Origin of the sequence: Caballeronia mineralivorans PML1(12) (assembly GCF_001028175.1) — a bacterium.
Classification (GTDB): Bacteria; Pseudomonadota; Gammaproteobacteria; order Burkholderiales; family Burkholderiaceae; genus Caballeronia; species Caballeronia mineralivorans.
Genome location: NZ_AEJF01000176.1, coordinates 1 through 56,588 on the forward strand (window position 1 = coordinate 1; position 56,588 = coordinate 56,588).

Annotated in this window: 51 protein-coding genes, 1 tRNA gene, 2 pseudogenes and 1 riboswitch (1 of these 55 running past the window's edge); of the genes and pseudogenes, 23 read left to right on the forward strand and 31 right to left on the reverse strand. The window is 60.8% G+C overall.

Annotated features, from left to right (window positions below):
• The 5 genes and pseudogenes from EOS_RS29740 to EOS_RS44965 all read left to right on the forward strand — a co-directional run.
• On the forward strand, positions 1–2,234 hold a 2,234-nt coding region (locus EOS_RS29740), incomplete at its 5' end, for an LPS-assembly protein LptD (RefSeq protein ID WP_047895782.1).
• An 81-nt stretch (positions 2,235–2,315) separates the two neighbouring features.
• The gene (locus tag EOS_RS29745; RefSeq protein ID WP_082163559.1) at positions 2,316–3,686 is read left to right on the forward strand and encodes a peptidylprolyl isomerase; all 1,371 of its coding nucleotides are present in this window, start codon (positions 2,316–2,318) and stop codon (positions 3,684–3,686) included.
• An 11-nt stretch (positions 3,687–3,697) separates the two neighbouring features.
• Positions 3,698–4,681, forward strand: coding sequence for a 4-hydroxythreonine-4-phosphate dehydrogenase PdxA (gene pdxA / locus EOS_RS29750; protein WP_047895784.1), 984 nt, complete (start codon positions 3,698–3,700; stop codon positions 4,679–4,681).
• Positions 4,682–4,729: 48 nt separating this feature from the next.
• Positions 4,730–5,542 (forward strand): 16S rRNA (adenine(1518)-N(6)/adenine(1519)-N(6))-dimethyltransferase RsmA, encoded by an 813-nt coding sequence (rsmA, locus tag EOS_RS29755; protein WP_047895785.1) that lies wholly within the window; start codon positions 4,730–4,732, stop codon positions 5,540–5,542.
• A gap of 477 nt (positions 5,543–6,019) precedes the next feature.
• Positions 6,020–6,226, forward strand: a pseudogene (locus EOS_RS44965) (porin); the annotation flags it as partial.
• Between the two features lie 9 nt (positions 6,227–6,235).
• On the opposite strand, the gene EOS_RS29760 reads toward EOS_RS44965, so the two are convergent.
• From EOS_RS29760 to EOS_RS29830, 15 genes are all read right to left on the reverse strand, one after another.
• Positions 6,236–7,171: a DMT family transporter gene (locus EOS_RS29760; RefSeq protein ID WP_047895786.1), complete on the reverse strand. Its 936-nt coding sequence runs from the start codon at positions 7,169–7,171 to the stop codon at positions 6,236–6,238.
• A 238-nt stretch (positions 7,172–7,409) separates the two neighbouring features.
• Positions 7,410–7,796 carry a lactoylglutathione lyase gene (gloA, locus tag EOS_RS29765; protein ID WP_047895787.1) on the reverse strand — a complete coding sequence of 129 codons (387 nt, stop codon included), beginning with the start codon at positions 7,794–7,796 and terminating at the stop codon, positions 7,410–7,412.
• A gap of 147 nt (positions 7,797–7,943) precedes the next feature.
• Entirely contained in the window at positions 7,944–8,939 is a 996-nt protein-coding gene (locus EOS_RS29770; RefSeq protein WP_047895788.1) for a M48 family metallopeptidase, read from the reverse strand.
• A 96-nt stretch (positions 8,940–9,035) separates the two neighbouring features.
• Positions 9,036–9,809: a lysophospholipid acyltransferase family protein gene (locus EOS_RS29775; protein WP_047895789.1), complete on the reverse strand. Its 774-nt coding sequence runs from the start codon at positions 9,807–9,809 to the stop codon at positions 9,036–9,038.
• A gap of 48 nt (positions 9,810–9,857) precedes the next feature.
• Entirely contained in the window at positions 9,858–10,421 is a 564-nt protein-coding gene (gene gmhB / locus EOS_RS29780) for a D-glycero-beta-D-manno-heptose 1,7-bisphosphate 7-phosphatase (RefSeq protein WP_047895858.1), read from the reverse strand.
• Positions 10,422–10,432: 11 nt separating this feature from the next.
• A complete protein-coding gene (gene glyS / locus EOS_RS29785; protein ID WP_047895790.1) occupies positions 10,433–12,532 on the reverse strand; it encodes a glycine--tRNA ligase subunit beta in 2,100 nt (699 codons plus the stop codon).
• Between the two features lie 18 nt (positions 12,533–12,550).
• Complete coding sequence (gene glyQ, locus EOS_RS29790; RefSeq protein ID WP_075645415.1) at positions 12,551–13,558, reverse strand: glycine--tRNA ligase subunit alpha; 1,008 nt, start codon at positions 13,556–13,558, stop codon at positions 12,551–12,553.
• Between the two features lie 179 nt (positions 13,559–13,737).
• Positions 13,738–14,208 (reverse strand): GNAT family N-acetyltransferase, encoded by a 471-nt coding sequence (locus tag EOS_RS29795; RefSeq protein ID WP_047895791.1) that lies wholly within the window; start codon positions 14,206–14,208, stop codon positions 13,738–13,740.
• Between the two features lie 7 nt (positions 14,209–14,215).
• Positions 14,216–15,922: an apolipoprotein N-acyltransferase gene (lnt, locus tag EOS_RS29800; protein ID WP_047895792.1), complete on the reverse strand. Its 1,707-nt coding sequence runs from the start codon at positions 15,920–15,922 to the stop codon at positions 14,216–14,218.
• A gap of 203 nt (positions 15,923–16,125) precedes the next feature.
• Positions 16,126–17,028, reverse strand: coding sequence for an HlyC/CorC family transporter (locus EOS_RS29805; RefSeq protein WP_047895793.1), 903 nt, complete (start codon positions 17,026–17,028; stop codon positions 16,126–16,128).
• Between the two features lie 235 nt (positions 17,029–17,263).
• A complete protein-coding gene (locus EOS_RS29810) occupies positions 17,264–17,941 on the reverse strand; it encodes a gamma-glutamylcyclotransferase (RefSeq protein ID WP_047895794.1) in 678 nt (225 codons plus the stop codon).
• Between the two features lie 3 nt (positions 17,942–17,944).
• Positions 17,945–18,412 carry an rRNA maturation RNase YbeY gene (gene ybeY, locus EOS_RS29815; protein WP_047895795.1) on the reverse strand — a complete coding sequence of 156 codons (468 nt, stop codon included), beginning with the start codon at positions 18,410–18,412 and terminating at the stop codon, positions 17,945–17,947.
• Between the two features lie 28 nt (positions 18,413–18,440).
• Complete coding sequence (locus EOS_RS29820) at positions 18,441–19,526, reverse strand: PhoH family protein (protein WP_047895796.1); 1,086 nt, start codon at positions 19,524–19,526, stop codon at positions 18,441–18,443.
• 32 nt (positions 19,527–19,558) lie between these two features.
• Positions 19,559–20,920, reverse strand: a complete 1,362-nt coding sequence (miaB, locus tag EOS_RS29825) for a tRNA (N6-isopentenyl adenosine(37)-C2)-methylthiotransferase MiaB (protein WP_047895797.1) — start codon at positions 20,918–20,920, stop codon at positions 19,559–19,561.
• Positions 20,921–21,046: 126 nt separating this feature from the next.
• Entirely contained in the window at positions 21,047–22,012 is a 966-nt protein-coding gene (locus EOS_RS29830) for a LysR family transcriptional regulator (protein WP_407639193.1), read from the reverse strand.
• Positions 22,013–22,155: 143 nt separating this feature from the next.
• Between EOS_RS29830 and EOS_RS29835 the strand changes: the two genes are divergently transcribed.
• The 3 genes from EOS_RS29835 to EOS_RS29845 all read left to right on the forward strand — a co-directional run bounded on the left by EOS_RS29835 (position 22,156) and on the right by EOS_RS29845 (position 24,761).
• On the forward strand, positions 22,156–22,560 hold the full coding sequence (locus tag EOS_RS29835) for a VOC family protein (RefSeq protein ID WP_047895799.1): 405 nt from the start codon (positions 22,156–22,158) through the stop codon (positions 22,558–22,560).
• A 10-nt stretch (positions 22,561–22,570) separates the two neighbouring features.
• Positions 22,571–23,749 (forward strand): MFS transporter, encoded by a 1,179-nt coding sequence (locus EOS_RS29840; RefSeq protein WP_047895800.1) that lies wholly within the window; start codon positions 22,571–22,573, stop codon positions 23,747–23,749.
• Between the two features lie 157 nt (positions 23,750–23,906).
• Positions 23,907–24,761 carry a hypothetical protein gene (locus EOS_RS29845; RefSeq protein ID WP_152693193.1) on the forward strand — a complete coding sequence of 285 codons (855 nt, stop codon included), beginning with the start codon at positions 23,907–23,909 and terminating at the stop codon, positions 24,759–24,761.
• 108 nt (positions 24,762–24,869) lie between these two features.
• Here EOS_RS29845 and ribB read toward each other — a convergent pair whose 3' ends face one another.
• From ribB to glpD, 3 genes are all read right to left on the reverse strand, one after another.
• Entirely contained in the window at positions 24,870–25,595 is a 726-nt protein-coding gene (gene ribB / locus EOS_RS29850; RefSeq protein WP_047895802.1) for a 3,4-dihydroxy-2-butanone-4-phosphate synthase, read from the reverse strand.
• Positions 25,596–25,752: 157 nt separating this feature from the next.
• Positions 25,753–25,936: riboswitch (FMN riboswitch) on the reverse strand.
• Positions 25,937–26,038: 102 nt separating this feature from the next.
• Positions 26,039–26,773 (reverse strand): helix-turn-helix domain-containing protein, encoded by a 735-nt coding sequence (locus EOS_RS29855; protein ID WP_047895803.1) that lies wholly within the window; start codon positions 26,771–26,773, stop codon positions 26,039–26,041.
• Between the two features lie 167 nt (positions 26,774–26,940).
• Positions 26,941–28,512 (reverse strand): glycerol-3-phosphate dehydrogenase, encoded by a 1,572-nt coding sequence (gene glpD, locus EOS_RS29860; RefSeq protein WP_047895804.1) that lies wholly within the window; start codon positions 28,510–28,512, stop codon positions 26,941–26,943.
• Positions 28,513–28,755: 243 nt separating this feature from the next.
• Between glpD and EOS_RS29865 the strand changes: the two genes are divergently transcribed.
• Positions 28,756–29,136 (forward strand): hypothetical protein, encoded by a 381-nt coding sequence (locus tag EOS_RS29865; RefSeq protein WP_047895805.1) that lies wholly within the window; start codon positions 28,756–28,758, stop codon positions 29,134–29,136.
• 79 nt (positions 29,137–29,215) lie between these two features.
• Here EOS_RS29865 and EOS_RS29870 read toward each other — a convergent pair whose 3' ends face one another.
• Positions 29,216–29,413: a hypothetical protein gene (locus EOS_RS29870; RefSeq protein WP_047895806.1), complete on the reverse strand. Its 198-nt coding sequence runs from the start codon at positions 29,411–29,413 to the stop codon at positions 29,216–29,218.
• A gap of 327 nt (positions 29,414–29,740) precedes the next feature.
• Positions 29,741–30,520, reverse strand: coding sequence for a DeoR/GlpR family DNA-binding transcription regulator (locus tag EOS_RS29875; protein WP_047895807.1), 780 nt, complete (start codon positions 30,518–30,520; stop codon positions 29,741–29,743).
• A gap of 760 nt (positions 30,521–31,280) precedes the next feature.
• On the opposite strand from EOS_RS29875, the gene EOS_RS29880 reads away from it, so the two are divergent.
• Complete coding sequence (locus EOS_RS29880) at positions 31,281–32,108, forward strand: ferritin-like domain-containing protein (RefSeq protein ID WP_047895808.1); 828 nt, start codon at positions 31,281–31,283, stop codon at positions 32,106–32,108.
• A gap of 86 nt (positions 32,109–32,194) precedes the next feature.
• The gene (locus tag EOS_RS29885) at positions 32,195–32,710 is read left to right on the forward strand and encodes a hypothetical protein (RefSeq protein ID WP_047895809.1); all 516 of its coding nucleotides are present in this window, start codon (positions 32,195–32,197) and stop codon (positions 32,708–32,710) included.
• 200 nt (positions 32,711–32,910) lie between these two features.
• Here the strand turns inward: EOS_RS29885 and EOS_RS29890 are convergent, their stop codons facing one another.
• The 4 genes from EOS_RS29890 to EOS_RS29905 all read right to left on the reverse strand — a co-directional run bounded on the left by EOS_RS29890 (position 32,911) and on the right by EOS_RS29905 (position 37,637).
• Positions 32,911–34,401, reverse strand: coding sequence for a DEAD/DEAH box helicase (locus EOS_RS29890; RefSeq protein ID WP_047895810.1), 1,491 nt, complete (start codon positions 34,399–34,401; stop codon positions 32,911–32,913).
• 279 nt (positions 34,402–34,680) lie between these two features.
• Positions 34,681–35,301 (reverse strand): PAQR family membrane homeostasis protein TrhA, encoded by a 621-nt coding sequence (gene trhA / locus EOS_RS29895; protein ID WP_047895811.1) that lies wholly within the window; start codon positions 35,299–35,301, stop codon positions 34,681–34,683.
• Between the two features lie 257 nt (positions 35,302–35,558).
• Positions 35,559–36,854 (reverse strand): c-type cytochrome, encoded by a 1,296-nt coding sequence (locus EOS_RS29900; RefSeq protein WP_047895812.1) that lies wholly within the window; start codon positions 36,852–36,854, stop codon positions 35,559–35,561.
• Positions 36,855–36,875: 21 nt separating this feature from the next.
• The gene (locus tag EOS_RS29905) at positions 36,876–37,637 is read right to left on the reverse strand and encodes a c-type cytochrome (protein ID WP_047895813.1); all 762 of its coding nucleotides are present in this window, start codon (positions 37,635–37,637) and stop codon (positions 36,876–36,878) included.
• Positions 37,638–38,075: 438 nt separating this feature from the next.
• Here EOS_RS29905 and EOS_RS29915 point away from each other — a divergent pair, with 438 nt between their 5' ends.
• A complete protein-coding gene (locus EOS_RS29915; protein WP_047895815.1) occupies positions 38,076–39,011 on the forward strand; it encodes a CopD family protein in 936 nt (311 codons plus the stop codon).
• Positions 39,012–39,033: 22 nt separating this feature from the next.
• Here the strand turns inward: EOS_RS29915 and EOS_RS29920 are convergent, their stop codons facing one another.
• The gene (locus EOS_RS29920) at positions 39,034–39,339 is read right to left on the reverse strand and encodes a hypothetical protein (protein WP_047895816.1); all 306 of its coding nucleotides are present in this window, start codon (positions 39,337–39,339) and stop codon (positions 39,034–39,036) included.
• Positions 39,340–39,647: 308 nt separating this feature from the next.
• Positions 39,648–40,796, reverse strand: coding sequence for a galactonate dehydratase (dgoD, locus tag EOS_RS29925; RefSeq protein WP_047895817.1), 1,149 nt, complete (start codon positions 40,794–40,796; stop codon positions 39,648–39,650).
• A gap of 131 nt (positions 40,797–40,927) precedes the next feature.
• Between dgoD and EOS_RS29930 the strand changes: the two genes are divergently transcribed.
• The 3 genes from EOS_RS29930 (at position 40,928) to EOS_RS29940 (ending at position 43,850) form a co-directional block, all read left to right on the forward strand.
• Entirely contained in the window at positions 40,928–41,641 is a 714-nt protein-coding gene (locus EOS_RS29930; protein WP_047895860.1) for a FadR/GntR family transcriptional regulator, read from the forward strand.
• A 140-nt stretch (positions 41,642–41,781) separates the two neighbouring features.
• Positions 41,782–42,846: a DedA family protein/thiosulfate sulfurtransferase GlpE gene (locus EOS_RS29935; RefSeq protein ID WP_047895861.1), complete on the forward strand. Its 1,065-nt coding sequence runs from the start codon at positions 41,782–41,784 to the stop codon at positions 42,844–42,846.
• Between the two features lie 56 nt (positions 42,847–42,902).
• Positions 42,903–43,850, forward strand: coding sequence for an alpha/beta fold hydrolase (locus EOS_RS29940; protein ID WP_047895818.1), 948 nt, complete (start codon positions 42,903–42,905; stop codon positions 43,848–43,850).
• On the opposite strand, the pseudogene EOS_RS49550 reads toward EOS_RS29940, so the two are convergent.
• Positions 43,819–44,134: pseudogene (locus EOS_RS49550) on the reverse strand (transposase); the annotation flags it as partial. The gene EOS_RS29940 and the pseudogene EOS_RS49550 sit on opposite strands and share 32 nt — an antisense overlap.
• A 134-nt stretch (positions 44,135–44,268) precedes the next feature.
• Here EOS_RS49550 and EOS_RS29945 point away from each other — a divergent pair.
• Both EOS_RS29945 and EOS_RS29950 read left to right on the forward strand, forming a co-directional pair.
• Positions 44,269–44,556, forward strand: a complete 288-nt coding sequence (locus EOS_RS29945; RefSeq protein ID WP_047895819.1) for an AbrB/MazE/SpoVT family DNA-binding domain-containing protein — start codon at positions 44,269–44,271, stop codon at positions 44,554–44,556.
• Between the two features lie 3 nt (positions 44,557–44,559).
• Complete coding sequence (locus EOS_RS29950) at positions 44,560–44,898, forward strand: type II toxin-antitoxin system PemK/MazF family toxin (RefSeq protein ID WP_047895820.1); 339 nt, start codon at positions 44,560–44,562, stop codon at positions 44,896–44,898.
• 219 nt (positions 44,899–45,117) lie between these two features.
• Here EOS_RS29950 and EOS_RS29955 read toward each other — a convergent pair.
• From EOS_RS29955 to EOS_RS29970, 4 genes are all read right to left on the reverse strand, one after another.
• A tRNA-Met gene (locus EOS_RS29955) sits at positions 45,118–45,194 on the reverse strand.
• A gap of 111 nt (positions 45,195–45,305) precedes the next feature.
• A complete protein-coding gene (locus EOS_RS29960; protein ID WP_047895821.1) occupies positions 45,306–46,964 on the reverse strand; it encodes an MFS transporter in 1,659 nt (552 codons plus the stop codon).
• Positions 46,965–47,191: 227 nt separating this feature from the next.
• Complete coding sequence (locus EOS_RS29965) at positions 47,192–48,769, reverse strand: sensor histidine kinase (RefSeq protein ID WP_082163560.1); 1,578 nt, start codon at positions 48,767–48,769, stop codon at positions 47,192–47,194.
• Between the two features lie 23 nt (positions 48,770–48,792).
• Positions 48,793–49,536: a response regulator gene (locus tag EOS_RS29970; protein WP_047895863.1), complete on the reverse strand. Its 744-nt coding sequence runs from the start codon at positions 49,534–49,536 to the stop codon at positions 48,793–48,795.
• 227 nt (positions 49,537–49,763) lie between these two features.
• Between EOS_RS29970 and recA the strand changes: the two genes are divergently transcribed.
• The 6 genes from recA to EOS_RS30000 form a co-directional block, all read left to right on the forward strand.
• On the forward strand, positions 49,764–50,840 hold the full coding sequence (gene recA, locus EOS_RS29975) for a recombinase RecA (RefSeq protein ID WP_047895822.1): 1,077 nt from the start codon (positions 49,764–49,766) through the stop codon (positions 50,838–50,840).
• Positions 50,841–50,856: 16 nt separating this feature from the next.
• Positions 50,857–52,473, forward strand: a complete 1,617-nt coding sequence (gene recX / locus EOS_RS45760; RefSeq protein ID WP_235443004.1) for a recombination regulator RecX — start codon at positions 50,857–50,859, stop codon at positions 52,471–52,473.
• A 273-nt stretch (positions 52,474–52,746) separates the two neighbouring features.
• Entirely contained in the window at positions 52,747–53,418 is a 672-nt protein-coding gene (locus EOS_RS29985; protein ID WP_047895823.1) for a DUF2889 domain-containing protein, read from the forward strand.
• 171 nt (positions 53,419–53,589) lie between these two features.
• Positions 53,590–54,771 carry an ADP-forming succinate--CoA ligase subunit beta gene (sucC, locus tag EOS_RS29990; RefSeq protein WP_326972956.1) on the forward strand — a complete coding sequence of 394 codons (1,182 nt, stop codon included), beginning with the start codon at positions 53,590–53,592 and terminating at the stop codon, positions 54,769–54,771.
• 132 nt (positions 54,772–54,903) lie between these two features.
• Positions 54,904–55,785 (forward strand): succinate--CoA ligase subunit alpha, encoded by an 882-nt coding sequence (sucD, locus tag EOS_RS29995; RefSeq protein ID WP_031359567.1) that lies wholly within the window; start codon positions 54,904–54,906, stop codon positions 55,783–55,785.
• Positions 55,786–55,939: 154 nt separating this feature from the next.
• Positions 55,940–56,588: the 5' portion of a TerC family protein gene (locus EOS_RS30000; RefSeq protein WP_047895825.1), read on the forward strand. 62 nt of this gene lie beyond the right edge of the window; only the first 649 of its 711 coding nucleotides appear in the window; the start codon lies at positions 55,940–55,942; its stop codon lies beyond the right edge, outside the window.

A 56,588-nucleotide genomic window follows, 5' to 3' on the forward strand; every position in this document is an offset into this window, starting at 1 on the left:
AGCCGCTCGGCGACGCCTGGAGCCTGCGGCTTGCGCCGCAACTCGAAGAGCGGCCGTTGCGCCAAGGCGACCAGCCGGCCACGTTCGTGCTGGGCGACCACACCACGGGCACGGCCGACCAGGACATGGCCGCGAAGGGTTCGGCGGAACTGCGCCGCAATGTATCGGTGGTCAAGTCGGATGCGCTGCATTACGACCAGGACACCGACATGGCCGATGCTTACGGTCATGTCAGGATCTTCAACAACGGTAATTCGTTCATCGGCCCGGAAGCGCACTTGAAAGTGGAGGCGAACGAGGGTTACATGACGAACCCGAAGTACCGCTTCAACCTCTCGAACGGTTCGGGCAGCGCCGAGCGCGCGGACCTGATCGACAACGAACAGACCCGCGTGGACCACGGCACGTACACGGCCTGCTCGTGCGAGACGGACCCGGCCTGGTACATCAAGGGCACGTCGTTCGACTTCGATACCGCCGCGAACGAAGGCGTCGCGCACAACGGCGTGCTGTTTTTCCAGGGCTTCCCGGTGTTCGCGAGCCCCTGGCTGTCGTTCCCGCTGACCGGCGAACGGCGCAGCGGCATCTTGCCGCCCACGGTGTCGCTGAATTCAACCACCGGTTTTGAAGCGTCGCTGCCGTATTACTTCAATATCGCGCCGAATCGCGATTTGCTGGTCACGCCGCGCCTGATGACGCGGCGCGGCATTCAGTTGCAATCCACGTTCCGGTATTTGTCGCCTACTTATTCGGGCACGATCACCGGCGAATTCCTGCCGCAGGACATGCAGACGCATACGAACCGTTATGCGATCTACTTCCAGCACCAGCAGAACTTCGGCGGCGGTTTCGGCGGGTACATCAACTACAACAAGGTCTCGGACAATCAGTATCCGGAAGACCTGGGCAACGCCACAAGCCAGATCCTGAACGGCACGCAGGTGTTGTATCAGCAGGAAGTGGGGCTTACGTACAACAACGGGCCGTGGTCGATTCTCGCGCACGAGCAGCGCTGGCAGGTATTGCCGCCTGCGGTGGCGCCGTATGCGCGCGAGCCGCAGTTGAACGTGCTGTACAACAAGTACAACGTCGGCGGTTTCGACTACGGCGCGGAGATGGACTACACGCGCTTCACGACCACCGTTGCGGACTCCACGGAAGGCCAGCGCGCTGTTTTTAATCCTTACCTGAGCTACAGCGTCACCGGCCCGGGTTATTTCGTCACGCCGAAGGTTCAGTATCACTTCGCGTCGTACGACCTGAATCATATTGGCAGTGCGGCCAACGGCACGCCTGCAGGCCAGCCGACGAGCCTGACGGAATCCATTCCTACTGTCAGCTTCGACACGGGCCTCGTGTTCGACCGTTCGGTGCGCATCTTCGGCCAGGATTACATCCAGACGCTGGAACCGCGCCTGTATTACGTGTACACGCCGTATCGGAACCAGCAATTCGCACCTATCTTCGATACCGGCCAGTCCGACTTCAGCCTTGCTGAAATCTACACGCCGAACACGTACGCGGGTAATGACCGTATTGCCGACGCCAACCGTCTGACGGCCGGCCTGACCACGCGTTTCATCAACCCGGCAACGGGCGACGAGCGCGCGCGTTTTGTCATCGCGCAGCAGTATTATTTCCAGCCGCAGCGCGTGACCATCTCGAGCACGCAGTCGCTTGCCCAGGCGAAACACTCGGACCTGATCCTGGGTGCGTCCTTCAAGCTGGGCGCTGGTTTTTCACAGGAAACGGCGTTCCAATATAATGCCGATAACAATCAGCTGGTGCGCTCGAGCGTCGGTTTCGGGTTCAGCCCGGAAGCGCGCAAGGTCATCAATATTGGCTACCGGTACACGCGGGCGAACGAAACCACGCTGTCCACCTCGCCGATCAACCAGATTCTGATTTCGGCGCAATGGCCGCTGACGCGACACATTTATAGCGTCGGCCGGGTGAACTACGATCTGGCAGGCCATCGTCTCGTCGACGGGCTGCTGGGCTTCCAGTACGATGCCGACTGCTGGACGCTCGGCGTCGGTTTGCAGCGTTACGCAAACGGTGTCAATAGCACTGGCAGTAACACTGCCGGCACGCGTGTTCTCGCTCAGTTGACGTTCAAGGGCTTGTCGAACGTCGATAATGGCCTGACCGCAGCGTTCCGCGCCGGCGTCAACGGTTATACGCCGCCGCCACCGCCGCCCGCACCGCTCGCGCGTTACACCAATTACGAATGAGCGTGCGAGGTGCGTGCACGCAGCAGAGCAAGGCAATAGGGCCGGTCACCGGCCGCAATCGATGGAGTATCTGTGTCAAACATGAACAAGTTGAAGTGCGCAACGTTCGCGGCAGGTGTTTTCGCCGCAGCTTTACTGGCCGGCCCGGTGGCGCACGCTCAGGCGCTGTCGTCCACAGGCACGGCGGGCGGCGCGCAGATTGCGGACTCGGTCGTCGCGGTGGTGAACAACGACGTCATCACGGCACGTGAACTCGCTGACCGCACGGGTCTTATCGTGCGCCGCCTGCAACAGCAGAACGCGCCGGTGCCCGCAGCGGATCAGTTGCAGCGCCAGGTGCTCGACCAGATGGTGATCGAGCGCATCCAGTTGCAGAAGGCGAAGGAAGACAACATCACCATTGACGACGCTACCGTGCAACGCACGCTCGAGCGCCTCGCGCAGCAAAACCAGATGACGCTCGACGTGTACCGCGCGCGGATCGAGGCGCAGGGCGTTCCATGGGCGACCTTTCAACGCGACGCCCGCACCGAGCTGACGCTGTCGAAACTGCGTGAGAAAGAGGTGGACAGCAAGATCACGGTGTCGGACGCGGAAGTGGCGAACTACGTGGCAAGCCAGCGCGGACCGAACGCCAGCCAGTCCAACGACCTGCATCTGCAGCACATCATGTTCAAGGTGCCGGACAACGCGTCGCAGGCGGACATTGCCGCGATTCAGGCGAAGGCCGACGCCGTGCTGAAAGACGCGCAGAGCGGGTCGGATTTCACCAAGCTCGCGAAGAGCAATTCGCAGGACACCGACGCACCCAAGGGCGGCGATCTCGGTTTCCGTACGCAGGCTTCGCTGCCGGCTTCTATCGTGAGCGCGGTGTCGTCCTTGCGTCCGAACTCGGTGAACCCGCAACTGATTCGCACCGACGGCGGGTTTGAAATCATCAAGCTGGTGGAACGCCGCACAGGACAAGGCCAGGCGGCCGACGCGCCCAAGCTCGTGCAAACCCACGTCCGGCACATCCTGATACGCGTTGCCGACGGCATGTCCGAGCCGGTCGCGCGTCAGAAACTGCTGGAAATCAAGACTGACGTTGCGAAGGGCGGCGACTTTGCCAACTTCGCGCGGACCTATTCGCAGGACGGTTCCGCGTCGCAGGGCGGCGATCTCGGCTGGATCAGCCCGGGCGAAACTGTGCCGGAATTCGAGCGCGCGATGAACAACCTGAAAGACGGCGAAGTCAGCGATCCGGTGCGCAGCGAGTACGGTTATCACTTGATCCAGGTGCTGGGACGCCGCGAAGCGGAAGGCTCGGTGCAGCAGCAGCTGGACACGGCACGTCAGGCGATAGGCCAGCGCAAGGCGGAACAAGCGTATTCCGATTGGCTGCGTGAGCTCCGCGACACCGCCTACGTGCAGTACAAGGGCGTTGCGGCTCAGCAGGCTTTGAACCAGTAAGGCTTGGCGAGATGAACGCAGCAGGCCGCCCACTATCAATAGCCATTACCACCGGGGAACCGGCGGGCGTGGGGCCTGAATTGACGGTGGCGGCGCTGGCTAAGGCTGCAGCGCGGTGGCCGTCGGTGCGGTTTTCAGTGCTTGGCGACCGTGAGTTGATGGCCGAACGGGCAGGGTCGTCGCCGTGGCTTTCTGCGGGCGCTGCGATCGAGATCGAGCATCACGCGCTGAGCGTTCCGGTCACCGCGGGCAAGCTGAATGCCGCTAACGGGCGTTATGTTCTCGGTCTGCTCGATACGGCTATAGACGGGGCGTTGAGCGGACGTTTCGACGCCATCGTCACGGCGCCGCTGCAGAAAAGCACCATCAACGACGCCGGTGTTCCCTTCACCGGCCATACCGAATATCTCGCAGAACGCACGCATACGCCGCGCGTCGTCATGATGCTCGCGGGCATGGGTGACCGGCCGCTGCGCGTCGCGCTTGCTACCACGCACCTGCCGCTGAAAGACGTGTCGGCGGCGTTGACCGTGGACGGCATTGTCGAGACGCTGAGCATTATCGATCGCGATCTGAAAGCGCTGTTTGGCCTGCCCAAGCCACGCATCCTGGTCACCGGACTCAACCCGCACGCGGGCGAAAATGGTTACCTGGGCCGCGAGGAAATCGATGTCATCACGCCCGCGCTTCTACAAGCGCGCGCGCTGGGCATCGACGCTCCCGGTCCGTATCCGGCGGATACCTTGTTCCAGCCGCGTTATCTCAAAGACGCCGATTGCGTGTTGGCAATGTTCCACGACCAGGGTTTGCCGGTCCTTAAATTTGCCACGTTCGGCGAAGGCATCAACATCACGCTTGGGCTTCCGATCATCCGCACGTCGGTCGATCACGGCACCGCGCTCGATCTGGTCGGCACGGGGCGCGCCGATCCGGGCAGCCTGATTGTTGCTATCGACACAGCCGTCGCCATGGCGCGCCATCGTCGCGCGGCCTGATTCCTTTTGCCTCATTCCTTTTCATTGCGGTTTTAATCGGTTCCTCCGATGTCCATCAAGCACCAGGGCCACTTCGCGCGCAAGCGCTTCGGGCAGAACTTCCTCGTCGATCAAGGCGTGATCGATTCGATCGTCGACACCATCGCCCCCAAACGCGGCGAACGCATGGTCGAAATCGGGCCGGGTCTCGCCGCGCTCACCGCGCCGCTGATTGAACGGCTCTCCACGCCCGAGTCGCCGCTGCATGCAGTCGAGCTGGACCGCGATCTGATCGGACGGCTTGAAAAGCGCTTCGGCAATCTGCTGGCGCTGCATGCCGGCGATGCGCTCGCGTTCGACTTTGGTTCGCTCGCGCTGGAAGGTGAAAAACCGTCGCTGCGGATTGTCGGGAATCTCCCGTACAACATTTCCAGTCCGCTGCTGTTTCACCTGACCGCGTTCGCGCCAAAAGTTATCGATCAGCATTTCATGTTGCAGGACGAAGTGGTGGACCGGATGATCGCCGAGCCGGGCAATAAGGATTTTGGTCGGCTGACGGTGATGCTGCAGTATCGATATTCAATCGATAAGCTGATCGACGTCCCGCCCGAATCGTTTAATCCGCCGCCGAAGGTGAATTCAGCCATCGTGCGGATGATTCCGTACGCGCCGCACGAATTGCCGGACGTGGATGACAAGGTGCTCGGCGAGGTCGTGCTGGCGGCGTTCTCGCAACGGCGCAAGATGATGCGCAATACGCTGGGCGTGTATCGCGATCGCGTGGATTTCGATGCGTTGGGATTCGATCTTTCGCGGCGCGCCGAGGAAGTGCCGGTTGCGGAGTTTGTGAAACTGGCGCAGGTGGTGGCAGCGGCGCGGTAGTCGTCGCTTGGCGGCTTTTTAGTGGCGCTGGCGGGCTTTGGTGGGGTTTGTCTGTGTCGCGGGCTGTGCCGGCGGTTTTGGGCCACTCTATCAAGGCGCTGTGGCTCTTCTGTTTGGTCCCCTATCTATCTCAATATATCTGGCTCGCCGAAGACATCGGCGGCGTTTGCGTCGTGACGCATCTTTAGTCCTGATCCCATGCAGCTTGCGCATCCTCACGATGCAAGGAATGCACTGGAGTTAACCCCCTCCTTAGTCTCAAATTGGCGGTTCAAACGCGCAGCAGACCCTTATAAGGAGCGGCCGCTTTAGCGGCATGACGCGGGAACATCGGAGACGTACAACGGCTTCTTTGATTCGTGGTGGTACAGGCAAAGCCTGATCGTCGCATTACGACATCACGAGGAGACGTATGAAGAGATCGGGACCACTTAAAAAACGAGCGGATTGGGTAAATGGTGCAAGCTCGGTTACGCATTGCTACCAGCAGCGTTCGCCAGCGAGACGAGCCACGCACAATCCAGCGTCACGCTCTACGGTATTGCCGACATCAGCATTCGCTACCTGTCCAACGCCGACACCGCAGGTGACGGCCGCTTCCTGATGGGGCCGGGCGGCATGAGCGCGAGCCGCTGGGGCATGAAGGGCGTTGAAGACCTGGGCGGTGGCTGGGCGGCGACCTTCAAGCTTGGTTCAAGCGCGCCGCCGTCCGGCCGGTGCATTGACCAGCGCGATGCCGGTCACCACCAGTGCCGATGCAACCATGAAGCGCGTCGTCAGCGATTCGCCCAGCAGCACCACGCCAAACCCGACACCGAAGATCGGCGTGAGGAACGAGAACACCGAGAGCCGCGACGCCATGTAGCGCGTGAGCAGCCAGAACCACGTGAGATAGCTCAGGAACGCTACCACGATCGCCTGATACGCGAGGCTCGCGACGGCAGTCACCGTGATCGTGTTCACATGCGTCTGGCCCATCGCAAAGGCTAGCGCGAGCAAAATGATTGCCGATACCCCAAGCTGATAGAGGAGCGTCTTGCTCGCAGTTGCACGAGCGAGCGGCGATGCGCGGATAACGACCGTTGTGGCTGCCCAGAATACGCCGCCGAGCACGCCGAGGGCATCGCCTGCTGTGCCTTGCCATGTCGATGTGCTGCCCGGAGCCGGGTGCAGGAAGCCATCGGCGAAAGCGATTGCGATACCGCCGAATGCCAGCGCTATGCCGACCCATTGCACCCGCTTCAGCTTTTCTCCCGCGACGAACCAGTGCAGGCCGAGCGCCATGAAACACGGCGCGGTGTAGAGAAAGACGACCATGCGCGTGGCGCTGGTCAACGTCAGTCCCAGGAAAATGCAGACGAATTCGCCGCCGAACAGTACGCCGGCGAGCAGGCCGGACGCGAGGGTATCGTCGCTGCGAAATAGCGCGACGCCGCGCGAACGTGTCCATAGCCAGACGAGGACTGTCGCGATGGTTGAGCGGATGCCGGCTTGAAGCAGTGGCGGGAAGGAGGCGTTCGCGCCCTTTATGGCGACCTGCTGGAAACCCCACACGGCGCATAACGCGATCATCAGCAGGATGGCGGTAGCGTCGGGGGCGCGGCGCAAGGGCAGGGCGGTGGTGCTCATGGATTATTGTGGTATTACCGATAGCGTGAGCGAGTCTCTGCCGCATTTTGCCATCGATGGCGTGAGGCTGTCGTTTTCACCATTCATCATGGCCGGATCATGCCAATGATGGTTGCCAATTTTTATGAATTGAGGATATCTGACTACTTGAGTTGGTATTGGTACGGACGTGATGCGCCAACGCCAGCACAAAAAGAATGAGGCTCCCGAAGGAGCCTCAAACAGCGCGAGGCGTGCCTCAAGAATGTTTCTCGATCAACTCGACCTTATACCCATCCGGGTCTTCAACAAACGCGATCACCGTCGTTCCGCCTTTCACCGGACCGGCTTCGCGCGAGACCTTGCCACCCGCCTCGCGGATACGATCGCAAGCTGCCGCGGCGTCGTCCACTTCCAGCGCGATGTGCCCATAAGCCGAGCCCAGGTCGTACTTGTCGACGCCCCAGTTGTACGTCAATTCGAGTACGCTGTTTTCGCTTTCGTCGCCGTAACCGACAAACGCGAGCGTGTATTTGTACTCGGTGTTTTCGCTCTGACGCAGCACTTTCATGCCGAGAATGCGCGTGTAGAAATCGATGGATCGCTGCAAGTCGCCGACTCGCAGCATGGTGTGAAGAAGTCGCATGATGGGGTTCCTGTGGGGATGTCGATTGACCGGGCGGTCCGCTCTACCGCGTCTCAGTGAGAAACGTGCACGATGAAAACAGCCGCATTGAAAATTGTACCGCCCGCAGCGAACGCCCGCAGAGCGCCGCTCTTCGCTTAAGAAACCTTAAAGCAGGGGCAGCAATTCGGGCGGATGGTGCTTGAGCGTATGCCGTGCTTCGCGGAAGTCCGGAAAAATCGATTCTACGGTTTTCCAGAAACGCGGGCTGTGATTCATCTCACAAAGATGCGCAAGTTCGTGAGCAACCACGTAGTCAATGATCGGCACAGGGAAATGAATCAGCCGCCAGTTGAGGCGGATCTTGCCGTCGCTGGAACAACTGCCCCAGCGCGTGGCCGCCGACGACAACGCATACGTGCGGAACTCCACCCCCAGTTTGGCCGCGTACACCGGCAGCCGCTCGCCGAAAACCTGCAACGCCTGCGCGTGCAGCCAGCCTTGCACACGCTCGCGAATCTGCTGAACCTCGGCAAGCGCGGGAAGACCGAGCCAGAGCATGCCGGCGTCGGTATCGAAGTGAGGCCGCGTCGCGTTCTTGCCGGTCGCACCCGGTGCGGCGCCAAGCATGACGCTGATGCTCTGCCCGAGATACGGAAGTTGCGCGCCATCCTTCCATTCAATCCGCGGGACCACGCGTTGTTCAACGCGCGTTTGCCACTCGTCTAGCTTCTTGAAGATCCACTTCTCTTTCTCGGCAATCGCACTTTCGATTGCCCCGATCGTCACCCAACGCGGCGCGGTAATCGCGAGACCGGTGCCATCGATGGTGAAGCCGATCGTCCGGCGCGACGAACGTTTCAAGCGGTAATCGAGCATCTGCGAACCGAGCATGAGCTGCCGGTTGCGCGTGCCATCGGGTGCACCGGGCACACGTAATGGCGGCGCGGGCGTGCTGGACGTCTCGGTTGTGTCGGCCGGCCCAATGTCGCCACGCAAGCTTGCGGGCATGGCGGCGGCAGCGGGTGTGGCAAGAACGGTAGGAACGGCAGGCAATGGCACCGCACTCGGCGGCCTTGGCTCACTGGGCAGGTTGAGCGGCAGGTCGAGTTGCGGGTTGTCGGGCGCGGCAGCGGGACGCTGTCGCGAGGGAGTCTTCTGCATCGGCTCAGCTTGGCGCACGCGGCGCAGGAATGACGGGAACAACGAAAGTAATGAAACTAACGATAAAAACAATCGAAGCGGTAACGACACCCGGGTCTACAGGCCGGTAGTCGCGCCGGGAGACTCGGTGGCGAAACGATCGGCGAAACCGTACGAGTCCGGATCGATACGACGCATTTCTGCTTCGATCCAGCGCTCCACGCGCAGGTTAACTTCTTCCGGCGTGAGGCCTGTCGTGTCGATCGGACGACCGATGGACAGTGTGACTATACCCGCATATTTGAGAAACGATTTCCGCGGCCAGACGTGCCCGGCATTGTGCGCGATCGGTACGACAGGCGCGCCCGTCTCAACGGCGAAACGCGCGCCGCCCGACTTGTACTTGCCTTGCTGGCCCACGCGCGTGCGTGTGCCTTCGGGGAACATGATGACCCATGCGCCTTCGGCCATGCGCTCGCGTCCTTGACGTGTCACCGATGCAAACGCGTCCTTGCCCTGGCGCCTGTCGATATGAACCATCTTCAACATGCCCATGGTCCAGCCGAAGAACGGCACGAACAGCAACTCGCGCTTGAACACATAGCAGAGCGGACGCGGCATCAAGGCGGGGAACGCGAGCGTTTCCCACGCGGACTGGTGCTTGGACAACAGCACGGCAGGGCCGTCGGGGAGGTTCTCCAAACCTTCGATCCTGTAGCGGATGCCGTTCAGGTAGCGCATCACCACGATCGATGACTTGCACCAGTACGCGGCCATCCAGTAGCGTTTCTCAGCGCTCATGAACGGAAACGCGATGAAGCATGCACACGCGTACGGCACCGTATACAGCGCGAAATAAACCATCAGCAACAACGAACGAATGAAGCGCATCGGCTTGAATAAGTCTTATGTGATGTGACGAAAGACCAGAGCGTCAGCTCAGTCGTGATCTGCGGCGAGGAAGTCGAGCGCGAAGGTGCGCAGGTCGGCGTGTACTTTTGTATTCGGCGGCAGATTGCCCCCTGCCAGCGTTTTCTGTCCCTTGCCCGTCAGCACCAGATGCGTCGCGAAGCCGAGCGCGGCACCGGCTTGCAGATCGCGCAGCGAGTCGCCGACCACTGGCGTGCCTTCGGGATCGATCTCGAAACGCTCCACGATCTGCTGCAACATGCCGGGCTTCGGCTTGCGGCACTCGCACTCGTCTTCCTGCGTGTGCGGACAGAAAAACACCGCATCGATGCGGCCACCTACCGCCGCCGCCGCCCGGTTCATCTTTTCATGCATGGCGTTGAGCGCGGCCATGTCGAAGAGACCACGGCCGATACCCGATTGATTCGACGCGATCGCCACGCGATAGCCGGCCTGGTTCAAACGCGCGATCGCCTCCAGACTGCCGGGTATGGCAACCCATTCATCGGGCGATTTGATGAACGCGTCGGAGTCGACGTTGATCACGCCGTCACGATCGAGGATCACCAGTTTTCTGTTTGCGTTGGTCGGCATGGTGTGGCGCATCAGGCGGCAAGCTTCGAAATGTCCGCGACGCAATTCATCTGCTGATGCAGTGCGCCGAGAAGAGCCAGGCGGTTGCTTCGCAGCGCCGGATCTTCGGCGTTCACCATCACGTCGTTGAAGAAGGTATCCACGGCATCGCGCAACGCGGACAACGCGGAGAGCGCTTCCGTGTAGTTGCGTTCGGCCAGTTGCTTTTGCACGACTGGTGCGACTTGTTCGAGTTGAGCGTAAAGCGCCTTCTCGGCTGCCTCTTGAAGCAGGGCAGGCTGCACGCTGAACGGCACGCCCTCCGCCGACTTCTTCAGGATATTCGAGATGCGTTTGTTCGCCGCAGCAAGCGATGCGGCTTCGGGCAGCGAAGCGAATTCACGAACGGCATCCAGACGCGCGACGATGTCGTCCAGACGCGCGGGGTTCAGGCTCAGCACCGCGTCGATTTCAACCGCATTGAAACCACGCTCGCGCAGCACGCCACGCAGACGGTCCATGAAGAACGCGTAGATGGCATCGGTTGAATCGGCGACTTGCGGCATGTCGGCGAATTGCTTTTGCGCCGTGCGCAGCAAATCGAACAAGTCGATGGCAAGGCGCTTCTCCAACAAGATGCGCAGCACGCCAAGCGCGTGACGCCGCAACGCGAACGGATCTTTCTCGCCGGTCGGCTGCAAACCGATGCCCCAGATGCCGACGAGCGTTTCCAGTTTGTCGGCCAAGGCAACGGCGCTGCTCACGCCGGTGGACGGGGTTTCATCGCCGGAAAAACGCGGCTGATAATGTTCCGAACACGCGAGCGCGACTTCTTCGGGCTCGCCGTCGTGGCGCGCGTAGTACGTGCCCATCGTGCCTTGCAATTCGGGGAATTCACCGACCATGTCGGTGATCAGATCGGCCTTCGCGAGCAGGGCGGCGCGCTTCGTGACCGCCACGTCCACACCGATCATTGGCGCAATCTCGCCGGCCAGCGCTTCAAGCCGCTTGACGCGTTCCAACTGCGAACCGAGCTTGTTGTGATACACGACGTTCGCGAGCAGTGGCACGCGGTCGGCGAGGCGTTTCTTCTTGTCCTGCTCGAAGAAGAACTTGGCATCGGCGAGACGCGGACGGACCACGCGCTCGTTGCCTTCCACAATGTCGCCCGGCGTCTGTGTATCGATGTTCGACACAATCAGGAAACGCGAACGCAACTTGCCATGCTCGTCAGTCAGTGCGAAATACTTCTGGTTCGTCTGCATGGTCAGGATCAGGCACTCCTGCGGTACTTGCAGGAACGATTCGTCAAAACGGCACTGATACACAACCGGCCATTCGACCAGCGCATTCACTTCGTCCAGCAGAGACTCGGGCATGACCACGCGATCTTCGCGCGCGAATGCCTGCAACTGCGTGCGGATGGATTCGCGGCGGTCGTCGAAATTCGCTACAACCTTGCCCTTCGAGCGCAGCGTTGCAGCGTAGTCGTCGGCGTGCGTGATCGCGACAATGCCTTCTGACATGAAGCGATGACCCAGTGTGGTGTCGCCGGAATCGATGCCGAGCGCACTCACCGGCACGATATGACGGCCATGCAACGCGATCAGTCCATGCACCGGCCGCACAAACTGCACGCTGGTGCCGTCGGGCCGCTGATACGTCATCACCTTCGGAATCGGCAACTTGCTGAGCGTTTCTTGCAGAGCGGTCTGCAGACCTTCAGCAAGCGTTGCGCCGGGCGCGGCGTAGCGCAGGAAGAACGCTTCGGCTTTGCCGTCCTGAGCGCGTTCGAGATCGGCAATCGGAAAGTCGGGGAAACCCAGCGCCGCGAGTTTCTTCGCGAGCGGTGCGGTGGGCTGGCCGTCTTTATCGAGTGCGACGGAAACCGGCAGCACTTTCTCGCGCACTTGCCGTTCCGGCGCGACCGCACGCACGTTCTTGATAAGCACAGCGAGACGTCGCGGCGTGGCGTATTTTTCGAAACTCGCTTCGCCTTCAATCAGATCTCGGGCGGCAAGCCGCTGCACGATACCTTCGGCAAACGAGGTGCCCAGGCGCGCGAGCGCCTTCGGCGGAAGTTCTTCGGTCCGCAGCTCGACGAGCAGCGATGCAAGATTGGATTCGGTCATTGTTATGTCGTGCTCTGGTCAGGCCTGATCGATATTGCGCTCGACCTTCAGCGCCGGCGCCCACGCGGGCTTGGCGGCATCTTGTGCGTCGGTGGTGAGTCCGGCCGCGGCGTGTACGGGGTTTCCGAGCATCGGGAAACCGAGCGCCTCACGCGACTCGTAATAGCCCTTCGCGACCGCACGCGACAAATCGCGAATCCGGCCGATATATGCCGCGCGCTCCGTCACCGAAATCGCGCCGCGCGCGTCCAGCAAGTTGAACGTGTGGCCGGCTTTCAGCACAAGTTCGTATGCGGGCAGCGAGAGCTTCGCGTCGATCATCTTCTTCGCTTCGGCTTCGTAGCTCGTGAAGAACGTGAACAGCAACTCGACGTTCGCGTGCTCGAAGTTGTAGGTGGATTGCTCGACTTCGTTCTGGTGATAAACGTCGCCATACGTCAGGCGTCGAAGTTCGCGGCCGTTCGGGGTGTCCTCTTCCCATTCGGTCCACACGAGGTCGTAGACGTTCTCCACTTTCTGCAGATACATGGCGAGTCGTTCGAGACCGTACGTGATCTCGCCCAGCACCGGCTTGCAGTCGATACCGCCAACTTGCTGGAAGTACGTGAACTGCGTGACTTCCATGCCGTTCAGCCAGACTTCCCAGCCGAGACCCCACGCGCCGAGCGTTGGGTTTTCCCAGTCGTCTTCCACGAAACGCACGTCGTTCTGCTTCAGGTCGAAACCGAGCGCCTCGAGCGAGCCGAGGTACAAGTCCAGGATGTTTTCAGGCGCGGGTTTCAGCACCACTTGGTACTGGTAGTAATGCTGAAGGCGGTTCGGGTTGTCGCCGTAACGGCCGTCCTTCGGACGCCGCGATGGCTGCACGTATGCCGCGCGCCACGGTTCCGGGCCGATGGCACGCAGGAACGTGTGCACGTGCGAGGTACCCGCGCCGACTTCCATGTCGATCGGTTGAAGGAGCGCGCAACCCTTGTTATCCCAATAGGATTGCAGCGTCAGGATGATTTGCTGAAAAGTGAGCATGAATGCCTTTGAAGCGTGCCTTCGAAGCTTGGGCCGTGTGCCGGCGTGCCTTCGAAGCGGACCGGAAAAATGCACCGGCCGGAGGGCTAAAACGTTGAATTTTAGCGGGAATGAGGGGCTTGTGCGACTTTCCGGAGGCGAAGGGCGGGCCATGGGCCGTTCGGCCGGCAAAACGGCTGTTATCCGCCGAGTCGTTTCGTCATGGGCACGCAATCCATCGTGAGGCCGCGCGGCGAGCGGTATTGCGCGATCTCTTCGCCTTCGAATCCGAGCGAGCGATAGAACGGCGCGGCGTTCAGCGTGGATTCGAGCCTGAGCTTCGGAAGCCCGTGCGAGCGCGCGAGTGCTTCCAGATAGCGGACCATTCCCGCACCAATGCCGCGTTTCATATACGCAGGATGGACGAAAATTGCATCGATTTTGCCGGTCGTGAGGTCGATCATGCCGGTGCCCACCACACGCTCGTCCACCGTCGCCACCAGGAAGCGCTCTTCAACGGCATCGGCGAATGCTCTGGACGCCACGCCGCCCGTCCATTGTTCGAGCTGATCCAGCGGATACGCGAGCGCGCATTCGCTCATCACGGCGGCGCGGCGGATGTCCCAGGCGGTTTGCGCCTCTGCTCGCACGGCTTTGCGGATCGTGAACATGGCGGGTTTAGCGCTTCTTTCGACCATTGTCGTCAGGTTTGTTGCGGCCATTTTTGCCCGGCGCGAATGCAAATCCGAACGCCAGCAGCAACAGCGACACCACGATTACCGTCATGTTGCCGCTCGTGACATACGGCGTGCGGCCGGACGTGCCCTGGACCGTGGCATCGAGCGAACCCACGGTGTACACGGGCAACCGTGCTACCACAGTGCCGTTCGCCGCGATCACGGCCGTCGTGCCCGTATTGGTCGAGCGCAGCATCGGCCGTCCGGTTTCGATCGAACGCATGCGGGCCATTTGCAAATGCTGATCCAGCGCGATGGTGTCGCCGAACCACGCAAGATTCGTCGAGTTCACCAGGATGCCCGCGGGCGCTTCCTGTTCGCGAATCGTCCGCGCGATCTCTTCGCCGAAAATGTCTTCGTAGCAGACATCGAGGGCAATCGGCTGGTTGCGCACGAAGAACGATTTCTGCACCGGCGGGCCGCGCCCGAGATCGCCGAGAGGAATGCCCATGAGCGCCACGAACCAGTGGAAACCCGTCGGCACAAATTCGCCGAATGGCACGAGATGATGCTTGTCGTAGCGGTACACATCCTTCTGGTTCGGCGTGATGCCGAACAGGCTGTTGGTGTAGTCGGTCGCGCGGCCTTCCGCGTTGACGCTCACGCCAATAGCGCCGAACAGGATGGATGAGTTGGTGGTGTCGGAGAAATTGCGTAGCGCGAGCGCCAAGTCCGGGGGCACCTGGACGGCCAGGATCGGCAATGCAGTTTCCGGCGTGACAATGAGGTCCGCAGGCTTCTCGGTGATCAGCTTTCTATACAACGCCAACGACTGATCCACGCCTGCCTGCTCGAACTTCATGTCCTGCTTTACGTTGCCTTGAAGCAGCCGGACGGTGAGAGGCGCGTTCGCCGGGATCGTCCATTCGACCAGCGACAGCAACATGCCGGACACAAGCACCACCGCCGCCACGATGAACGGTGCATAGCGCGCGCCCTTTGACGTCGACACGGCGCCGTGTCGAACGGTATAAAACCCCTGCACGAGCAACGCCGCCACGAGCCCAAGCGCCCAGCCAACGCCATACACGCCTGCGACAGCGCCGAAGCCTGCCAAAGGGCCATCGACTTGAGCGTAGCCGCTCGCAAGCCACGGGAAGCCGGTGAACACCAGGCCGCGCAGCCACTCTCCAAGCGCCCACGCGCTCGCGAATGCGAACGCGCCGTGCCAGGTCGGCACGAAACGCGGCTCGTCGGCGGGCACGGCAGCGGAGGAACCATTGTCGTCATAACGCGCACGGCCCGCGCACAGCGACCACACGACTGCGCTAAGCGCCGGATAGATCGCGAGGTACATCGAAAACAACGCGACGGCCGCGGCCGCTAGCGGCGCAGCCATCCCGCCGAAATCATGCATGCTGACATACAGCCACCACACGCCCGTCACGAAGTTGCCGAACCCAAATGCCCAGCCCGTCAATGCCGCACCTTTCCAGCCATTGGTGCGCGTGAGCCACGCGAAGAACAGCGTGAAGATCACCAGTTCGACCCAGCCGCCATGTGGCGTGGGGGCGAACGAAAGTGTATTGGCCGCACCGAGGACGGCCGCGACGAGGTAATGCCAGAACGGCAGGGACCGGGCCGCGCCGGCAGCGGATGGCTGCCGGGTACCGCGCCGGAAGGTGAAACGAGACGAAGAGTCGGCCATGGATTACGGGGTCGGCAGAAAGTGAGCAAATGACAAAGCGTGACCGGCGCTCGTCATTTCATGAGTGGACGCGAGATGCCTGCGCAGCCGGTAGGCCATTGGCGGTTGACGAGTAGTGTGCACACGCTGTGTTACAGGCTTGAGGAGACCCGCTCAGGTCGGCTCAGTGGCGTTCGAGCGCGTTGAAATGTACTCAATCGTGTTCAATCGCGCTCGTCGTCGTTGTCGCGCGAGTGGCCGTCGAGCGGGTTTGTGTTGGGCGCGCGCCGCACGCGCAGCACGTGGATCTGGCGGGCGTCGCCGCGCAGAATCTCGAACACGAAGTCGTCGATGCGTACCTTCTCGCCACGATGCGGCACGCGTCCAAACCGGTGCGTGACCAGCCCGCCGATGGTGTCGACTTCGTCGTCGGAATAATGGGTGCCGAACTCTTCGTTGAACTGCTCGATACCGGTCAGCGCCCGCACGCGATGGCGCCCATCCGGCGTTGCAATGATGTTGCCGGCTTCTTCGTCGAAGTCGTATTCGTCTTCGATGTCGCCAACAATCTGTTCCAGCACGTCCTCGATCGTGATCAGTCCCGCCACGCCGCCGTATTCGTCCACGACGATGGCAATGTGATTCCGGTTCACGCGGAAATCGTGCAGCAACACGTTCAGGCGCTTCGATTCGGGGATGAACACAGCCGGGCGCAACATGCCGCGGACGTCGAACTCTTCCTCGTGGTAATAGCGCAGCAAGTCTTTTGCAAGCAGCACGCCGATCACGTTGTCACGGTTGCTTTCATACACCGGATAACGCGAGTGCGCTTTTTCGAGCATGAACGGAATGAACTGCTCGGGCGTTTCGGCGATGTTGATTGCGTCCATCTGGGCACGCGGAATCATGATGTCGCGGGCGCAGAGTTCGGAAACCTGGAACACGCCTTCGATCATGGAGAGCGAATCCGCGTCGAGCAGATTGCGTTCGTGGGCGTCCTGAAGGACTTCCAGCAATTCGTCGCGCGATTCAGGTTCGTGCGAGATGAAATCGGTCAGGCGCTCGAGCAGCGTGCGCTTTTCCGGCGGCTTGTCGGTGTGTCGTCGACTGGGATAGGCGTCGTTCATAGTGGGGCGTGCGGAGTGTTCCGAACGCTAAATTACGGAAAGTTAAGAATACACCAAGGAAATAACGCGCCAATTCAAGCCCGGCGCGAAGACGTTCAAATCGCGTGAAAACATCGTAACTGATAAATATGGGCCGAGTATGTCGAGGCGGTGACGTTGGCCTGTTGGCCAGAAGTCGGACGTTCACCACGCATTCAGATCAGTTTTATGCGCATTTTTAAAGCGCTCGTCATGCTCATTCCTGCGACGAATTTGCATCCCGGCAGCAGCGCTGCAACAACGCTTCAAGTTGCCGGTCCGGCATGCCGCATTCGCGCAGCGCCATGACCGTGCGGCTGACGTAGTCGAGTGTGGTGCCGTATCGGCCGGTCGCGCAGCCGAGTACGTGGCGCACCATCGGGTCGGCGAGCTTGCCGGTGTAGGTCGACGCCTCACGCCGCATCACGAAGGCCAGCGCCTCCACGCGGCGGCCGTCTATCAGCGTGCACGGCAGCCACGCCACGCGGTAAGAATTCATGGCCATTTCACGCCGCCACAGCACCTCGAGGTGCGGCTCTGCGCCCTCGGCGGCGAGCCGGAACGCCATGCCCGAGCACGAACCGCCGCGATCCAGCGCCAGTACGAGGCCGGGCTGCTCCGGTGTGCCGCGATTCACGCGCGACCACAAATACAGTCCACGATGGTATCCATGCACCTTGCTGCGCACCGTTTCCACGGCGGGCAAGCCCGGGTTCCAGATCAGCGAGCCATAGCCGAACAGCCAGAGATCCGCCTTGCGATCCCACTGCGCCAGCGCTTTTTCACGCGACGCGGCGAGCTCATCGTCGGTGAGAAGGCGCGACTCCCCAAAGACGGGAGGGTAATGGTCTGGAATCTGCGCAGGCAGTTCGGAGGAGGACGGATCGTCAGTCACGGCTTAATCGGGCGGTAGCGGCAAATAAGGATCGGTGAAACCGAGCTTCTGCATGATGCCCGTTTCGATCGATTCCATCTCTTCCGCTTCTGCGGAATCTTCGTGATCGTAGCCCTGGGCATGCAGCGTACCGTGCACGATCAGATGCGCGTAATGCGCGGCAAGCGGCTTGTTCTGCTCGCGCGCCTCGCGTTCCACCACCGGGCAGCACAGCACCAGATCGCCCGTGACCGGATCGTCTTCCGACTCGGCGTACGCGAACGTCAGCACGTTGGTCGCGTAATCCTTCTGCCGATACGACCGGTTCAACGTCCGGCCTTCCTCGGTATCGACGAAACGCACCGTCAGCTCGGCGTTCGCGAACAGCGACGCCTTGATCCAGCTAGCCACCGTTGCGCGAGGCAACAGCGCCTTGTGTTCAGGGAACGTTTTAGCGGCGGGGAACTGCAGCGTCAGCGCAAGTTTGGGCATGCGGGGTTCGGGCGAATAAGTCGGGCGATTATTTTCCGGCGGAAGCCGTGGCAGCGACGGCGTCACGCTGCGACTGCGCGTCGTACGCTTCCACAATGCGTGCCACCAACGGATGCCGCACCACGTCCACGCTCGTGAATTTCGTCATCGCGATACCGCGTACATCGGCGAGTATGTGCTGCGCTTCAATCAGCCCGCTCCGATGACCGCGCGGCAAATCGACCTGCGTGGTGTCACCGGTGACAACGGCTTTGGACCCGAAGCCGATTCGCGTCAGGAACATCTTCATTTGCTCGGGCGTGGTGTTCTGCGCTTCGTCCAAAATGATGAACGCGTGATTCAACGTCCGGCCGCGCATGTAGGCGAGCGGCGCAATTTCGATCATCTGGCGCTCGAACATTTTCGCGGTTTTATCGAAGCCGAGGAGGTCGTAGAGTGCGTCGTACAGCGGGCGCAAATACGGATCCACCTTTTGCGCGAGATCGCCCGGCAGGAAACCCAGCCGCTCGCCCGCTTCCACCGCAGGACGTGTCAGCACAATGCGCTTCACCTGATCGCGTTCGAGCGCATCGACCGCGCACGCCACCGCCAGATAGGTCTTGCCCGTACCCGCCGGGCCGATGCCGAACGTCACATCGTGCGCGATGATCTGCTTCAGGTACTCGCGCTGCATCGGCGTGCGGCCGCGTAGATCGGCACGTCGCGTGTACAGCTTGGGACCAGGATCTTCCTCGTCGCCGAGGTCGATGGTCGCGCTGGGTTCATCGAAGGGATGATCGGGGTCTCCGCGAAAACGCGGATCGACGGGATCGGAGTTCAGATTGTTCGACGGTTTGTCGCGCCGTGCCGCATTGCGCGCTTCGACCAGGGCGAGCTGGATATCGTCCACCGACAACGTGTCCTTCGCGCGGTTGTAGAAGTTCTCGAGCGCCGCCAGCGCAACTTTCGCGCCGCGCCCGCGGATCGTGATCTTGTGCCCACGCCGCGTCAGCGTCACGTCGAGCGCCTGCTCGATCTGCCGCAGGTTTTCGTCGAGCGGGCCACACAGGTTGGCGAGCCGCGCGTTGTCGTCGCGCGGTGCGGTGAATTCCATATGCTGCTGAGCGGTCTTCAAGGCGAGAGTCGGGTTCCTGTCGAAGCTGCGGTTTAGTGAGTCGTCGCGGGCGTCAAAACCAGTTCGCCGCGCAACGAATGCGGATACGCCACGTTGATTTCCACATCGACCATCTGGCCGATCAGCCGCTTGTGCGACGAGATCGGCGCCGGAAAATTCACCACCCGATTATTCTCCGTGCGTCCGGCGAGTTCGCTCGGGTCCTTGCGCGACGGGCCTTCCACCAGAATGCGCTGCACCGACCCCAGCATGGAATTGCTGATCTTCGTCACATTCGCCTCGATGGTGGCCTGCAAATGTTGCAGGCGCTTGAGCTTCACTTCGCGCGGGGTGTCGTCGTGGAGATTCGCCGCCGGCGTGCCGGGACGCGGGCTGTAGATGAACGAGAAACTGGTGTCGTAGCTCATTTCGTCGATGAGCTTCATCATCTTCTGGAAATCGTCCTCGGTCTCGCCGGGGAACCCGACGATCATGTCCGTCGACAGCGACAAATCCGGCCGGATTGCGCGCAACCTGCGAATCACCGATTTGTATTCGAGCACCGTATAACCGCGTTTCATCGCCATCAGAATGCGGTCGGAACCATGCTGCACGGGCAAGTGCAAGTGGCTCACGAGCTTGGGCACCTTCGCGTACGTGTCGATCAGGCGCTGCGTGAATTCCTTCGGATGCGACGTGGTGTAGCGAATCCGCTCGATACCCGGAATCTCCGCCACGTATTCGATCAGCGTGGCGAAATCGGCGATGTCGGCGGAATGCTGCGTCACCGGTCCGCGATACGCATTCACGTTCTGCCCAAGCATGGTGACTTCGCGCACGCCTTGATCGGCGAGGCCGGCGATTTCGGTCAGCACGTCATCCAGCGGCCGCGATACTTCTTCGCCGCGCGTGTAGGGCACGACGCAATAGCTGCAGTACTTGCTGCAGCCTTCCATGATGGAAACAAACGCGCTCGGGCCATCGACGCGCGCCGGCGGCAGATGATCGAACTTTTCGATTTCGGGGAACGAGATATCGACTTGCGAGCGCCCGCTGGAACGGCGCTTGGCGATCATGTCCGGCAGACGATGCAAAGTTTGCGGGCCGAACACCAAGTCCACGTACGGCGCACGAGAAACAATAGCCGCGCCTTCCTGACTCGCCACGCAACCGCCCACGCCAATAATCAGGTCCGGATTCGCTTCCTTCAATTCGCGCACGCGGCCGAGATCCGAGAAGACCTTTTCCTGCGCTTTTTCGCGCACCGAACACGTGTTGAAGAGAATGACGTCGGCGTCTTCTGGCGTGAACGTCTGGGTGAGGCCATTGGCTGCTCCGAGTACGTCGACCATTTTGTCGGAGTCGTACTCGTTCATCTGGCAGCCAAAGGTCTTTACATACACTTTCTTGGTCATGAATTTCGCCGGTCGCAGTGATTAGTCTGGGGGCGCGGTTTTTGATGCGTTGAAGGGATTTTTGTGGGCTTTCAGGCGATTTCCTGCTTGAAACTCGTCAGGAATCGCACGCCGCGTAACTGACTATTATAGCGTCCGCTCGAGTTCGTGACCCGCCTGCCCGGGCGGATAGGCAAGGTCGCCGAGCAATTCCGCGGTCGCGCGGGCGAAGCGTTCGATCAGGAAATCCAGCAGCACCCGCACACGCGGCGCCATATACCGGTTGCAGTGGTACACGGCGTGGACCGCTGCCTCGTTCGAACACCAGTCTGCCAGCAAAATTTTTAGCGCGCCGGAGCGGACATCGGCGGCTATATCCCAGATCGATTTGTGTGCAATGCCCTGGCCCGCCAGCGCCCACGCGCGGGACAGCGCGCCGTCGTTGGTTTCCCAGGCGTCGTCAAGCGGCACGGTGTGGGTGAAACGCTCGCCGCCGCGCACGAACTGGAACTCGTTGAACGTGGCCGTCGATGTCACGAGCACCGTGAACGTGTGCGTGGCGAGATCGGCGGGCGTTTTCGGTTCGCCGTGCCGAGCCAGATATTGCGGCGATGCACACAGCACACGCCGGTTCGGCGCCAGCCGCCGCGCGATGAGATTGCCCTCAGACGGCCGATTGAAGCGGATCGCCAGATCGATATCGTCTAGCAGCAGATTCGACACCGAATCCGACAGCGTCAGCGAAAAACTCACATCGGGATGCAGGCGGCTGAATTCATCGAGCCAATGGCACAGCAGGTTGCGGCCGAAATCCGATGTGGCCGAGATCCGCACCTTGCCGCGCACGAGGTTCTGGCCGGCGTGCAGCGCGGCTTCGCCGTCGTCGATGGCTTGTAGCGCAATCCGGCAGTGCTGCAGATAGAGCCGGCCTTCGTCGGTGAGCCTGAGTTGGCGCGTGGTGCGCTCGAACAGACGCGCGGTGAGGGATTTCTCCAGCTTGAGCAGCCGCGCGCTTGCCGCCGCCGGCGACAAGCCGAGCTTGCGCCCGGCCGCGGACAAACTGCCGAGCGCCGCCGTTTCTACGAACAGGCGCATGTCGCCGAGTCGATCCATCGTCATTCTCAATTTGCTTTTGACAATGCTTCAAATGCTACGCCAATTATCAAAATGGCTCTCGGCGCGCAGAATTTGGTGCATTGCAGCGTATTAGCGGTCATGTAGTCCAGTTACGGGCGGTCCATGACGCGCCAACCCCGATGAAACTTGATCACGTCACGATCGTCACTCCGGATTGCGAGCCGATCCGCCATTTTCTCGTCGATATAGCCGGCATGACGGTCGGCCCGCGCCCGCCGTTCGGTATAGGCGGCCACTGGCTTTATCTCGAAGGCGCGCCCGCCGTGCATCTGATCGAAAGCGGTTCGGTGCTCGCCTCGCCGCCTGGTGGCCGGGCGGCCACGCGCATCGATCATCTCGCCTTGCGTGTAAGCGGCGCGGTCGAATGGCGGGCGTTGCTCGCGCGTTTGCGCGAACACGCGATTCCGTTTTCCGAAGCCGAAGTTCCGCTCGCCCGGGAGCAGCAATTGTTCGTGCAGCTCGCGCCGGGCGTGGTCGTCGAATTCGTGACGGCGCTTTCCACGCTTTCCGCATTCTCAAACTAAGGGGATTTCCATGCCTATTCCACTTCTGGCGCTCGCCATCAGCGCATTTGCCATCGGCACGACCGAGTTCGTGATCATGGGGCTGCTGCCTGACGTGGCTCGCGATCTGGCTGTATCGATTCCATCGGCGGGTTTTCTCGTCACCGGCTACGCGCTCGGCGTGGCCGTGGGCGCGCCGCTGCTCGCCGTGCTGACGGCAAAGATGCCGCGCAAGCTCGCGCTGCAATTGCTGATGGGCGTGTTTATCGTTGGCAATGTGCTTTGCGCCGTTGCACCCGGCTATTCGATGCTGATGATCGCGCGCGTGGTGACCTCGTTCGCGCACGGCTCGTTTTTTGGCATCGGCGCGGTGGTCGCGGCGTCGCTGGTTCCCGCTGAAAAGCGGGCGAGCGCAATTGCGCTGATGTTCACCGGGCTCACGCTCGCAAACGTGCTGGGCGTGCCGTTCGGGACGTTTATTGGGCAGGAATTCGGCTGGCGCGCGACTTTCTGGATCGTGGCCGTGCTGGGCGTGGTGTCACTGGTCGGCGTGGCCGCGCTCGTGCCGAACAAGCACGATTCGGGACCGTCGAACTTCGGCCACGAATTGCGCGTGCTGAGGGACCGCCAAGTCTGGCTCGCCTTGGCGATGACCGTGCTCGGCTTCGGCGGCGTGTTTGTCGTGTTCACCTACATTGCGCCGATTCTCGAACAGGTCAGCGGGTTTTCGCCGCACGGCGTCACGCTGGTGCTCGTGCTGTTCGGCGTCGGTCTGACGATTGGCAACACGATCGGCGGCAAGCTGGCGGATCGCGCGCTGATGCCTTCGCTGATGGGAATCCTGGTCGCGCTCGCCATCATCATGGCGGTGTTCACGAAGACCAGCCGCAACCAGGTGCTGGCGGCCGTCACGATCTTTATCTGGGGTATCGCCGCGTTCGCGACCGTGCCGCCGCTGCAGACACGCGTGGTCGAGAAGGCGAAACACGCGCCGAATCTGGCGTCGACGCTGAACATCGGTGCGTTCAACCTGGGCAATGCTGGCGGCGCGTGGCTTGGCGGCGTGGTGTTGCAGCAAGGGCATCCGCTGGATTCGTTGCCGTGGGTCGCGGCTGTGGTGGCCGTGGTCGCGCTTGGGGTCACGTGGTACGCGGCTCGGCTCGATCGCGGCGGGGCAGGGGCGGGTGCGCGGGCGGCGGATGCGATTTGATTGGCTTCAATTCGATTCGATTCGGTTCGATCTCGTGATGCACGCGGCCGCACAGCAGTATCCGCCGGTTGTTGACCCGGCGACCTCAACCGACTAGCGTGTCGTGCGAGCCGCGTCCGCGGCTTATCGCTTCATCACGCTTTTCGACCGAGGTTTTATGGAAGACATCACGCTGAGCCAATGCCTGAAGGGCGCATGGCGCGACGCCGCCTCCGCCCTGCGACACATGCCAGTACTCTTTCTGCTGGTATTCGTGGCCGTGCTCGCGACGGGAATCGCCGGGTACGAAGTGCAGCTTTCGGCGCCGGCATCGGATGCTTTCCTGTCTTCTTCGATGACCGCGGGCGGCGCCACTCAAGCCGCCGCGCTCGGCTATTCGGCCACGTCGCTCGGCATCTCGTTTGTGCAGTGCCTGGTGCTCGCGGCATTGGCCGTTCAGGTGATCCGCTTTGCGATGACCCTGAACCTCGAGCCCGGCGCGGACTCTTCCACGCCATCTACGCGCCTCTGGGACGCCGGTTTTCGGCGCTATTTCCTGCTCTGCATCGTGCTGGTTGCGGCCTACGTGGCCGCGACGATCGCGGTGGTGATCGCCTGGAACGGGCTGCGGCTGGCGGGATTATCCAGCGGCACTTCGATGGCCGCCGCCGCCACGCTCGCGGTGCTGGCCGTGTGCGGCGTGAGTTACGTGTCGGCGCGGCTCTCCTTGCTGTTTCCGCACACCGCCGCGGGCGGCCGGCTGCAATGGCGCGCCGCGTGGGAGGCTACGCGCGGGCACTTCTGGGTCATCTCGACGACCGCCCTGGTCGCGATCTTGCCGATCGTGGCGATTGCGACGGTGTTGTCGATCATCGCGGAAATGCTGGTGGCGGCAAGCTCGATCGGTAGCCTGACCGTGGGTTTGCTGGTGGTTCAGAGCGTGGCCACGCTGCTTTATACGGCTACGGCGGCGACGTGTTCGGTTTGGCTTTACAGGAAATTCGGGGCGGATTTGAAGGCGGAGCGGGAGTGAGTTTTCCTTTTCAGCCTTCCCACGATACCCAAATGAAAAACGCGGCCCTTCACTTCAGGCCGCGTTTTTCATTGCTTTGAGTACTCCGTTGAACGGAGCCTTTCGCCCTTAAACCGTTTCTTCCGCCAGTTCTCGCGCGGCGGCGAGCGCCATCCGGAAATCGGCCAGTTCGGCGATGGTCAGCACCGGAATGTTGCGCTCCTTCACGAACGCATCGATCTGCGCACCGCGCGCCATCGTCCCGTCCGGATTCATGAGTTCGCACAGCACGCCGGCCGGCCTCAAACCGGCGAGGATCGTGAGATCGACCGTACCTTCCGTATGGCCGCGCCGGGTCAGCACGCCGCCCGGTTGCGCACGCAACGGGAACACATGGCCGGGACTGACGATGTCGCCGGCTTTGGCGTTATCGGCAATCGCGGCGCGGATCGTGGTCAGCCGGTCCGCCGCCGATACGCCCGTCGTCACGCCTTCGCGTGCTTCTATCGATACCGTGAACGCCGTGCCGTATTTGCTGCCGTTGTCGGCGACCATCGGCGGCAAGTGCAGGGCGCGAACGGTTTCGTCCGGCAGGCACAGGCACACGATGCCGCTGCACTCGCGGATCATCAGCGCCATGCCTTCGACGTCGAGTTTTTCCGCCGCATAAATCAGGTCGGCTTCGTTCTCGCGATCGTCGTCGTCGAGCAAGGCGACCGCGCGGCCTTCGCGCAACGCTTGCAGGGCAGCGGCTATTCGGGGAGGGATGGCGACGGAAGAATCGCCTGCACGAAGTTGCGCAAGATCGGCAAACGCGGTGGCTGGGGAGGTAAGGCTGGAAACTGAGTCGGACATGGGTGAAACGCTCTCGCAAAAGAAATGGGGCGAAAAACGTTTCAGGGCATTGCAAACAGACAGAACGACACGCGCTCAGCGCCGTCTACTCGACAGCGCCCGTTCGACGCGGACGCACAAACGCCGCGGCAAACACGCGAAACGGACATGACCGTCTGCACATCTTCTTCCATCCGGACTATGACCGTCGGCTCTGGCATCTCACCAGATCTGCTGACCCCGTGGCGTGGCTACGCACTTGCAAAAACGAGCCATTTTCACGGGCGCTCGCGGGCTCGCGGACGGCTTTCGCCGAAACGCATACCGCCGGTGGGGAATTGCACCCCGCCCTGAAGACGTACTGACTTGTCGCTAAACACTTAAAAATCGCGACTGGATTTCAGGATACAACAGACACGCCGATGTTGCAGAACCGCACCCCTCTAGCTTGGTGGCAACGGGGTCTAGCTGGCATCGTCGATACGACGTGAATCGGCGGGAACGTGCCAGCGCGGCGGCGTTTCCGCATTCACCGTTACCTGGTACGCACGCGCCTCCGTGTTGCCGGGATTGCGCAGGGCGTGGGGCTGATCGGCGTCGAACACGATGGCGTCGCCCGTGGCCAGCAATTGCGTCCGGTCATGCACGCGGATTTCCAGCGTGCCGTCGCTTACGACCAGATTGATGCTTGTGCCGGGTGGGTGCGCACTGCCCGATTCGGTATGCAGCGGCGCGATCCGGAGTTCGTGGAATTCCGCCGATGCCGGCGCGTTCAGCGGAAACAGCGGCCGGGCCGAGAAGCGTCCATTCGACGTCACGAGGCGCGTAGCCTGTTCAGCCGGCAAGTATTCGATGCCATTGGTCGCGTGGCGTCGAAGAAACGCCGCCACCGATACCTTCAGCGCGCTCGCGATCTTGTGGAGAACCTTGATGGACGGCACGCTGCGCCCGGATTCAATCTGCGCCAGCATCGCCCGCGATACGCCGGACGCACGGGCGAGGGCATCGAGCGAGAGTTGCCGTTCAGCGCGCAGCCGCGCCAGATTCACACCGACGAGATGTTCGAGCGCGTCGTTCGCTTCCTGCACGTCGGTTTGATGAGCCGACGCCGCCTGTGTTGCCTCGGCGAGTTCGGCCGGCGCGTGCGCATCGAACGACTCGCGCACGAGTTCCAGCGATGAATAAGCCGGTGCAACCATGATGAGCCTCCAATCGGATGGACCCGCGAAACGGCGCGGAAATGAGTGAAGGCAAGACTAGCATCGGCTTAACCCGCGTCAAACGAAGATATCGTCACACCGTTATCAGGTGCAGCAGGGTAGGCATTCGTGGAAATGTTTGAGGCGTTTCAGCGTTCAACGCCGCGTCACACGACGGTGCGAGTTGGAATCGATGCAGTCACCGAAGGCTCCGCTTCCCGCGTGCTCGCAAACCACCCATCGATGCGGCGAATCACGTCATCCAGCGTCCCGCGCTCCATATGCAGGCCGAGTTTCGAGCGGCGCCACAGCACGTCGTCGGCGCAGGTTGCCCATTCGTTGTCACGCAGATAGCGGAGTTCCGCTTCGTACAGCCCCGGCGCGATGGCTTCACCGAGATCGGGCAGGGAACCGGCATCGCCGAGCAGCTTTTGGACCCGGGTACCGTAAGCCCGCGCATAGCGATGCGCAAGCTCGCCCGGCAGCCAGCGATTGCGCTGCTTGAACGCGGTGAGGAAAACCTCGAAGCTGGCATTGGCGATATCGCCACCCGGCAGCGGCGCGCCTTCCGTCCACGTTTTACTCCGGGCCGGCGATTGAAGCGCTTCGCCCAGCTTGTCGACGGCTTCTTCCGCCAGCTTGCGGAACGTGGTGATCTTGCCGCCGAACACCGACAACAACGGCGCTTCGTTCGCGGGCGTATCGAGTTCAAGCAGGTAATCGCGCGTGACCGCCGACGCGTTCTCGGCGTTTTCGTCCTCGAGCAGGCCGCGTACGCCGGCATAGGTCCAGCAGACATCCGCCGGGCTGATGTGCTTCTTGAAATAGCGATTGATGGAGTCGCAGAGGTAAGCGGTTTCTTGCGGGCTGATGGCGACCTTCGACGCGTCGCCGTGATACTCGAGGTCTGTCGTCCCGATCAGCGTGTACTCGTGCTCGTACGGAATCGCGAAAATGATGCGCTTGTCCGGGTTCTGGAAAATGTAGGCGTGGTCGTGTTCAAAGAGACGCCGGGTCACAATGTGGCTTCCCTTGACCAGCCGGACGGTGTGACGCGTATGCGTGTTGCTGTTGAGCGAGTCCTTGAGCAGGTCGCTGACCCACGGTCCGGCAGCGTTCGCGATGGAGCGCGCCCGCACGTCGAAAGTCGCGCCGTGGTTGTCGGCGAGCGTGGCACGCCAAACACCTTCGCTGCGATGAGCACTCACCAGCCGCGTGCGCGTCTTGATCACCGCACCGTGTTCCTGCGCATCGAGCGCGTTTAGCGCGACGAGCCGCGCGTCGTCCACCCAGCCGTCGGAATAGACAAAACCGCGCTTGATCGAGTCGATAAGCGGTGCGCCCGCCGGGTGCCGGCGCATGTCGATACCCCTGGAACCGGGCAGCAACTCGCGGCGCGCGAGGTGATCGTAGAGAAAGAGGCCCGCGCGAATCATCCAGGCGGGACGCAGGTTGGGCATGTGCGGCATCACGAAACGCAGCGGCCACATGATGTGCGGCGCCGCGCGCAGCAATACTTCGCGCTCCTGAAGCGCCTTGCGCACAAGCCGGTATTCGCCGTACTCGAGATAACGCAGCCCGCCGTGAATGAGCTTCGTACTCGACGACGAGGTGTGCGAAGCCAGGTCGTCCTTCTCACACAGCATGACGGTGAGGCCCCGGCCGGCGGCGTCGCGCGCGATGCCCGTTCCGTTGACCCCGCCGCCCACCACGAGCACATCATAAAGATTGCCTTGCATCGCTTGTCCGCCCCATGGCCACCAACAAAAACTCGGTCACAACATAATAATGTTCGAATTCGAAATTTAACGAACAAAAACGAAAATGTAAAGTCGACTGATTGGCTAACGCTCGGTTAACGCTGCGTTTCGCCGGAAAAGTGCAGGTCGAGGTCGTATTTCGGCTCATAGGCCGTTCGGCCGAGTGGCGCGAAGCGGACCGTCGACCGATACTGTAGCCACTGGAAATGAGGAGTTGATGTAATGCGAAAAATGTTTGTTGCCGGTGCGCTTGGCGCGCTGATGCTGGGCGGATGCATATCCACGCCGGACGTTTCGGGGTCGAGGGGGGCGCCGTCACTGGCCGCGCTCCAGTCTATGTGCGGGACCACCGCAGTCGATTACGGCACGGACGCGCAGGGCGTGTATTCCGCGCTTTTCGACGCTTATGTCGCGCAGAAGAGAGGCAAGTTGCCAAAAGAGCAGTTTTGCGCGTTTCAGGCGGGTATCGCGGGTCGGTACACGGCGTTTGCGGCTAGCCGCACAACGGAGGCGCAAAGTGCGTGGGCCACGTTTTTCGCCGATCAGCGCGCGCAAGCGCTTAGCTGGCGCTCAGCCGTCGATCCGACGTTGCGCGCAGGCTAACGCTGGCTCGCTGGTTATTCCGCTCGTGGGCGGCCGGATTCAAGCGCCGCGCGAGCGGAAATTGATGAGGACCGCGGATTTACGAGAACCGTTTGATTGCCTTGATCGTGGAATCGCCGGAAGCGGTCAGGCTCCACATCTGGCGTCCAGAGGCGAGTTTTTCCAACTGGACGAGCTGGCGTTCGAGCAGCGCGTCGAGTTCATCGCGCACCATGTCAATCTGATGGGGAGCTTCTTGCAGCAGGAGCAGCGTGGCAAATTCATGCGGACTGAGCATCGTGTTCTCCATGACGATCGAACGGCACTTTGACCGGTCGGCGACCGGCACTCGTACTTAGGAACGTTGCGCGAGGCTGGAACTTCGTGTCCGGCAGGCGCATGACGCAAAGCGCGGTTCGCAGCGCCCAAAAGCGGCGGGGCATTGCCGGGATTTGATTGTAGGCAAGCGTCGAACGAGTGCCAAACGCTTGCGGAAAATAATGGGTTTGACTTTTTAGAGGCGCGAAAGCGGTTCGGCGGACAAGAAGAATCGTAGAAATTACGTGAAGTTCGTGTCGCAGCGCACACAGAAACGGCGGGGCCTTTAAGTGAGGCCGTGAGGCCGCTATTCCGCCACGAACACCTGCGTGTTCGCTTCTGCAAGCGTTTGGGCCATTTCGGGCGGCGTGGGAGCATCGGTGAAAAGCGCGTCGATCTGGCTCAGATGACCGAGCCGCACGAGCGCCGGGCGGCCGAACTTGGAGTGATCCGCGGCGAGGAACACCGTGCGGGCGTGTTTGATGATTGCTTCTGCCACGCGGACTTCGCGGGTATCGAAATCGCGCAGCGTGCCGTCGGTTTCAATGCTCGAGGCGCCGATGATCGCGAAGTCCACCTTGAACTGGCGGATGAAGTCGATAGCGAGCTCACCCACAATGCCCTTGTCCCAAGGCCGCACAATGCCGCCGGTGATGAGCACCTCGCATTCGGGATACCCGCTCATCATGCTTGCCACGTTGAGGTTGTTCGTGATCACGTGCAGCCCGCGATGCCGGTTCAGCGCCCGGGCGACTTCCTCGGTCGTGGTGCCGAGGTTGATGAAAAGCGACGCCTGATCGGGAATGTGCGAAGCGACAAGCGCGGCTATGCGACGCTTTTCGTCGTGGAACATGCGCTGGCGTGCCGTGTACGAGACGTTCTCCGAGCTGGTCGGGAGGCTCGCGCCGCCGTGATAGCGGCGCAGCAGGTTCATGTCGGAGAGCCAGTTGACGTCGCGGCGAATGGTTTGTGGCGTGACGTCGAAATGCGTGGCAAGGTCGTCGACCGTCACGAAGCCATCGCGTTGCACCCAGTCGAGCAGCTCTTGCTGTCGTGCGTTCAAGGTGATGCGGGGATCTCGTGTCATGGCGTCGAAAAGTGCGCTTGAGTGTCGTGAGGTGGCCGTATTGTAAGGGAAAGGGCCGGCAGGCCTGCAATGCTCCATGATGCATCGTGCCTTGGGATATCGCGGTGCATAAGCGAGATGGAGGCGCTTCGTGAAAGTGCGTCGCTTGGATACTCGCGAACTCGGGTAGCCCAGGGAGCTCGATGAGTTCGTTACGTTGTATTACGTCGTGCGGTAACTACGAACCGGTCCGGACCAAACCGCGGCCATATGGTCCGCATGTCCATACGTCTGCACGTCCGAATGTCGCCACGGATAGCATGGCCGGCTACGTGACTGCCCGAGCGCCGAGCCCCCCGAACGGACCGCGTTTGTGCGCGGCAACTCGTGAGGATGGCAAACTTGATGCTGAGCGATCGCGAACCCATCGCGCTGCGCGTGAACTCCCAGTCTGAACCGGCCCGCAAAACCCGATCGCTGCAACCGCTATTAGCAGCTTGCCGAAATACGTCTGTAAGCGGGCGGGAATCATGTGTGGCGTGCTTTATCGCAAGGTGCTCCGAGGCGGTACGATTTATGCTGATTTATGCGGTATCCGGAACTGACATGTGGCTTTAGCGGTCTCTCTTCGTGCCTGCAGCTTCGTTGCAACCCAGCTAAGATGCAGGCTCTAAGTCTTTAACCACATGAGGACGTCGTGGATCCACCTTCACGGCGTTGCCTGATTTTCGGCCGGTTTGGCTGACGGCGCGTTCAGTACAGCTTTGGGAGCGCGATTTTTATGCACACTGACAGTACCTATGTGATGCCTTGGCGGATCGAAGATATCGACCTGTCCCGGATCGACCGGCGTAAAGCGGCATCCAACGAACACCTTCTCTTGTTGCTTTGCGCGGCTTCGTTCATCGAGAGCGGGACCGATCTTTATACGAGCAACCTGAGCACTTATTTCAACGACGACCCCGAAGTTTCCAACTGGCTCAACAATGAGTGGGAACCGGAAGAGATGCAGCACGGTCGCGCGTTGAAGACGTATATCAATCATGTGTGGCCTGAGTTCGACTGGGACACGGCATTCAAGAACTTTTTCGCCGAGTATTCGCTGACCTGTTCAGTCGAGGATTTCGAAAAAACGCGCGCACTGGAAATGGTCGCGCGGTGTGTCGTCGAAACCGGTACGGCGACGCTGTATCGGGCAATCAACGAGTGCTCGGACGAACCGGTGCTCAAGCAACTGACGGACAACATCCGCACCGACGAAGTCCGGCATTACAAGCACTTCTTCCGCTTTTTCAAGAAGTACAACAAGATCGAAGGCAATGGTCGCTTTGCTGTCCTGGGCGCGTTGCTGCGGCGCGTAATTGAAATCAAGAATGAGGATTCCGAGATCGCACTGCGGCATGTATTTGCCATCCGTTATCCGGAGCGCGCGAATGACACCGCTCACAATCGCGAGCTGGCGGCGCGGGTCAATGCGCTGGTCCGGCGCAATTTGTCGGCCGATATGTGCGTAAAGATGTTGCTCAAGCCGCTCGATCTGCCCGCCCGAATCCAGCCCGGCGTGCACTATCCGCTCGCGAAGATCACGCAGCACGTCTTCTTTCGCTAGGCCGGCCGGCGTTTGCATCGAACGGCTCAGCACGGTTTAATCGATGGCCCGCTTTCGCGGGCCATCGTCTTTTCACGGAGATCCACATGAACGATTCCCTTGCATGCGGCAATCGCAATATCGAGCACGGCACGTTCGACGAATGGCCTCCGGAGTTGCGGACGCTGTTCGACGGCGCGTCGATCGACACGAAAACGGGGTTCACGGCGTCGTTGCTTGCGGCAGACGGGGGCCGCGTGCGGACGTCGTTGCTGAGCGTCGGCGAGTTGTTCGCGCCGGACCCAGGCACCTTGTGTTTTTCGTTGTGGCCGCAGTCGCGGGCGGCGCGGTTGGTATCGAAGACGGGTTGCGCCACGCTGACTTTCGTCTTCGATGAAGCCTTCTTCCAGGTGCAACTCCAGGCTCGCATCGCGCCGCTGGAGGGTTCGCCGGTCGCGTGTTTTATCGCGACGATCGAAAGCGGGGAATGGCAGAAAGTGCCCTATGCGCGGCTCGTGCAGGGGATCGGATTCGAGTTTGCGAAAGGGCAGGGAGAGGCGGTGTTGGCGCGTTGGCGTCAACAAGTCGATGTACTCAAACGCGCGGCGAGCGCCGCTGCCTGAAATAAAAACAGCGGAGCTGAGGCTCCGCTGTTTTGCTCTTTCGAGCAGTCATTCCGAGGTGAAGGTGTCGGAGCAGGGCTTTCAATCTGCGCTGCCTCCGCGAGACCTAATAGGGCGCTTGAACCATCAACCTTCGCCCGTTACGAGCGGAAGGCGCAGGCCAGCTTCGCACCCGCGCCTTCCACCCGCAACAAAGCAGTTCAACGCCCGCGCTGTCCGGTACGCGGCGTATCGCGCCGACCGGCGCCGCCAGCGCCTTCACCACGCGGCTTGCCGCCGAGCAGTGCAGCGCCAGCCGGGCGTGATGAACCCTCAGGTTTGCGCGGCGCACCGCCATTGCCACCGGGTTTCGCCGCAACGGGTTTCTGCGAGCGTGAACCGTTGCCACCATTGCCACCGTAACCACCACCGCCATTACCATTCGCCGGCTTAACCGACGTCCGGCCGCCATTCGATTGCTTCGGCGCGCCCTGACGCGGAGCGCCTTGACGGGCACCGCCGCCGCCGCCGCCCTGGCCGCGTCGGAGAATCGGTTCCGGTTTTTGATTCGGATCCGGCTCGAAGCCTGCGATGACTTCCTGCGGAATCGGTCGCTTGATCAGGCGTTCGATGTCCTTCAGCAACTGATGTTCATCGACGCAAACCAGCGACAGCGCCTCACCCGTCGCCCCGGCCCGACCCGTACGGCCGATCCGGTGAACATAATCCTCCGGCACGTTAGGCAGATCGAAGTTGACGACGTGCGGCAACTGATCGATATCGATACCGCGCGCCGCAATATCCGTCGCCACCAGCACTTGCAGCGTGTTGTCCTTGAACTCGGCCAAGGCACGCGTACGCGCCGACTGGCTCTTGTTGCCGTGAATGGCCAGCGCGCTGATGCCGTCCTTCGTCAACTGCTCGGCCAGGCGGTTCGCGCCATGCTTCGTCCGCGTGAACACCAGCACCTGGAACCAGTTGTTTTGACGGATCAAATGCGTGAGCAACTCGCGCTTCTTGTCGCGGTCGACGGGGTGAATCTTCTGCGCGATCGCCTCGACCGTCGAATTGCGACGTGCCACTTCGATCAGCGCCGGCCGGTCGAGCAGGCTGTCGGCGAGGGTTTTGATTTCATCGGAGAACGTGGCCGAGAACAGCAGGTTCTGGCGCTTCGGTGGCAACTTGGCCAGCACGCGCTTGATGTCGTGGATGAAACCCATGTCCAGCATGCGGTCGGCCTCATCGAGCACGAGAATCTCGAGCTTCGACAAGTCGATGGTCTTCTGCTGCATGTGATCGAGCAAGCGCCCCGGCGTTGCCACGACGATATCCACGCCGCGCCGCAACGCATCGATTTGCGGATTGATGCCGACACCGCCGAACATCACGGTCGACTTCAGCTTCAGATATTTACCGTAACCCCGCACGCTTTCTTCCACCTGTGCGGCGAGTTCGCGCGTCGGCGTGAGGATCAGCGCGCGGACCGGCCGCTTGGCGCCTGCAGCAGGGGCGGGCGCTTCGGACAGGCGTTGCAGGATAGGCAGCGTAAAGCCTGCCGTCTTGCCGGTGCCAGTTTGCGCGCCTGCGAGCAGGTCGCCGCCGTTCAGCACAGCCGGGATGGCCTGCAACTGGATGGGAGTAGGGACCGTGTAGCCGAGTTCGTTGACAGCGCGAAGCAAGGGTTCGGACAAGCCGAGGGAATCAAAAGACATAAGTGTTCACAGATTCGGTATGCCGACCGGCGTTGTCGCTTGAAGCCCCCAAAAAAGGCGGCCCGCACAAATAGGTGCGCGCGTACGACGATCGAGGAAATCGGGCGGCATGACGTTCGGGGCGCTCGCTCAAAAGACAAGCGCCGGGAACGTTGCCGCGAAGATCAACGCGCTATCAAGACACGCTGACTGGCGTTAAGTTGCATTGGAAACGCCGAATGTGTTCCGCGTTTCGTGTCAGGCATTACGTACCGTCACTGAGGCAACCTCAGGACCGGCTCACGCGACATAGCGTGCAATGCTGACGAATTGACACAAGCTGCCGCCCAACACGAACAGGTGCCAGATGCCATGGCCGTGCCGGATGCGCTCGTCGTTGATGAAAAAGTAAATGCCGGCGCTGTAGATCAAGCCACCGGCCAGCAGCCACGCCGTGCCGGCGGGCGGTAGTGCCGAAACGAGAGGACGGATGGCTACGAGCGCGAGCCAGCCCATCAACACGTAAATCACCATCGATACGCTGCGGGTTCGACGCCCGAGCGTGAGTTCCTGAACAATGCCAAGAGCGGCGAGCCCCCAGCTTACGCCGAATAGCGACCAGCCCCACGGGCCGCGCAGTGTGACGAGCGTGAAGGGTGTGTAACTTCCTGCGATCAGCAAGTAAATGGCCGAATGATCGCATTTTTGCAATATCGCCTTGATCCGCGGGTTGCGGACCCAGTGATACAGCGTGGAAATGGTGTACAGCACGAGCAACATGGCGCCGTACACGGCAAAACTGACGATCTTGTACGGGTCGCGTTCCAGCGCGGCCATGGTGACGAGCGTTGCGAGTCCCGCCACCGACAGCACCGTGCCGACGAGGTGGGTAACGCTGTTGAACCGCTCACCAAAGTGCATCGACCATCCTCACCGCGTTGTTGCGATCCTGTCTGCAACGCCGCGCTTTTCTGCTTCAAGAAATGCTGAGACCGCGGCGAAATAAGGACGACCCGGGCATTTTACAGCTACCTGTGGTCCATCCAGACCGCTCACCCAAATCCAGCTTATTCACGCCATGCTCAAAAAGACGAAGGGCGCAGCCCCGACTTCGAGGCCTGCGCCCTGCTTGCGCCCTTCGGCGTATTTTACGCTACCTGCGTGAAACGCTTCTTCGATCAGTCGAGCGGCGCCGAACGAAGGTTGCTGACCTGTTGCGGCGACACCGGCGTGCCGTGGTTGCCCCACGACATACGGATGTACGTCACAACCGCAGCCACTTCCGTATCCGACAGCGATTGCGCGAACGGCGGCATGCCATACGGATGCGGATTGCCGTCCGTGCTCGGCGGATAACCGCCGTTGAGCACCATGCGGATCGGGTTCACGGCCGACTGCATCTGGATCGACTGGTTGGTGGCGAGCGGCGGGTAGGCCGGCGGTTTGCCGAGACCATTTTCCGCGTGGCACTTCGCGCAGTTTTCCGTGTAGATCTTCTTGCCCTGTTGCAGCAACTCCGAACCGAACTGCGCCGATGTTTCGAACTGCATCGTTTCCGGCGCTTCGCCCTTTTGCGGGATCGACTTCAGGAACGTCGACATGGCGTTGATGTCCGCGTCCGTCATGTACTGCAAGCTGTTATGGACCACTTCGGCCATCGGACCGAACACCGCGCCGCGCTGCGACACGCCGGTCTTCAGCAGGTCGTTGATGTCCTTGATGTCCCAGTCGCCGAGGCCGGCTTCCTTATTCGACGTCAACGACGGCGCATACCAGTTCTGCAGCGGGATCAGACCGCCGCCGAAGGCTGCCGAGCTGACCGGGCCGCCCATTGCGTTGATCGACGTGTGGCACATGCTGCAGTGTCCCAGGCCTTCGATCAAATACGCGCCGCGGTTCCATTCCACCGACTTGGTCGGATCCGGCTTGTACTCGCCTTCGCTGAAGAACAACGTGCGCCAGCCGATCAGCAGGTTACGGTTGTTGAACGGGAAGCGCAGTTCATGCGGGCGGCTGGGTTCGTTGACCGGCGTAACCGAGCGCATGAACGCGAAGATGGCGTCCGAGTCGGCGCGCGTGACCTTCGTGTAGGCCGTGAACGGCATGGCCGGGTACAACAGGCTACCGTCTTTCGAGCGGCCGTTATGCAGCGAACGATAGAAGTCGTCCGACGTCCACTTGCCGATGCCGTATTGGTCGTCCGGCGTGATGTTCGGCGTGAAGAGCGTGCCGAACGGCGTGAGCATGGGCAGGCCGCCAGCGAAGGTCTTGCCGCCGCGAACCGTGTGGCAGGCAATACAGTCGCCGGCGCGCGCGAGGTATTCGCCGCGTTTGATCAGCTCGGCCTGGTCGGCCGGCGGGGCGGCGACTGCGCCGCCCGAATGCAGGTTGTCGCCGCCGGACCAGAGCGCGGCAGCGGCTGCGACGGCTGCGACTACGACAGCCGAGAGTGCGAACAAAGACTTGCGTTTCATATTCTTATCGCTCCTCGCGCCTTATTGCGGTTCGCTGCCGCAGGCGAGCGGCAACTTGCGCGAGCCAGCAGGCGCGGGTACCGGATTAGCCGGTGCGGTTTGCGTGGAGAGCCAGGCGGCGACAGAGGTCACGTCGTCGTCGGTCAGGCGGGTGGCGATCTGTTGCATGCAATCAGGTGCTATCGCGTGACGCGACCCTGCACGCCAGGCGCCGAGTTGCGCGCTGATGTAGTCGGCGTGCAATCCCACGAGACCCGGAATGGCCGGTTGCATACCCGTCAGGTTGGTGCCGTGACACGCGGCGCAGGCGGGGATACCGCGGCCTGCATCGCCTTTCAGCACGATTTGCTGGCCTTTCGCCACGGTCGATGCCGACACGGTCGGCTTGGCCGGCTGCGGATACGGCGGGCGTTGTTCCGAGAAATACGTGGCGATCTGATGAAGGTAGTCGTCGGAGAGATACGTGACGAGGTAGTTCATGGGCGGATACTTCCGGCGGCCTTCGCGGAAGTTCTGCAACTGGTTGTACAGATAGTCAGCCGGCTTGCCGGCAAGACGCGGGAAATAGTCGTTGTCCGTGCCTTCGCCATGGACGCCGTGACACGCCGTGCAACCCTGCACACGCGCTGCCATGGTGTCCGGCGCCATGGGCTGGGCGGCGGCTTGAGCGGGCGCCTGAGCTTCTGCTGCGCCAGCAATGCTGGCACTGCCGATCAGCGTCAGAGCCACTAGCGGGGCGAGCAACGGACGAAAGATGCGTCTTGAAGACACGCGACACTCCATGAATTTCGAGGACCTGCCGAGCTTCGTTCGGCTCGGTGCGAATATGTGGTGAACCATTGCCACATTGGCTCTGGGAGCCTCTGATGCGACGCGGCATTCTATCATCGATGCCTGATGATGACTATTTGAGCATCGCCCTGTTGCACTTACCTTTCAACGTGTACGCGACAATTTGCCGCGCGACCGATCGACAGGGGTTTTTGAACGTGCGTGACGATTCGAGGTCGGTCGGCTTTGACAAAGTATCGATGGATTGTGCGGCGTTTGCGTCGGTTTTGTACGGCTTGGGTGCCCTTGGACCTTGGTGCATTCCATGTGCCCGTTCCGCTAGACTCGCGTTCCTGGCCCATGCGGTTTGTTTCTTCATCGACCCTTCATCGAACCTTCAATGCACTCCTTGTTTGCTTTCAGTTTGAACCTGTCCGTTGAGGGGCGGTTATGAGCGTCGATCCGCTCTGGCTCGCTCAAGTGGTCATTGCAGCGCTCGCTGACATTGCGTTTGCCTGCACGCTCGGCGGGGCGTTGTTGAGCATGTGGTTATTGAAGGAGAACGCGACTGCGCCTGTCTCGCCTGCGCGCGTCGGCTGGGTGAGGGCGCGACGCCTGAGTATTGGCGGCGCGGTTGTGCTGGCTGTCGCCGACCTTGTGCTGGTCTGGCTGCAGGCGGCGTCGATGAGCGGCGCGCCTCTCTTCGATGCCTTCGCGCCTGTCGTCACCGTTGTCACGGGCACGCATGCCGGTATGGGCTGGGCGATAGCGTTCGTCGGCAGCGTGCTGCTGATTCTTGCGACGATGTCGGGTAACGCGAAGGGCAGTCCGCGGCTAGGGCTGTTCGCCGTGGGCGCACTTGTGGCGGCGGCGGGCAAGGCGTCGGTTGGACATGCCGCCGATGCCGGCGCGTTTTCGCTCGCCGAAGGTGTGCAGACCGTTCATCTGCTGGCGACGGCCGTCTGGGGCGGTGTGGTGATCGCGGGCGCGTGGCGGGTGTTGCCGGCGCTTGGGACGTCGCTGGCGCGGGCGTTTTTGATTCGCATCGCCGCGAAGATGTCGACGATGGCCGTGATCGCCGTATCGCTCGTGATTCTCACCGGGATCTATAACGCGTGGCGCGGGCTGGGTGGATCGGCGCAAACGCTCGAAACGAGCGGGTGGGGCCACGTGCTGGTCGTGAAGGGCGTGTTGATTGCGACCGCGCTGCTGCTCGGCGCGATGAACCGATGGTCCGTCATGCCGCGATTGCAGCGCACCGCGTCGACGGTCGACGCGCGCACGTTCACCGGCGTGATGCGGATGGAAGCGGTGCTGATTGTGGGAGTGTTCGCCGCCGCCGCCGTGCTCTCGCACAGCGTGCCGGGTTTTGCATCGATGGGTTAGTGCGGCTGCTTGATTCCGCTACTTACTCGTAGCCGAGCCTGTGGCTCACGATCGGTGCGCAGAACAACGCGAGGGCACAGCCGATCGCCTTGCCTTGAAGTTCGACGAACGCCCTGTGCGACATGGGCGAGGACATCAGCACGTCGAGGAGTTGCGGCAAGCAGAACAGCACAGCCGCACCGATAAAACAGCGCGTCACGGTCGACAAACGCCAGCCGTGCTGGGCGCCCATCGCCGCGCAGATCACGCGCAGCACGCCGAACAACACAAGCGCACCGACGGCCATCTGCGTGCGGACAAATTCGTCTGGAAGGGTGTAGTAGTACATGCTGGGCTCTCTGGCTTCGTCGCGCTCTTCCCGGGCGCAGGGTCGAAACAAACTCACATACGCGAGATAATGCAAGACGCGGGCCAGGCGTCGTTACATCACGCAAAGCCTTGCGGCACAAGGGTTTCGTGTGCCGCAAGGAAGCCGTTTTCCGTGCGTTTTACGTGCCGTAACGGGCGGGCGGATGAAATGTCACCGGCGCCTAACGTAACGTCACGTAACGTTACCAAGACGAAATTCCCGTCTCAATATCCGTATTCTACGATGCCTGCCGAAATTGCATCGTGCGCCGCGCCGCAATTCTCAGATCACCACTCTGCAACGCTGCCATCGGCGTGACGCCACACGGGATTGCGCCAGCGATGCCCGACCTTCGCCATTTCGCGCACTTTCTCCTCGTTCACCTCGATGCCCAAGCCCGGCCCTTGCGGAATCATCACCATGCCGTCTTCGTATTTGAAGACTTCAGGATTCTTGATGTAGTCGAGCAGGTCGTTGCCCTTGTTGTAGTGAATGCCGAGGCTTTGCTCCTGGATGAAGGCGTTGTAGCTGACTGCATCGATTTGAAGACAGGTTGCCAGCGCGATCGGGCCGAGCGGGCAGTGGAGGGCGAGGGCGACGTCGTAGGCTTCGGCCATCGATGCAATCTTGCGGCACTCCGTAATTCCGCCCGCGTGCGATGCGTCCGGTTGGATGATGTCCACGTAACCACCGGCCAGGATGTGCTTGAAGTCCCAGCGTGAATACAAACGCTCGCCGAGCGCGATCGGCGTGCTGGTCTGGTTCACGATGTCCCGCAGTGCTTCAACGTTCTCCGACAACACCGGCTCTTCGATAAACAGCAGCTTGTACGGATCGAGTTCCTTCGCGAGCACCTTCGCCATCGGCTTGTGCACGCGGCCGTGGAAGTCCACGCCGATGCCAATATTCGGTCCCACCGCCTCACGCACGGCAGCCACGTTGTTGATGACGGCCTGGACTTTGTCGAAGGTATCGATGATCTGCAGTTCTTCCGAACCGTTCATCTTCACCGCCTTGAAACCGCGGTCCACGACGGCGCGCGCGTTGTTCGCGACATCACTGGGACGGTCGCCGCCGATCCACGAATAGACCTTGATCCGGTCGCGAACCTGGCCGCCGAGCAACGCGTGAATGGGCACGCCGTGATGTTTGCCTTTGATGTCCCACAGGGCTTGGTCGACGCCCGCAATCGCGCTCATGCCAATTGGGCCGCCGCGATAAAACCCCGCGCGATACATGACTTGCCAGTGGTCCTCGATCAGCAGCGGATCCTTGCCGATCAGATAGTCCGACAGCTCATCGACTGCCGCCGCCACCGTGTGTGCACGGCCTTCCACCACCGGTTCGCCCCAGCCGACGATGCCTTCATCGGTGGTGATCTTCAGGAAACACCAGCGCGGCGGAACGATAAAAGTCTCGAGTTTAGTGATTTTCATGCTGGCGTCTCCTGATTTTCCGGTGAGTGGGGAATGAGGGTTTCAATGCTATCAAAAATTGGTTTGATGTGTATATTAATAGTACTATTTGGCGGAAAGCCTTGTCTGGAAAGGGTCCGTATAATCGCGTGATTTTGATTGCTTCAACTTTGGGCGAGGGGAAAGTTATCCAGCACGATCTGCACGGACGCGTGGCGTATGAACTCGGCACTGAGATTTTGCGCGGCGATTTCCCGCCTGCTTCCACGCTGCCGCGCGAAGCCGAGTTGATGGAGCGTTTCGGCGTCAGCCGGACGGTGCTGCGCGAGGCGTTGCGCACGTTGACATCAAAGGGCTTGATTGAATCGCGGCCGAAGATCGGGACGCGCGTGAGGCCGCGGCATGCCTGGAATCTCCTCGACGCCGACGTGCTCGAGTGGTACTCGCGCGTCGCCAAACCATTGCAGTTCGCGCTGAAGCTGCAAGAAATGCGCGAAATGATCGAGCCTTATGCCGCTGCGTTGGCTGCGGCGAATCATGAGGATGAGTCGTTGGCGCATTTAGGCGATGCGCATCGGGCGATGCTGGAAGCGCGCAATGTCGATGAATGGGTTCGGGCGGATTTGCGATTTCACTTGAGCGTGTTGAATGCGTGCTGCAATGAATTACTGGTGCCGCTCGGCACGCTGATCGAGCGCACGCTTGAAGCGCAGTTGCGGTTGAACGCGCGGAGGGCGGAGGTTTTCAATGCATCGATGGCCGAACATACGGCCGTTTTCGATGCCATCGTTGCCCGGGATTCTGTGGCGGCGCGTGACGCGATGAGCGGTTTGCTCGGCGTGACTCGGGCGCGTATCGAGGGGTAGACAGGAGATAAATGACGTTCGGCGCATCCGGCGATATTTTCAATTTCAAGATAAAGTTGCGGGTCCGAGCGCTGTTTTGGTTTCTCTTATTTCGTTTTAGCCGACACGCGGCGCTCCGCACCTTCCGGAAGGAGCCCGAATTGCCGCACGTCCCGATCTCCGTTGTGTCGTCGTGGGGCGCGTGGGCTGTGTTCGTTAGCGTCCTCGCGACTCAGCTTGGCGTTCCCATTCCCGCTGCACCCATGCTGGTGCTGGCCGGCAGTCTGGTTGCGGCCGGTTTGGCTTCGTTCTGGCACATGCTTGCCGCTGCGGTCGTCGCGGTGGTTATCGCCGATGCGCTTTGGTTCACCGCCGGGCGCTTGTATGGCCGGCGGTTTCTGAACTCGCTCGTGCGGTTCTCGCTTTCTCTCGACACTACTTTGCGGACCACGCGGCATTGGTTCGAGCGGTTTGGCGTGCCTTTGCTCGCGTTGTCGAAGTTCGTGCCGGGGCTCGGGCTGGTGTCGTCGCCGTTGCTGGGGACGACGCAGATCGATGTGCGCGTGTTCGTGTTCTGGGATCTGGTCGGGGCTGCGCTTTGGGCTTCTGCGTGGATGCTCGGCGGCGCGATCTTGAACGCTGAAATCGCTAATTTGCTGGTGTTCGTGCGCACGTATGGGCTGACCGCGCTCGATGTGCTCGCGATGGCGGCGGGTGCGTTCTTGGCGTATCGATGGGCGCGGCGCATGCAGTTTCGTCGATGGCTCGCGAAGTATCGGATCTCGCCCGAGCAGCTTGATGAAATGATGCGGTCCGATGCGCCGCCCGTTATTTTCGATGCCCGGCCGGAAGAGGTGAGGAGGAAGGAGGCGCATCGGATTAAAGGCGCGATTCCGCTGGACCTGGAGTCGTCGGGGAAAATCGATCCGATGTTTCGGGAACACGAGGTCGTGGTGTATTGCGTGTGTCCGAATGAAGCGACGGCCAAGCAGATTGCGAAGCGGATGAGGGCGAAGGGGTTTCGGAATGTGCGGCCGTTAAAGGGTGGGTTGGATGCTTGGGAGAAGAAGGGGTTTCCGGTGGAGGCTATTCCGTTTGATTTTTTACGGACGTCCGCAGGTTCGTTGGATTCTATTTCGTCCGCTTCCTCCTCCTCTTCGCCCGATGATGACGATGATCGGAGCATGGACGATATGGTGACTGTTCGGGCTACGGCGCCGGAGTGAGTTTTAGCGGTCTATGGATCGTTGATTCGTTGGTTCGTTGATTGGAGTTGCATCGGATGAAGCTGTTGGACGGGGTGGATCCCTCGCAACTTTTTGGCTTGCCAGCGCCGGATATCGCCACGTTGGATGATGGTTTGCAAGTTCCCTTTGTGCAGACGGGGCATGAGCATCAGGAGGTGATGCTGTTCGTGCATGGGTCGCTTTGTGACTTTCGATATTGGAAGCCGCAGTTAGGGCCACTTGCAAAGCAGTATCGATGCGTTGCACCAAGTCTTTCGCATTACTGGCCTTCGGGGGTTCTGCTGGCCGGCATTGTGGGTGGTGTTCACCGGCCGTTTAGTTGGGGCGCGCATGTTGACGAGATGGGGCAGTTCATCGAGCGCCTGGGCGTTGGGCCGGTTCATGTTGTCGGGCACTCGCGGGGCGGGTGTGTTGCGTTGCATTTGGCCGTGAGATATCCCGAGTTGGTGAAGTCGCTGGTGCTTGCTGATCCGGGTGGGGAGGTGGCTAGGGGCGGTGATGATGGGAGAGCGCGGACGGTGCTGCCCGCGCCGATTAACGCGCTGCGGGCGAAGGCGGCGGAGTTAATTGGCAACGGGGAGGTTGATGCGGGATTGGAGTTGTTTGTCGATTCGGTGAGCAGGCCGGGGTTCTGGGCGCGGAGCCCGAAAGAGTTCAAGGCCATGGCTATGGATAACGCGAATACGCTGGCGCTGCAGTTTCGCGATCCGCTGCCGGCCTACGATGCGCATGCCGCGGCGAGAGTCCAATGCCCTACGCTGCTAATCGATGGTGGGAATAGTCCGCGGATGTTTCGGGATGCGGTGGGGGCGCTGGAAGGGTGGATTGATGGCGCGAGACGAATGACGATCGAAGGGGCGTCGCATGGGATGAACGTCACCCATGCCGGGGTATTCAATCGGACCGTGGCAGCTGTGGTTGCGAGCGCCCACTCTACGCAGTCGAAGGAAATTATGGCGCGAAATAATCGAACAACCAAATAGGGTGCTTAGACGTTACAAGCTTTAGTAGAGTAACGAGACTCTGTCGAAGGAAGTAGCGCTTCAGGCAGCGATGGATTTCCTGTTCGACATTCCTTTCTTTGTCCGACGGTCAACATAGGGTCGAGCACGCGAGTCGCTGCGCATCCGAACCATCGCTATCGTCCATCGCACGTTATTTGCAGACCGATCACCGCCTCGATTCAATCGATGCCGGACCATTTTGCCAAACGACGCCTGCAACGGACTTGTGCCACAAAGACCGCTAGCACCGCTTCACTTTTCACGATGGAGACAAAGTAGACACGCCGTATATACATCTGCGAAAACGCGATATAGTGTGTCTACGCGGTATCTACTGGACGCCGCAGTTGTTTTGATATCTAACGGTTACGAAAGCCGCTCAATAAGGAGCCGACGTATGGCACTTCAACAAGTGAAGCGGTGGGGCAACAGCCTCGCCGTGAGAATTCCTGCGGGGCTCGCAGAAACTCTGCGCCTGCAGGAAGACACGGACGTAGAGGTGAGCGCACAAGATGGCGCTCTTGTGATTAAACCAGCGGGCGTGAAAAAGTTCTCGATGGCGCGCTTTCTTGAGGAAGGCCCGGCGCGCAAGCGAGAGCGACAGGTCGATCCGTTGCTGGATGACGAGCCGATGGGTTCAGAGGCGGGCGGCCCGGATGATCGCGCCCGCAATGACGTGTGGTGATAAATGGACGATGGCATTCCAGAGGCAGGTGAGGTGTGGTGGGTGCAGTTAGCCCCAACGATGGGAGCGGAGCAGAGCGGCAAGCGGCCGTTTCTTGTGATTAGCCCGAAAGCAGTCAACGGCGTGATTCATCGGGTCATCGGCGTGACGATCTCGAGGACGAATCACGAGTGGCAGACCGAGATTCCGCTCTCAACGCTTCCCGAACCTTGCGTTGCTCAGGCTGACCAGATTCGGTCGGTCGATATCGAGGCCAGAAATGCTGAGTTTCGCGGGCACAAGGTGACAGAAGCTGAGTTGGAATCGGTCAGAGAAGCGGTGCGACCGCTAATCGGTTTGTAACGATCAGGGGGCTCGGGAACGAGGCCCTTTTGTCGAGTTAGGTGAGGCGACGACGCTGCCCTAGCAGATGGAGGATCTATGAAGAGGGACGTCGCGGGCCACTGATTCCGCACTGGAAATTCGGTATCCGCCAGGACCTATATTCCGATCGTGTTGTCTGGTGGGCAGCCAAATGAAAAAGCCGCTAATCCTTTCGGAACAGCGGCTTTCTTTACAACTTGGTGGCGAATCAGGGATTCGAACCCCGGACCTGCGGATTATGATTCCGTCGCTCTAACCGGCTGAGCTAATTCGCCAAGAGATCGAGATTATGAAGAGGGTTGCGAAACGTGTCAACCCCTTCCCAGCTCATTCCTAGAGACAAAGTGGACTAGGGGGCGACCAACCCATCACCGCCCCCAAGCCCCTCAATCCGAGTCATAAACCGCCGACCCTCTCGTCTCCTTAACAAACAGCATCCCGATCACGAACGTCACCAAGGCGATCACAATTGGATACCACAGCCCCGAGAAAATATTCCCCTTGGCGGCCACGATAGCAAACGCCGTAGCCGGCAAGAACCCACCGAACCACCCATTCCCGATGTGATAAGGCAGCGACATCGACGTATACCGGATCCGCGCCGGGAACATCTCCACAAGCATCGCGGCGATAGGCCCATAAACCATCGTCACGAAGATCATCATGATGGTCAGGATCACGATAGCCATCGGCCAGTTGATCAGCGCGGGATCAGCCTTCGCCGGATAACCCGCCGACTTCAGCGTGCCGGCCAGCGTCTTGTCGAACGCTGCGCCCTTGGCCTTCGCATCGGCGGCCTTACCGTCATACGTATCCAACACCGTATCGCCCACCTTGATCTGCGCGATCGTCCCGGCCGGCGCAGCCACGTTCTCATAGTTCAAGCCGGACTTCGACAACGCGCTCTTGGCAATATCGCAGGAGTTCGTGAACTTCGCTGTTCCCACCGGGTTGAACTGGAACGAGCATTCGTCCGGGTTGGCGATCACGCTGATCGGCGCCTTCAAGGTCGCGGCTTCCAGCGTCGGATTCGCGTAGTGAGCGAGCGCGTGGAAGAGCGGAAAGTACGACAGCGCGGCAATCAGGCACCCCGCCATGATGATCGGCTTGCGCCCGATCTTGTCCGACAGCGACCCGAAGAACAGGAAGAACGGCGTCCCGATCAACAGCGCCACCGCCACCATGATATTGGCGCTGGTGCCATCAACCTTGAGCGTCTGCGTCAGGAAAAACAGCGTATAGAACTGGCCCGTGTACCACACCACGGCTTGTCCCGCCGTCAGCCCGAACAGCGCGAGCAGCACGATCTTCAGGTTCTTCCACTGGCCGAACGCTTCGGTCAGCGGCGCTTTCGACGTCTTGCCTTCCGCCTTGATGCGCTCGAACACCGGCGATTCGTGCAGTTTCAGCCGAATCCACACGGAGACGCCAAGCAGCACGATCGACACCAGGAACGGCACACGCCAACCCCAGGCACCGAACGTCTCCTCGCCGACAGAACTCCGCACGATCAGGATCACGATCAGCGAGATGAAAAGCCCAAGCGTAGCCGTCGTCTGGATCCACGCCGTCCACGCGCCGCGCTTGTTGGCGGGCGCATGTTCCGCAACGTACGTCGCAGCACCTCCGTATTCACCGCCGAGCGCGAGCCCTTGCAGCAGCCGCATCGCGATGAAAAGCACTGGCGCGGCAATCCCGATCGTGCCGTATCCGGGTAGCAGCCCGACCAGGAAAGTGGACAGACCCATGATCACGATGGTCACAAGGAAGGTGTACTTGCGACCGACCATATCGCCGAGACGCCCGAACACGATCGCCCCGAACGGCCGCACGGCAAAACCCGCCGCGAAACCGAGCAACGTGAAGATGAAGGCGGCCGTCGGATTGACGCCGGAGAAGAAGGTCCTGCTGATATAGATGGCAAGCGAGCCCGCCAGATAAAAGTCGTACCACTCGAACACCGTGCCCAGCGATGACGCGAAAATCACGCGCCGTTCTTCGCTCGTCATCGGCGAGTGGGAAATGCGCCCCTCGACCGTCGCCATGAAATCGTCTCCTGTATTGATCTTTGAATGGCGTCCGCAGATAGCAGCGCCGTGCATCGATTATTGGAGGGAAAACTTACGGCGTTCTGACGCGTCGGAGTGGGGCGGCGAGCCGCTTTCTTATCTCCATATTGTTTCAACTTCTTCTAATTGTGTGGCTTTGATCTTCGTTCATCGCACAACATCGGTCTAAATTTCATTTCGCGAGATCGTTATGCAAAATTCGATCAGGGTTTGTCCCGGGCAGGATAAACCCGTTGTAAGCCCACTCTGACGAGCGTTCCGGCCTGCAGCGGCGCTTCGTTGTACACGTGATCGTCTATATCCAGCGTGCCGCCGTGCATCGTCACGATCTCCCTGACAATGGCAAGACCGAGTCCGCTGCCATCGCCTTCGCGTCCGAGTATTCGATAGAACCTCTCAAGCACTCGTGTCCGTTCAGCCGCTGGAATGCCTAATCCCGTGTCTTCCACTTCGAGAAAGACGTGGCGCGTGTCGGACTCGTCGGCGCGAACGCGAACCGTGATCCGGCCACCGGGCGGGGTATAGCGAATGGCGTTATCGATGAGATTCGACAGCATTTCGCGCAACATCACCGCGTTGCCCTCGACCTCAACCGGATGCGCGGGCTCCTCGTAACCAATGTCCATCTGCTTTGCCAGCGCGGCCTGCACCCAGTCGCGCACGGCAAGCCGCGCGAGATCGGTCAGCTCCACGCGCGAGAAAATCTGGCCCGACATCCGGTTCTCCGCCCGAGCCAGCGCGAGCAGTTGCGTGACCAGCCGCGCCGCGTGCTCGGAGCTCGTCGCGATCTGTTCGAGCGAGCGCTGCACTTCCGCCGACACATCCTGCCGCAACGCCAGCTCCGCCTGCGTCCTCAAGCCCGCGAGCGGCGTTTTCATCTGATGCGCGGCGTCGGCTATGAAGCGCTTCTGCAACTGCATGTTCTGCTCGAGCCGGTTGAGCAGATCGTTGAACGACGCCACCAGCGGCGCGATCTCTGGCGGCGCGCGGCTCGCTTCGAGCGGCGAAAGATCGTCGGGACGTCGGGCCCGGATATTCGATTGCAACGCATGCAGCGGCGCGAGCCCACGCGACAACCCGAACCAGACCAGTACGATCGCTAGCGGCAAAATCACGAACTGCGGCAGGATCACGCCCTTGATGATGTCGTTGGCCAACTGGCTACGTTTATCGAGCGTCTCGGCCACCTGAACCAGCACCGGATGCGGCAGCGACGGCGCTTCCACCGTCGTATAAGCAACGCGAATATCGTTGCCGCGCAGCACGTCATCACGAAATTCGACGATGCCGGGCTGCGGCCGGTCATCGTCGTGTGGCAAGGGCATATCGGCGTCACCACCGACCAACTCCCCGCGCGTGCCGAGCACCTGGAAAAACACACTATCGACGTTATCCGCGCGCAGAAAGTCGCGCGTAGCGTTGGGCAGCCGCAATTCGGCGACGCCGTTCACCGGCTGGATCTGCCGCGCGAGCACATAGGCATCGGTCTCGAGCGCGCGATCAAACGGCCCGTTGGCGATCGATTTGGCGACGAGATACGTGACCGCGATACTCATTGGCCACAACAGCAGCAGCGGCGCGAGCATCCAATCCAGAATCTCGCCGAACAGCGAGCGCGGCGCCGGCTCGCCGTCGGGCTCGAGTTCATCGGGCGGTGCGAACGGATTGGCGTAACGCGCGTCGCGGGACGCGTCGGGGTCGGCCTCGGGTAAATCCGGCGAAGGGTGTGTTAGCTCGCGCAACACCGGTGCGGCGCGCTCGGGGGACGCTGGCGAGCCCATGGCGTAATTACTCGTGGTTACTGTTACTTATGTTGCGGGCTGGGCGAGACGGGCTCGTCAGCGTTCGCCGGGGCAGACGGAACAGAGGGGGCCACCGCGGCAACGGCTTTTTCAAGGCTATAGCCTAGCCCGCGAACGGTTATGATGCGCGCCCCGCCGGGCTCGATTTTTTTTCTTAGCCGATGGACATAGACTTCGATCGCGTTGTTGCTGACTTCCTCGCCCCACTCGCAAAGGTGGTTGACGAGCTGTTCCTTCGACACCAGTCGGCCAACCCGTTGCAGCAAGACTTCGAGCACGCCGAGTTCGCGCGCCGATAACTCGATGACCTGCTCGTTGATAAACGCAATGCGCCCGACCTGATCGAATGAAAGCGCGCCGTGTTTGACGACCGTCGGACCACCGCCGGCGCCACGCCGGGTGAGGGCGCGCACGCGGGCTTCGAGTTCGTTCAGCGCGAACGGTTTGGCCATGTAGTCGTCGGCGCCGAGGTCGAGTCCCTTGACGCGTTCGTCGACGCTGTCGGCGGCTGTCAGGATGAGTACGGGCATCTGGGAATTACGGGCTCTGAGGCGTCGCAGGACTTCAAGGCCGGACATCATCGGCAGGCCCAGATCGAGGATCAGAAGGTCGAAAGTCTGGAGCGAAAGCGCGTTGTCCGCGTCCACACCGTGCCGCACATGATCCACGGCATAGCCCGATTGGCGGAGTGATCGAATGAGACCGTCCGCGAGTATGCTGTCGTCTTCGGCAATGAGGATTCGCATCGTAGTGTGCGCAAAAGGCATTGCCGGCACCGCAATTCGCCCGGCGCGGCGGTCTCCAGGTGTTGTGGTGTGCTCGCATGGGTCGAACGTGGCGCTGAAACTACGCGCACCGATCGGACTTGCAAAAACACCTGTTTTTTTATACAGTGTCTGCAGCAGTGCGCCCAACCGGAAAAAAGTCCCAAGGGCATGCGCCAGACGCCGTTCATCATAGCAAAGGACGATTCATGGAAGATAGCAAGAAAGGCCCGGGCGGGATGTCTGCAGAGAAGAGCAAGGCGCTGGCCGTCGCGCTCGCGCAGATCGAGAAGCAATTCGGCAAGGGGTCGATCATGCGGCTCGGCGCTGGCGAAGCCATTGAAGACATTCAAGTGGTCTCGACCGGTTCGCTCGGACTGGATATTGCATTGGGCGTAGGCGGCTTGCCGCGTGGGCGCGTAGTGGAAATCTACGGTCCGGAATCGTCGGGCAAGACCACGCTGACGCTGCAAGTGATTGCCGAAATGCAGAAGATCGGCGGCACAGCGGCATTTATCGACGCGGAACACGCGCTCGACATCGCTTATGCACAGAAGCTCGGCGTGAATGCGTCGGACTTGCTGATCTCGCAGCCGGACACGGGCGAGCAGGCACTGGAAATCGCGGACGCGCTCGTGCGTTCGGGTTCCATCGACATGATCGTGATCGACTCGGTCGCGGCGCTGGTGCCGAAGGCAGAAATCGAAGGCGAAATGGGCGATTCGTTGCCTGGTTTGCAAGCACGCTTGATGTCGCAAGCGCTGCGCAAGCTGACCGGCACGATCAAGCGCACGAACTGCCTGGTGATCTTCATTAACCAGATCCGCATGAAGATTGGCGTGATGTTCGGCAACCCGGAAACCACCACGGGTGGTAATGCGCTGAAGTTCTACGCATCGGTGCGCCTGGACATTCGCCGCATTGGTTCGATCAAGAAGAACGACGAAGTGATCGGCAATGAAACGCGCGTGAAGGTGGTGAAGAACAAGGTTGCGCCGCCGTTCCGCGAGGCCATCTTCGACATTCTCTACGGCGAAGGTATCTCGCGTCAGGGCGAAATCATCGACTTGGGCGTGCAGGCCAAGCTCGTTGATAAGGCGGGCGCCTGGTACAGCTACAACGGCGAACGGATTGGCCAGGGTAAGGACAACGCACGCGAATTCCTGCGTGAGAATCCGGAAATGGCGCGTGAGATCGAAAACAAGATTCGCGAGTCGCTGGGCGTCAATGCAATGGCCGACGCAGTTGCTCCGGGTGTTGCCGAAGTGGCGGACGAAGAAGAATGAGTGTTAGGCGGTAAAGATGATGCGCAAGAGCCGGTTCGGATCGAAGGCCGGTCGCGATGCAAGTCGTGACATGGAGCAGGACCTAAAGGAAGATCCGGACGGCTCGAAGTCCATCAGCGATGACGACGAAAGTCTCGACGCTGAGGAAGGCGTTGATCGCTATGAACGAAGCAGCGATCGATACCGCGCAGCAGCAGGCGAACGCGCCGGTGCGGAGGGATCTGCGCTGGCGCGTCGTTCGTTTGGGAACAGCTTCGCGAAGAGCGGTGGCGGTTCGGGCGGGAAAAGCGAGGGTGGTGGTGGGTTTAAAGGCGGTGGGTTTTCCAGCGGCAAGAGTGCTGGCAGCGGAAGTGGCAGTACCAGTAGCTTCGCCAGGAAAAGCAGCTTTGGGCGCCCGGGCGGTTCAAGCTTGTCGTCTGGCAGCAGCAAGGCCGAGGCAATTGCCGCGAGTTTGGAAGCTGCCGGTGAAACCACGCAGCCGGATAGCGAACCGGTGTTTGAACGGTCGAGTGATCGTGCGTATCCGAAACGTGGATCGTTAGGCGGCGGGGCGTCGGCGCGGTCGTCTTCGGATCGTGCATCGACAGATGCCCCGGCTGAATACGAGCGATCGAGTGATCGCAGCAAATTTGGACGTGGCGGGTTGACTGGGCGCAAAGCGGCTAGTCCGGCCTCGCGTGGAAAATCTTCGCCTCAGTCTGCTGATGGTGAGGATGTTTTCGAACGATCCACCGATCGAAATACCAGCCGTCGCGTTTCGCCGAAATTGGCAAAACCCGCTGACGGGAAAAGCGCCGAACGCGCTGATATTACGGTTGTGCTGCAAATTGACGAGCAACGAATTGAATCGGCGCAGCTTGATTCGACCGCTGGATTGGAGGTGATCGACGCCGAGGAACGCTTAAAACGCGCTCGGGCAGTGCTGGAACAGGCACTTGTTCAATCACAGGCCGCGCCTGCAAAAGCTGCCAGAAAATCACAAGCGAAACCTGCAGTTATCTCTCCGGGCATCGTTGGAGACGCCGGCATCGACATAGCCGATCCATTCGAGCCCTTCGAACAGTGCGCACCGTCCGTAGCGGAAGTGGCCAGCGAAAACCCAATCGCCGAACCGGTTTATTCACGCGGATCCAACGGACGTGCAAAGACATCGGCAACCGGCGATTCCAAGCGAAAGGGGCCGCAGCTATCGTTACGCGGCCGTGCGCTGGGTTATCTATCGCGTCGCGAACACAGTCGCGCTGAGTTGTCTCGCAAGCTGACGCCGCATCTCGGCGAAAACGACTCTCTCGATACCTTGCTCGACGCGCTCGAGCGTGAAGGGTGGTTATCGAATGAGCGATATGTCGAGAGCGTGCTTCATCGACGCGGCACTCGCCTCGGCACAAGCCGGATCGTCAATGAGTTGAAGCGGAACGGTATCGACGAAACGCTGATTCAGGATGCAGGCGCTGAATTGAACAAGACCGAACTCAACCGTGCCCGCGAAGTCTGGAGTAAAAAATACGGTGAACCGCCAACCACCCCGGCCGAACGCGCGAAGCAAGCCCGCTTTCTCGCCACACGGGGTTTCACCAGTGGCACGATTATGAAAGTGCTGAAATCAGGCGACGACGAATTCATCGACGAATAGACGTCAGGGTGGAAATTTGGCTCATACGGGCGGGGCGGATAACGAATAGCCAAGAGCCCAGTTCGCCTACAAATAGCAAACAAAAAAACACAAACAAAAAACCTACCCCACCCACGTTGAGCGGAATCCCCCACCTCCTGCAACCAACGCGAAACAAACCCCCGCACAACCCGCCGCATTCTCCCTCAAGCTTCCCCGCCGCAACTCGGTCCGGCTGAAAACGGCCAGTATGCTAAAATTTCGGCGTTTTCTCATTCCGGCCTTCCTCAGCACATGCCGCTTTCTCCGCCCGTTTCCCGACAGTTGCGCCATCGCCGCGCGATTCGAATGGAAGCGTTTGAGCGTGACGACGGCCTGTGGGATATCGAAGCCTGTCTAACCGATGAAAAGCCGCGCGACGTCAAACTCGCGACGGGCGTCCGGCCTCAAGGCCTGCCGATCCATGAACTCTGGCTGCGCATCACTATCGACCGCTCGTTCACTATCGTTGACGCCGAAGCGGCTTCCGAGTGGGCACCGTACACCAGTCTTTGTGCAGCATCGAACCCGGCATATCGCGCGCTCATCGGCCTCAATCTGGTGCAAAATTTCCGTCGTGAATCCAGCCGACTACTGGCCGGCACGACCGGTTGCACGCACATCACTGAACTCTGCGCCGTGTTGCCCACAGCCGCCATCCAGGCATTCGCCGGCGAAGTGTGGAACACCGAAAAAGGTGGCGCACCCGGCAAACCAGCCGGTAGTTCCTCAGACAAAGAAGCAGACAGCAACAAACCCCCATTCCAGCTTGGTCGTTGCAACGCATTGCGTTTCGACGGTGAAGCCGTGCGGCAATATTATCCGCGCTGGTTCGGCCATGCGCCCCGAAGCGCGGCCGACCGGATGGCGGATAAGGACAACCCGAAAAAGGCCGGGAGCGAAGTTGAACCGGCTCAGCAAAACTAGCGAAATCTAGCAAGAGCAGGTTCACAGAACTGGCCGACCAAGACGAGCGGTAAAAGCAGCAAGATCAGCAGAAATCAGCATGACTCCGAAGGCGCGTATCGTCGACGCCGGAAGCAACGCTCAACGTAATCCAAGTAATCCACGTAATCGAAGTTCAATCCAACTCTCAGACTGAAGGAATCACGCATGAAGATTCACGAGTACCAGGGAAAGGAAATCCTGCGGAAGTTCGGCGTCGCGGTCCCGCGCGGCAAGCCCGTGTTCTCGGTGGACGATGCGGTCAAGGCCGCGGAAGAGCTGGGCGGCCCGGTTTGGGTCGTCAAGGCTCAGATTCACGCTGGCGGCCGTGGTAAGGGCGGCGGCGTGAAGGTTGCAAAGACGCTGGAACAGGTTCGCGAATATTCGAACCAGATCCTCGGCATGCAACTCGTCACGCACCAGACCGGCCCTGAAGGCCAAAAGGTGAACCGCCTGCTGATCGAAGAAGGCGCGGACATCAAGAAGGAGCTGTACATCGGCCTCGTGCTCGATCGCATCACGCAAAAAGTCGTGGTGATGGCGTCGAGCGAAGGCGGCATGGACATTGAAGAAGTCGCGGAGAAGACGCCGGAACTGCTGCACAAGTTCGCCGTCGAGCCGTCGACGGGTCTGCTCGACAAAGACGCCGACGACCTCTCGCGCAAGATCGGCATTCCCGAAGGCTCGATCCCGCAAGCGCGCGCGATCCTGCAAGGCCTGTACAAGGCATTCTGGGAAACGGACGCATCGCTGGCCGAAATCAACCCGCTGATCGTCACCGGCGACGGCAAGGTGATCGCACTGGACGCCAAGTTCAACTTCGACGCCAACGCGCTGTTCCGTCACCCGGACATCGTCGCGTATCGCGATATCGATGAAGAAGATCCGGCTGAAGTGGAAGCATCGAAGTTCGATCTGGCCTACATCTCGCTCGATGGCAACATCGGCTGCCTGGTGAACGGCGCCGGTCTGGCAATGGCGACCATGGACACGATCAAGCTGTTCGGCGGCGAGCCGGCCAACTTCCTCGACGTGGGCGGTGGCGCTACGACCGAGAAGGTCACGGAAGCCTTCAAGATCATGTTGAAGAACCCGGGCCTCAAGGCAATCCTCGTGAACATTTTCGGCGGCATCATGCGCTGCGACGTGATCGCGGAAGGCGTGATCGAAGCGTCGAAGGCCGTGTCGCTGAAGGTTCCTCTGGTCGTGCGCATGAAGGGCACGAACGAAGATCTCGGCAAGAAGATGCTGGCGGATTCGGGCTTGCCGATCATCGCGGCCGACAGCATGGAAGAAGCTGCGCAGAAGGTCGTCGCGGCAGCCGAGGGCAAGTAATCCAGGCTTGTTTGTTGTCAAACCAGACACCGGATTACGAGCGTTCCACCAGATACGAAAGGCGCCGCTTTTTGCCTGAGTGCTCCACGAGCATTCGAGGCACGGGCGACGTCGACGAACAGAGGTCACACTATGTCGATTCTGATCAACAAAGACACCAAGGTCATCACCCAGGGTATTACCGGCAAGACCGGTCAGTTCCACACCCGCGCTTGCCGCGAGTATGCGAACGGCCGTGAAGCGTACGTTGCGGGTGTGAACCCGAAGCGCGCCGGCGAAGATTTCGAAGGCATTCCAATCTACGCCAGCGTCGCGGAAGCGAAGGCTGAAACGGGCGCAACCGTTTCGGTGATCTACGTGCCGCCGGCGGGCGCCGCTGCTGCCATCTGGGAAGCGGTCGAAGCCGATCTGGATCTCGCGATCTGCATCACGGAAGGCATTCCCGTGCGTGACATGCTCGAGATCAAGGACCGTATGCGTCGCGAAAATCGCAAGACGCTGCTGCTCGGACCGAACTGCCCGGGCACGATCACGCCGGACGAACTGAAGATCGGCATCATGCCGGGTCATATTCACCGTAAGGGCCGTATCGGCGTGGTGTCGCGTTCGGGCACGCTCACGTACGAAGCGGTTGGCCAGTTGACGGCTATTGGCCTTGGCCAGTCGTCGGCAGTGGGTATTGGCGGCGATCCGATCAACGGTCTGAAGCACATCGACGTCATGAAGATGTTCAACGACGATCCCGACACGGACGCCGTGATCATGATCGGCGAGATCGGCGGCCCGGACGAAGCGAATGCGGCTTACTGGATCAAGGACAACATGAAGAAGCCGGTGGTTGGCTTCATCGCTGGCGTCACGGCTCCGGCCGGCAAGCGCATGGGTCACGCGGGCGCGCTGATTTCGGGCGGTGCGGACACGGCCGATGCCAAGCTGGAAATCATGGAAGCGTGCGGTATCACCGTCACGAAGAACCCGTCGGAAATGGCGCGTCTGTTGAAGGCGATGCTTTAAGGGTTTAGGGAACGGCCGATCGACAGAAAACGCTGGGCTTTGCTATGCTTACGTAAGCCTTTCGTGACACGTTGGTTCTAAAAGCGGGGGAGCTCAGGCTTCCCCGCTTTTTTATTGCGCGTCCTTTCTGTCGCTGTCGTTCACCGGTTTTTTCATGCTCGAATTTTTCGCCACGCTCCATTGGGGCGCTGTTCTACAGATCATCGTCATCGATATCCTTCTTGGCGGCGATAACGCCGTCGTCATCGCGCTCGCCTGCAGGAATTTACCGGCTGAACAACGCACCCGCGGCGTGCTGCTTGGCACGCTCGGAGCCATCGTGCTGCGGGTTGCGCTGATCTCGTTCGCGGTGCTGCTGCTCGATATCCCGTTCCTCAAGTTCGTCGGCGGCTTGATGCTGTTGTGGATCGGCGTGAAGTTGATGATGCCGGATCACAGCGACCCGAATATCAAACCGTCCGACCAACTCTGGGCTGCCATCAAGACGATCATCGTGGCCGATGCCGTGATGAGCCTCGACAACGTTATAGCGATTGCAGGTGCCGCGGAAGCGGCCGATCCGCAGCATCGGTTTGCGCTGGTCGTCTTCGGGCTGCTCGTGAGCATTCCGTTGATCGTGTGGGGCAGCACACTGGTGCTGAAGCTGCTCGACAAGTTCCCGATCGTGATTGCACTTGGCGCTGGTTTGCTTGGGTGGATCGCGGGCGGGTTGATCATCGACGATCCGTTCATCGACCGCTGGCCCGCGCTGAACGTGCCGAGCGCCGAGTACGCTGCGCGCGTGGCGGGGGCGGTGTTGGTGC

What these genes read in the sequence shown, in the direction of transcription:
- EOS_RS29745 (WP_082163559.1), top strand. Translation starts at nt 2,316, where the DNA reads ATGAACAAGTTGAAGTGCGCAACGTTCGCGGCAGGTGTTTTCGCCGCA.
- pdxA (WP_047895784.1), top strand. Translation starts at nt 3,698, where the DNA reads ATGAACGCAGCAGGCCGCCCACTATCAATAGCCATTACCACCGGGGAA.
- rsmA (WP_047895785.1), top strand. Translation starts at nt 4,730, where the DNA reads ATGTCCATCAAGCACCAGGGCCACTTCGCGCGCAAGCGCTTCGGGCAG.
- EOS_RS29760 (WP_047895786.1), bottom strand. Translation starts at nt 7,171, where the DNA reads ATGAGCACCACCGCCCTGCCCTTGCGCCGCGCCCCCGACGCTACCGCC.
- gloA (WP_047895787.1), bottom strand. Translation starts at nt 7,796, where the DNA reads ATGCGACTTCTTCACACCATGCTGCGAGTCGGCGACTTGCAGCGATCC.
- EOS_RS29770 (WP_047895788.1), bottom strand. Translation starts at nt 8,939, where the DNA reads ATGCAGAAGACTCCCTCGCGACAGCGTCCCGCTGCCGCGCCCGACAAC.
- EOS_RS29775 (WP_047895789.1), bottom strand. Translation starts at nt 9,809, where the DNA reads ATGCGCTTCATTCGTTCGTTGTTGCTGATGGTTTATTTCGCGCTGTAT.
- gmhB (WP_047895858.1), bottom strand. Translation starts at nt 10,421, where the DNA reads ATGCCGACCAACGCAAACAGAAAACTGGTGATCCTCGATCGTGACGGC.
- glyS (WP_047895790.1), bottom strand. Translation starts at nt 12,532, where the DNA reads ATGACCGAATCCAATCTTGCATCGCTGCTCGTCGAGCTGCGGACCGAA.
- glyQ (WP_075645415.1), bottom strand. Translation starts at nt 13,558, where the DNA reads ATGCTCACTTTTCAGCAAATCATCCTGACGCTGCAATCCTATTGGGAT.
- EOS_RS29795 (WP_047895791.1), bottom strand. Translation starts at nt 14,208, where the DNA reads ATGTTCACGATCCGCAAAGCCGTGCGAGCAGAGGCGCAAACCGCCTGG.
- lnt (WP_047895792.1), bottom strand. Translation starts at nt 15,922, where the DNA reads ATGGCCGACTCTTCGTCTCGTTTCACCTTCCGGCGCGGTACCCGGCAG.
- EOS_RS29805 (WP_047895793.1), bottom strand. Translation starts at nt 17,028, where the DNA reads ATGAACGACGCCTATCCCAGTCGACGACACACCGACAAGCCGCCGGAA.
- ybeY (WP_047895795.1), bottom strand. Translation starts at nt 18,412, where the DNA reads ATGCCCAAACTTGCGCTGACGCTGCAGTTCCCCGCCGCTAAAACGTTC.
- miaB (WP_047895797.1), bottom strand. Translation starts at nt 20,920, where the DNA reads ATGACCAAGAAAGTGTATGTAAAGACCTTTGGCTGCCAGATGAACGAG.
- EOS_RS29830 (WP_407639193.1), bottom strand. Translation starts at nt 22,012, where the DNA reads ATGGATCGACTCGGCGACATGCGCCTGTTCGTAGAAACGGCGGCGCTC.
- EOS_RS29835 (WP_047895799.1), top strand. Translation starts at nt 22,156, where the DNA reads ATGAAACTTGATCACGTCACGATCGTCACTCCGGATTGCGAGCCGATC.
- EOS_RS29840 (WP_047895800.1), top strand. Translation starts at nt 22,571, where the DNA reads ATGCCTATTCCACTTCTGGCGCTCGCCATCAGCGCATTTGCCATCGGC.
- EOS_RS29845 (WP_152693193.1), top strand. Translation starts at nt 23,907, where the DNA reads ATGGAAGACATCACGCTGAGCCAATGCCTGAAGGGCGCATGGCGCGAC.
- ribB (WP_047895802.1), bottom strand. Translation starts at nt 25,595, where the DNA reads ATGTCCGACTCAGTTTCCAGCCTTACCTCCCCAGCCACCGCGTTTGCC.
- EOS_RS29855 (WP_047895803.1), bottom strand. Translation starts at nt 26,773, where the DNA reads ATGGTTGCACCGGCTTATTCATCGCTGGAACTCGTGCGCGAGTCGTTC.
- glpD (WP_047895804.1), bottom strand. Translation starts at nt 28,512, where the DNA reads ATGCAAGGCAATCTTTATGATGTGCTCGTGGTGGGCGGCGGGGTCAAC.
- EOS_RS29865 (WP_047895805.1), top strand. Translation starts at nt 28,756, where the DNA reads ATGCGAAAAATGTTTGTTGCCGGTGCGCTTGGCGCGCTGATGCTGGGC.
- EOS_RS29870 (WP_047895806.1), bottom strand. Translation starts at nt 29,413, where the DNA reads ATGCTCAGTCCGCATGAATTTGCCACGCTGCTCCTGCTGCAAGAAGCT.
- EOS_RS29875 (WP_047895807.1), bottom strand. Translation starts at nt 30,520, where the DNA reads ATGACACGAGATCCCCGCATCACCTTGAACGCACGACAGCAAGAGCTG.
- EOS_RS29880 (WP_047895808.1), top strand. Translation starts at nt 31,281, where the DNA reads ATGCACACTGACAGTACCTATGTGATGCCTTGGCGGATCGAAGATATC.
- EOS_RS29885 (WP_047895809.1), top strand. Translation starts at nt 32,195, where the DNA reads ATGAACGATTCCCTTGCATGCGGCAATCGCAATATCGAGCACGGCACG.
- EOS_RS29890 (WP_047895810.1), bottom strand. Translation starts at nt 34,401, where the DNA reads ATGTCTTTTGATTCCCTCGGCTTGTCCGAACCCTTGCTTCGCGCTGTC.
- trhA (WP_047895811.1), bottom strand. Translation starts at nt 35,301, where the DNA reads ATGCACTTTGGTGAGCGGTTCAACAGCGTTACCCACCTCGTCGGCACG.
- EOS_RS29900 (WP_047895812.1), bottom strand. Translation starts at nt 36,854, where the DNA reads ATGAAACGCAAGTCTTTGTTCGCACTCTCGGCTGTCGTAGTCGCAGCC.
- EOS_RS29905 (WP_047895813.1), bottom strand. Translation starts at nt 37,637, where the DNA reads ATGGAGTGTCGCGTGTCTTCAAGACGCATCTTTCGTCCGTTGCTCGCC.
- EOS_RS29915 (WP_047895815.1), top strand. Translation starts at nt 38,076, where the DNA reads ATGAGCGTCGATCCGCTCTGGCTCGCTCAAGTGGTCATTGCAGCGCTC.
- EOS_RS29920 (WP_047895816.1), bottom strand. Translation starts at nt 39,339, where the DNA reads ATGTACTACTACACCCTTCCAGACGAATTTGTCCGCACGCAGATGGCC.
- dgoD (WP_047895817.1), bottom strand. Translation starts at nt 40,796, where the DNA reads ATGAAAATCACTAAACTCGAGACTTTTATCGTTCCGCCGCGCTGGTGT.
- EOS_RS29940 (WP_047895818.1), top strand. Translation starts at nt 42,903, where the DNA reads ATGAAGCTGTTGGACGGGGTGGATCCCTCGCAACTTTTTGGCTTGCCA.
- EOS_RS29945 (WP_047895819.1), top strand. Translation starts at nt 44,269, where the DNA reads ATGGCACTTCAACAAGTGAAGCGGTGGGGCAACAGCCTCGCCGTGAGA.
- EOS_RS29950 (WP_047895820.1), top strand. Translation starts at nt 44,560, where the DNA reads ATGGACGATGGCATTCCAGAGGCAGGTGAGGTGTGGTGGGTGCAGTTA.
- EOS_RS29960 (WP_047895821.1), bottom strand. Translation starts at nt 46,964, where the DNA reads ATGGCGACGGTCGAGGGGCGCATTTCCCACTCGCCGATGACGAGCGAA.
- EOS_RS29965 (WP_082163560.1), bottom strand. Translation starts at nt 48,769, where the DNA reads ATGGGCTCGCCAGCGTCCCCCGAGCGCGCCGCACCGGTGTTGCGCGAG.
- EOS_RS29970 (WP_047895863.1), bottom strand. Translation starts at nt 49,536, where the DNA reads ATGCGAATCCTCATTGCCGAAGACGACAGCATACTCGCGGACGGTCTC.
- recA (WP_047895822.1), top strand. Translation starts at nt 49,764, where the DNA reads ATGGAAGATAGCAAGAAAGGCCCGGGCGGGATGTCTGCAGAGAAGAGC.
- recX (WP_235443004.1), top strand. Translation starts at nt 50,857, where the DNA reads ATGATGCGCAAGAGCCGGTTCGGATCGAAGGCCGGTCGCGATGCAAGT.
- EOS_RS29985 (WP_047895823.1), top strand. Translation starts at nt 52,747, where the DNA reads ATGCCGCTTTCTCCGCCCGTTTCCCGACAGTTGCGCCATCGCCGCGCG.
- sucD (WP_031359567.1), top strand. Translation starts at nt 54,904, where the DNA reads ATGTCGATTCTGATCAACAAAGACACCAAGGTCATCACCCAGGGTATT.